The organism is Streptomyces sp. NPDC028928, from assembly GCF_055564915.1.
This window is the reverse complement of sequence record NZ_JBVHVI010000001.1, coordinates 1-55,295: the sequence shown is the minus strand read 5'-3', so window position 1 is coordinate 55,295 and position 55,295 is coordinate 1. Positions and strand designations below refer to the sequence as shown.

Here is a 55,295-nt window from a genome sequence, read left to right as displayed (position 1 = left end):
CAGTCGCCGGCTCTCACGGCTCGCGGCGGCGCGGCGCCGGTGGTCCAGGCGGCTGCCCAGCCAGCCCGCCAGATAGCCGAACGGGATGGAGACCAGGCCTGTTGACTGCATGGGGAACCAGCCGAAGTCCGCGTGCGGGAAGACGGCGGACGGCGTGCCCGACACCGCCTTGGAGAAGACCATCAGCACCAGCGCGCAGGCCGTGCCCCCGTACAGGGCGGCGAGCAGGCCGGTGCGCGTGAACCCTCGCCAGAACAGGGAGTAGGTCAACGCGGGGGCAACGGCCGATGCCCCGATGCAGATCGCCAGCGTGGTCAGGACACCGACGTCCCAGTTCTGGACCAGGACCGAGAGCAGGACGGCGACGGTCCCCACCGCCACGCTCGTCCACGCCGCCACCGTCATCTCCGTGCGCGGCGTTGCCTGTTGCCGCCGCAGCGCATGGGCGAACAGGTCATGGGCGAGCGAGGAGGCGGCGGCCAGGGTCATCCCCGCGACCGAGGACAGCAGGGTGATGAACACCGTGCCCGCGATGGCCGCGTAGAGAACCGTCGTGCTCGTGGAGCCGGCGCCGTCGCCGAGCGCACGGGACACCATGAGCACCGACGTCCTGCCGTGCGGATCGGCGGCGGTGATGTACTGCGATCCCACCAGGGCCGCCGCGCCCGTGCCCACGATGATCACGAGCAGGCAGAACGTGGTGACCGTACCGACCGCCCAGGACATGGAGCGGCGCACGGCGGGCACGTCACGTGCGGAGTACAGCCGCATCGTGATGTGCGGCAGGCAGGCCGCGCCGAGGATCACGGTGATCTGGAGACTGGCGAAGTCCAGCCGTTGAGATGCCGAGGTACCGAGCTGGAGGCCCTGTTGGAGGAATGCCGGGCCCGCGCCGCTGCCGCGCTCGGCGGCCCGGAGCAATTGGCCGGGGCTCCAGTCGAAGCGGTTGAGGACCAGGGCGGCGATGGTGATGCTGGTGCCGAGCAGCAGCACGATCTTGATCATCTGGATGAGCGCGGTGCCCCGCATGCCACCGATCGCCGCGTAGATGATCATCAGGCTGCCGACGAGGACGATGCATACCGTCCTGACGCCGGCTTCGTGCGACATGCCCAGGATGAAGGTGAGCAGCGACCCGGCTCCCGACAGCTGGACGACCAGGAAGGGCAGGGTCGCCGAGAGCGTCACCACACAGGAGGCGACGCGGACGGCCCGCCCGGGCATGTTGCGGGCCAGGACGTCGCCCATGGTGAAGCTGCCGGCGTTCCGCAGCGGCTCGGCCAGCAGGAACGTCAGCAGCACCAGCGACAGGGCGGTACTGACCGCCAGGACGTAACCGTCGTACCCGGCGAGCGCGATGATGCCGGTGGTGCTCAGCACCGTGGCCGCGGAGATGTAGTCGCCGGCGATCGCCAGGCCGTTCTTGAGAGGGGTGAGGGAGCGGTAGCCGGTGTAGAAGTTCGTCAGGTCGTCGCGGTCCGGCCCCGCCATCACACACATCAGCAGCGTGAGGGTCACCAGGGTGCTGAACAGGACCAGGACGACTGCCTGCGTCCCTGAGCCGTAGTCGTTCATCCCGCCGCTCCGGCTTCCCGGCCCGGCCGGGCCGCTCGCTCCCTGACTGCCCGCGCCAGCGGGTCCACGGAGTGCCGGGCGCTGCGTCCGTACCAGAAGACGGCCGCGAAGGTGACGAGGAGCTGGAGGATCCCCAGGCCCATGCCCAGGCTCAGCTCCCCGGCGATCCCGGAACCCATCAGGTCCGGCGCACCGCAGGACAGCGCCACGTACACCACAAAGGAGCCGAGCGCGGTGAGTGTCGAGACGCGGCGGAGCACTCGGTAGGCCGAGCGGAGCGCGGCGAGGTCGGCATCGTGCGGATGGGGCTCGTGTCCGCGCAGTGGGTGCTGCCCGGACTGCCCGTACGAGTCGTACGAGGGGGCGTCGTACCCATACGAGGTGCGCTGCGGGACGTCGTGTCCGGGCACCTCCTGCCAGGGATCCTGCCCGTACGACCCGCGCCGAGAGGTGTGGCCAGGGAGCTCGGTCCGCGGCTGTGTCCAGCTCGGCGGTCCTGGCGGCGGGTACCGCTCGTCGTCGGGGTGTGTCATCGCTTGGCCTTCCGGTGCGGCTCGGATCCGTGGGAGGTGGCGGTGAGGCATCGGTGTGGTCGCGCACGATACCGACTGGTTGGAATGCGTGTTAAGCCTGCCGGGAGTTACGGTTTCGGTTCGACGCGGCATGCGGTCGATGGCGGTCCGCCGAGGGTCGACCCCCGGACCCTAGGCCACCGATCGCACCGATGATCTGTGGGGAATATCACGGTCGCCCGCGTACCTACTGGTCGGTATGGTCGCAGGAGGCCGCGACAAGAGGAGGCGTGATGTCCACGACCAACCGCCAGATCCGTCTGGCAGCCCGCCCCGTGGGAGAAGTGACACCGGAAGACTGGGAGCACCGTGCCGAACCGCTCGTGGAACCGGGCGAGGGCCGGTTCGCGGGCCGCACGCGGGTGATCTCCCTGGACCCGGCCATGCGGGGCTGGCTGGACGACCGCCCTTCCTATCTGCCGCCGGTGGGCATCGGAGAGGTGATGCGCGCCGGATCGGTCGTCGAGGTCACGGCCTCGAACCATCCCGACTTCCAGCCCGGCGACCACGTGGTCGGCATGTTCGGCGTCCAGGAGTACGTGGTGTCCGACGGTCGGGGCGCCGTGAAGATCGACACCTCCCTCGCCCCGCCCTCGACGTATCTGGGAGCGCTGGGCATGCCCGGCATGACCGCCTACTTCGGCCTGCTGGACGTCGGCGCGCTGCAGGACGGCGAGACCGTCGTGGTGTCCGGGGCGGCCGGCGCGGTCGGCACCATCGCGGGTCAGATCGCGAAGGCCAGGGGCTGCCGCGTCGTCGGGATCGCCGGCGGGCCGGAGAAGTGCGCCATGCTCACCGGCGAACTGGGATTCGACGCGGCGATCGACTACCGGGCCGAAGACGTCAAGAAGGCGCTGCGCGAGCACGTCCCCGACGGCATAGACGTCTACTTCGACAACGTCGGAGGGGAGATCCTCGACATCGCCCTCACCCGGCTGGCGATGCACGCGCGCGTCGTGATCTGCGGCGCGATCAGCCAGTACAACAACGACACGCCGGTCAAGGGCCCCTCCAACTACCTGTCGCTGCTGGTGCGCCGCGCCCGCATGGAGGGCTTCGTCGTCTTCGACTACGCCAAGCGTTACGCCGAGGCCACGCAGGAGATCTCCGCCCTGATCGGTGCCGGCCGCATCAAGGTCAAGGAACACGTGGTGAGGGGCACCGTCGACGACTTCCCCGCGACCTTGCAGATGCTCTTCCGCGGCGAGAACGTCGGCAAGCTCGTGCTGGAGCTGGCATGACCGCCGCCGAGGCCCTTCGAAGAGGGCAGACGGACGGCGCCGCGCTCGCGGGCAAGGTGGCGATCGTCACCGGCGCCGCCAGCGGACTGGGCCGGGCCTCGGCGCTGGCACTGGCGAAGGCGGGCGCGCGCGTGGTCGTCGCCGACCTCGACGCACAGGGCGGGCGGGAGGTGGCCGACATGGTCGACGGCCGCTTCCGTGCCTGTGACGTCTCCGACCTGGACGCCAACCGCGCACTGGTGGAATACACCCAGGAGCAGTACGGCGGTGTCGACATCGCGCTGCTCAACGCCGGGGTGGCGACCGGATGCGGCGTCGGCGAGGACTTCGACCCGGCACGCTACCGCCGGGCGATGGGCGCGAATCTCGACGGTGTGGTCTTCGGCACCCACGCGGTGCTGCCCGCCATGCGGGCCCGTGGCGGAGGGGCGATCGTGGCGACCGCGTCCCTGGCGGGCCTGGCGGCGGTGCCGCTCGACCCGCTGTACGCGGCCAACAAGCACGCGGTCGTGGGCCTCGCACGCTCCCTGGGGCCTGCTCTCGCGCCGCAGAACGTGCGCTTCAACGCGGTCTGTCCGGGCTTCGCCGAGTCGCGCATCATCGACCATCTGCGTGGCATGCTCTCCGACCAGGGTCTGCCGGTCATCCCGGCCGAGGTCGTCGCGGACACCGTGCTGCGGATCGTCACCGGCGACGGCGCGGGGGAGTGCTGGTTCGTCCAGGCCGGCCGCGAACCGGAGCCGTTCCGCTTCCGCAACGTCCCTGGTCCGGCCAAGCCCGTCGGCGCCTGAGACGTTTCCGCGGGCGGGCCTCGCGAAAGACCGGGCCCGCCCCCACCGTCATGCGGAACGGCCCGAGCGAGCTGGTGCGCAACGCGCCGACATCACCAACGTAACGAACCACTACTGGTTCCGTGGTGGCCAGGTAACGCTGGAGCATCTGCCGGACGGTGTCGGCCAGCGCCGGCGGACGGAGCCGAAGCAGGCCACGGCTCTGCCGTGCGGGAGGGCGAGCAGCGGAGCGGGTCGCCTGCCGCCGGCGCCTGCCTACCGTTTCACCTTGTGATGCTCCCCGCCTTCCCACGGCCGGTACGCCTGATCGCCTCCGTCGAGGAGGAGTTCGTGGAGATCGAGCCGGAGCGCGACTGACCACGCGACACGACACCTCGTGCCGGGCGCCCGCATGTCGTGGGCCCTCACGCCCGCAGATACGCCAGCACCGCGAGCACTCGGCGATGCCCCTCCGTGTCCACCGGGAGATCCAGCTTGTTGAAGATGTTGCCGATGTGCTTGTTCACGGCCGCCTCGCTGATGAACAGGTGCTTGGCCAGGCTCGCGTTGCTGTGGCCTTCCGCGATCAGCGCGAGCACCTCGCGCTCGCGGGCGCTGAGCCGCTCCAGCGGGTCCTGGCGCAGCTGGACCAGCTGCTGGATGACCTCCGGGTCCACCACGGTCCCGCCGGCGGCGACCCGTTCGATCGCGGAGGTGAAGTCCGCCACCGCGCTCACCCGCTCCTTGAGCAGGTAGCCCACCCCGGCGCCGCCGCCCGAGTCCAGCAGGCGCAGGGCGTAGGACCTCTCCACGTACTGGCTGAGCACGAGCACGGGCAGTCCGGGGAACTCCGTGCGCAACTCGACCGATGCCCGCAGTCCGTCGTCGCCGAGCGAGGGCGGCATCCGGACGTCTGTGACGATCAGGTCGGGCCGGTCGGCGCGGACCGCCTCGACCAGGGCGTCGGCGTCGCCGACGGCCGCCACCACGTCATGGCCGACCCGTTCCAGCAGTCCGACCAGGCCTTCGCGCAGCAGCACGGCGTCCTCGGCCACGATCAGGCGAAGCGACACGGGACCTCCACGTGCACCAGGGTGGGACCACCGACCGGACTCGACACCCGCATCCGGCCGTCGAGAGCGGCGACCCGGTCCGCGAGACCGGTCACGCCACTGCCCGCGGGGTCGAGTCCGCCCCGGCCGTCGTCCGTGATGTCGAGGATGAACAGGTCGGAATGGTAGCGACCGTGGACGTGCGCGGTCGTGGCGCCGCTGTGCTTGGCGATGTTCGTCATGGCCTCGTTGATCACGTAGTACATCGTCGTCTCGAGCTTTCTGGGCAGCCGCTGGGGCAGCTTCAGGTCCACGGTCACCGGGATCGGGAAGCGGCCCGCGTAGTCCTCGATGGCGGCGACGAGTCCGTGGTCGGCGAGGACCGGCGGGTTGAGGCCCCGGATCAGGGCACGCAACTCCTGGTGTGCGGTCGAGAGCTGGTTCTCGGCCTTGGTGAGCAGCTCGTCCTGCGCGGAGCCCTCCTCGACGTCCAGGCGCATGAGGCCCAGGGTCATTCCCAGGGATACGAGGTGCTGCTGGGCCCCGTCGTGCAGGTCACGCTCGATCCGCACAAGCTCGGCGTCGAAGGAGTCCAGGAGGCGCGACTGCGAAGCGCGCACCTCGCGCAGCTCCTCGCCCAGCTCCTTGTCCCGCGGGGCGAGGAACGTGCGGGCCATGGCGGCGCGGGCTCCGGCCCACGAGGTCACCGTGTAGGGCGAGGAGAGCAGCACGATCACGGCGAACACCGTCCACGGCCAGGTTTCTTCGGACGTTGCGGCGATCAACGTGGCCGGCACCCCGAAGGAGAAGCCGAGCACAAGGAGGTCGAGCCACCACAGGGCCGCGGCCGACAGCAGCGTGAACACCAACTCCCGCCAGGTGGCCTGCTCCTTGAGCCGGGTGGCCACCCAGCCGCGCAGGCCCGGAGAGTCCGGGCTGCGGTGCGGGTCGGTCAGCCGGTCGAGGTCCACCAGACGCAGCCGCCGGCGCTCCACCGTGGCCACCACGGTGGAGGCGAGGGCCAGGCCGACCAGCGGTGCCACGCCGATCAGCACGACGAGCAGGGCCAGGCCCGCGGCCAGGCCGAGCGCGAAGACGAGGACCGCCGCGGCACCGACCAGGACGCCGCCGGTCAGATACGCGAGGGACCGCCAGGGCCAGCTGGAGGTCAGAAAGCTCAGGGGACGCTGAGCCATGGCCTGCCAGGCCGTTGTGGGTTGCATGCGATCACCGTATCCAGGAGACCTCTACCGGATCCGCGCGGGCACAGCAGGCCCCCTGCGCCGGGCCGTCCGGGGGCGGGAAGGTAGAGCTGGCTCTACCTCAGGAGTAGAGAGCAGGCCAGTGCCCCGACCACCCCCCGCACGGTGAGATCGACGCATGACGACGACGAGCCACCTCACCCCCACACAGAACGCGGTCGAACTCCACGGCCTCCGCAAGGTGCACGGCACCGGCGGACGCCAGGTGACCGCTCTGGACGGCGTCTCCCTCGGCTTCCCCCGCGGCACCTTCACCGCGATCATGGGCCCCTCAGGTTCCGGCAAGTCGACCCTGCTGCAGTGCGCGGCCGGCCTCGAGCAGCCCTCCGAGGGCAAGATCATCCTCGCGGGTACGGACATCGGCCCGCAGAACGAGAAGGAACGCACCGAACTGCGCCGTAAGCACGTCGGGTTCGTGTTCCAGGCCTTCAACCTGGTCGAGTCCCTGACGGCCGCGCAGAACGTGGAGCTCCCGTCCCGGTTCGCCGGCCGCAAGGTCAGCCGCGAGCAGGTCGAGCAGGCGCTCGCCTCCGTCGGACTCGCCGAGCGCGCCGGACACCGTCCCAGTGAGCTCTCCGGCGGCCAGCAGCAGCGCGTCGCCCTCGCCCGTGCCCTCGTCACCCGCCCCGACGTCCTCTTCGCGGACGAGCCGACCGGCGCCCTGGACACCGTCACCTCGCGCGAGGTGCTGCGGATGATGCGGATGCTGGTGGACCAGGAGGGCCAGACCACCCTGATGGTCACCCACGACCCGGTGGCCGCGGCCCACGCCGACGTCGTCGTCTTCCTCAAGGACGGCCGCATCGCCGACCGTATCTCGCTCGACCGCCAGGCCGGTGTGGACAACGCCGCGGCGATCGCCACCCACATGGCCCGGCTGGAGGCCTGAGAGACGTGCTGATCCTCGCGAACGTCCGTGAACGCTGGTCCGGTTTCCTCGGCGCCTTCGTCGCCGTCCTGGTCGGCGTGGCCCTGATCACCACCACTCTGGTCATCTACGACTCAGCCAAGGCCAAGGTCCAGCCGCGCTACGAAGGCACCGCGGCCCTCGCCCTGCCACCGCAGGCCGTCGACACCGACGGCAACCCCGAGGACCGGATGCCCTGGAGCACGTCCGAGGCCGAGCCGCTGGTCTCCGGCCTCGAGAAGGTCCCGGGCGTCGCCGACGCGGTGGTGGACCGCTCCTTCTACGCACAGGCGATCAAGGACGGCAAGCCCGTCACCGACGAGGGCGCCCTGGAGGCCGGGCACGGCTTCTCCAGCGCGCGGATGGCACCGTACAAGCTGGTCTCCGGCCGGGCTCCGGCCGCGGCGGACGAGGTCGTGGTCGACCGCGCCCTCGGCGCGGCGGTCGGCAGCGAACTGACCGTCAACATCACGCAGGGCCGCGAGCAGTTCAAGGTCGTCGGCACCGTGGACGGCCCCGGCTACTACTTCAGCGAGCAGTTCGCCGCCAAGCAGCAGCCCGGTGTCTCCACCATCGCCCTGATCCCCGACAAGGGCGCCGACACCGGTGCGATCGTCGCCGCCGCGAAGAAGGCCGTCGGCGAGCACGGCAGCGTGGTCTCCGGTGACGGACGGGCCGAGCTGCAACCCGCGCACATCGAGCACAAGCGGTTCCTCGGCGTCCAGCTGATCAGCGCCATGGCCCTCCTGGGCCTGTTCACCACGGCGTTCGTGGTGGCCTCGATGCTGGTCCTGTCGACCGGGATGCGCCGCCGCGAGATCGGCCTCCTGCGCACCATCGGCGCCTCACCGAAGCAGATCCGCCGCATGATCCTCGGTGAGGCCGCCGTGGTCGGCCTGGCCGGCTCGATCGTGGGCTGCGCGGCCGGTGTGGCCGCGACGCCCCTGCTGCTCTCGATCCTCAAAGGCCTGGACGTCACCCCGCCCGGCATGCAGATCAGCATCGCGGCCTGGCCGCTGCTGGTGGCCTCCGTGGTCGGTATCGGCGTCAGCGTGATCGGCGCCTGGAGCGCGGGCCGCAAGGCCGGCAAGGTCGCCCCGATCGAGGCACTGCTCGACAGCCGCTCGGTCAACAAGGGCATGGGGCGCGGTCGCTGGATCGCAGGTCTGTCCGTCCTCGGTCTTGGTGTCCTGCTCGCCATCGGCACCGCCACCACCACCGCCGACAACCGCACCAACATGGCGATCTTCGCCACCATGACGCTGATCGTCGCGGCGGCCCTGCTGGCCCCCGTGTTCGTCGGACCCGTCGGACGGATCCTGACCGCCCCGTTCCAACGCGGCGGCAAGGCCGCTCCGGTCCTGGTCCGGGCCGAACTGGTCGCCAACCCGCGCCGCGCCGCCTCCCTGGTGGCCCCGGTGATCGCCGCCGTCGGCTTCGCGGTGCTGCTCAGCGGCATGGTCGAGACGATGCGGGTCGCCTACCCGGCCGGTGAGGCACTGAAGGTCGCGGGCCAGACGATCGTCACGCCGGACGGCACTCCGGGCAACACCGACGAGGTCGTCGCCGCCAACCCGGTCGGCAAGGCCGCCCTGCCGACCCGCGCGTTCGTCGAGACGAAGAAGGCACGGGACGGCGAGACCGCCGGTGCGGCCACCGCCCTGGACGTCCTGGGCAGCCGGGACCCGAAGTGGAACAAGCAGGGACAGGCCGTCCTCGGCGAGAAGACGGCCGGCGAGCTGGGTCTGAAGCAGGGCCAGGAAGTCCCGGTCCGGTTCGCGGACGGCGCCACCGTCACGCTCACCGTCGCCAAGGTGATGCCCGACGACCCAGCCCGCGGTGACTTCGTGGTCGCCCGCGACCTGGTCCGCGCCCACGACCCGGCCGCGCTCACCGACGACATCTTCGTCCCCGCCGGCGCCAAGGCCTCGGCGGTGGTGCCCGGAGTGGCGCTGCACGACGCCGCCCAGTTCGCCCTGGCCGACTACGACACCGACGCCAAACTCACCGACTCCCTCGCCATGATGCTGATCGTCATCGCCGTCGGCTACAGCGTGATCGCCGTCGCCAACAGCATGGCCATGGCGGCCCACGGCCGACGCCGCGACTTCGGGGTGATGAAGTCGGCCGGCGGCACCGTCCGCCAGCTCCTGTTCATCTCGGCCGGCGAGACCACCCTGGTCGTCGCCATCGGCGCCGCCCTCGGTGTCCTGGTCACGCTGCCCCCGCTGGCCGGCATGGCGGCGGGCCTGTCCGAGGCCACCTCCTCGGACGTGAGCCTGCACCTGAACTCCGGCACCATCGCCACCGCCATCCTCGGCACGCTGGCGGCGGCGGTGCTCGCGGGGATCGCGGTCACGGCGAGGACGCTCAAGCGGCAGACCGCGTAAGGCGCAGGGGAGGGCGAGAGGCAGGACGAGCAGGGGGCGAGCGGCAGGACACGAGGCCTGAAGGAGGACGCACATGCAGCAGGGGGTACTTGCTGCTGCCCGGCTACGGCCTGCGTGCCTCCCGCGCCTTCACCTGGCTGCTCGCCGCCATGACACTCACCGTGCTTCTCCTCATGGGTGCCGACCTGCCCACCCACGATCCCGATCCACCACCACCGGAACCCTGAAGGGCAGCAGGATCAGCCTCAACACCAGCACCGCCCACCCCACCGTGCAGGGGGCTGGTCCAGGCGCATGACATGGGCCCGCGCGGAGAAAGCCAGCCGTGTCGCCGTCAACTCGGTCGTGTTCCGCTCCAGCGGACAGAACCTCACCACCACCGGCACCTACATCGAGATGGCCCTCCTGCCTCCTTGAACCACCCTCCTCGCCCTCGGAGTCCTCGCCATCCTCGGACGCATCAAACGATGACCCACCCGTGCACGGGTGTGCAGCAAACTGAACGCCCCACTGCTGCCCCTAGGTCGTGTCCCCTTGACGGATTGCCAGTGGATCAGCCGCACCCGGTGATCGGTGACCAATGTGGTGTGGCACGGATCGCGCCCTCATACGGGTTCCCCAGGGTCGACGCATCGGCCTGTCGAGATGACGGCGGTGGGTTCAGTGGTGCTCGGTCGCCTGCCTGCCTGCCTGCCTGCCTGGCGCAGGGCAACAGAGATCAGGATGGCGAACGCAGCTGCGGCAGTGCAGGTACGGGCATCGTTGAACAGTTCCCAGCGGCTCAGGATCTCCGCATGGTCGGCCGGCGGCGCGGTGGCGGCCCACTGCTTGATGCGGCCATTGATCGGGACATTCCCGAACCGGGTGATCAGGAAGGACGCGACAGTCAGGAGCCCTGCAGTGGCTGCGAGGACCCGGGCTCGTCCGCGTGTCAGGGCGGCCAGGGTGAGGGCACTGAGGGCCGAGACCGCCATCGCCCCCTGCACGGTGATCCCGTTCATCTTCATCAGCTCGGTGTGGAAGTCGAGTCTCATGTCGATCGGCACGGAGTTGAAGGTGGGGACCAAGTTGGCGGCGCCGTAACCGAAGGCTCCGGCAAGCAGACCGGTGGAGAACAGGGACAGACCCAGGAGGAGGCGGGTGTGCATCTGGTTCATGCCTCCTCGGCGGATCGCGTGAAACGATCGCTCGGTTCTCCTCGTAGCCGGCCGTCCGGAAGCCTGCGACCGTAGGCCAACAGCAGGAGATCCTGGGCGGCGCCGAAGACGGGTGAGCCAGAGCCGTACGACCAGTCGAGGTCCTCGGCGCACAGCTGCACTCCGTCAAGGTCGGCACCGAAGAACTTCAGGCCGCTGGGCCGGATGTCATCGAGGAGGATGCGCAGCCGGTTCTCAGGGACGCGCCGGTGGAGGCCGAGGGCGCACGGTGATGTCCAGCCCGTGCACGACGTCGTGGCCGAGCGCCGCCGTGAGCCCGCCGACCGGTGGTGTCCAGGGATGGTGGGCGTTGTCCCGCAGGAAGGCGGCGAGCGCGGTGGTGGAGTGGGCGGCCGAATCCCTGCGCGCGACCTGATCGGTCATGCGGTGAAGGTTCCCGCGTGCCTTGACCAGTTCACCGAGCATCGTGGGCAAGGAGAGGCGGAACCCCATCGACATGTGCGCCGCCACTTCGCGAACGCGCCATCCCGCGCAGAGACTCTGCTCGTTCCACTGATCGGTTTTCAATGTGTCGAACAGATCGGCCAGTTCTCGGCGTTCCGCCGCGATCGCCGCCCTGACCTCGACACTCTTCCCCTTGCGGGCTGTTGAGTTCCCCATGTGATCAAGCCTGAGGCCAGCAGATCGATAGTGCCAGTAGATAGTTCTGCTGCAATCTAGAATCGCTGCTTATGGAACTCCGCCAGCTGCGCTACTTCGTCTGTGTCGTCGAGGAAGGCGGTTTCACAAGAGCCGCCGCCCGGCTGCATCTGGCCCAGCCCGGCCTCAGCGCCCAGGTCCGCCAGCTGGAGAAGGAACTGGGGCAGCCCCTGCTCGACCGCTCCGCCCGGTCGGTGACACCGACCGAGGTGGGCCGGGCGGTCCTGCCGTACGCCCGGGCCGCACTGGCCGCGGCGGAGTCGGTGCGGCAGACGGTCGATGCGTACACGGGGCTGCTGCGCGGCCGGGTCACGCTCGGACTGGTCTCCGGCGCCACTGGCCATGCCTTCGATATCGCCGCTTTACTCGCGGACTTCCACGACGCCCACCCCTCGGTCGAGGTGGCTCTCACCGAGGACACCACGGAGCGGATGCAGGCCGCGCTCCTGGCCGGCGAGCTCGATATCGCCGTCCTCGGAACGGCAGAGGAGGCGCCCCCGCCCGGAGCGGCCTTCCAGACGGTGATCGATGTCCCGCTGGTCGCCGCTGTCGCGCCAAGCGATCCCGTTCTCGACCGCGTCGACGGTACGAGCGTCCCGCTCGCCGAGCTGCGGGATCGGCCGCTGATCTGCCTGCCGCGCGGCACCGGGGTGCGCACGGCGCTCGAACGCGGCTGTGCACAGGCAGGATTCCGGCCCCGGGTCGCCTTCGAGGCGGCAGCCCCACACGTGCTCTCGCAGCTTGCCGCGCGGGGCCTCGGCATCGCCGTGCTACCTGCCGGTGAGAACGAGTCTCCCCTCGACAGACACCTTCGCACCCTACGGATCGTCCGGCCCGAGATGCGTGCCCGCATCGCGCTCGCCTGGCAGGCCGGCGGCCCTTCGAGCCCCGCGGCCCGCGTTCTCCTCGACCGCCTACGCGAAGTCATCCCCAAGCCCCCCAATTCCTAGACTTCCTCCGTCCTTGGTCACCGTCGTGCCCATATGAGGATGGCGGCGACGTGGAGAGCGGCCTGGTAGGCGACGGCCAGTTTGTCGGTTCGCATGGCCAGGCCGCGCCACTGCTTGAGGCGGTTGATGCATCGCTCGACCGCGTTGCGCTGCTTGTACGACGCCGCGTCGAAAGTCGGCGGGCGACCGCCCGCGCTGCCTCGCCGCAGCCGGTGGCCGACCTGTTCGGACGGCTGGGGGATGACCGCGCGGATTCCGCGTCGGCGGAGGTGACTCCGGATCGCTCGGGATGAGTACGCGCGGTCCGCCAGGACGACGTCCGGGCGAGTTCTCGGCCGTCCGGGTCCGCTTCGCGGAACACGGAAGGCGGCTATGACCATCTCGAAGGCCGGAGCGTCGCCCGCCTGGCCTGCGGTGACGCGAAGGGCCAAGGGCCGCGCATGGGCGTCGCTGGCGAGATGGACCTTCGTGCTCAGGCCACCGCGCGAGCGTCCCAGCGCGTGGTCGCCGGGTTCGGCCTGGCCTGGAGCCCCTTTTTCCTGGCTCCCGCGGCGTGCTGGTGGGCCCGGCAGACAGTGGAGTCCACCGAGACGGTCCAGCCGATGTCGGCATCAGTGTCGGCCGCTGCCAGGACCGCGGCAAGGATGCGTTCCCAGGTGCCGTGCACGGCCCACCTGATCAGGCGTTTGTGAGCGGTCTGGAATGAGCCGAGTTCTTTCGGCAGGTCCCGCCAGGGCGAGCAGGTGCGGTACTTCCACGCGATGGCCTCCAAGGTGCGGCGGTGATCGGCCCACCGCCGTCCGCGGACCGGATCAGCCGGCATCAGCGGCTCGATCCGGCCCCACATCGCATCGGTGATCACTAACCGGACGGACACATCCGATCAACTGACCAGCCGATCAAAGAGACACGCTCTAGGACATCCCTTTCGGATCGTGCCCGCGCCCGTGCCCCCTCGGCGAGATCCAAAGCGACGGCTCCCGGCTTCGGCCGTCCGGCAACCATGGGCCGGGCTATGTTGATCACATGACACGCAGTAACACCGCGATAACCACAGCTCTTCTGGCGTGCCTGACGCTTTCCGCATGTTCGGCGGAGAAGGCTTCGGAGGGGGCACCGCCGCCCGCCGGGGCGCCGTCCGCGAGCGGAAAGGGCGAGCCGCAGCCTTTCAAGGACGACACCGACGTGCCGCTGACCAGGCAGCTCGACCGGGGTGAGCTCACCCAGGCGATTCCCGACGCCGAGGACGTGGTCCCCGGCTATTACCCCGGCAGCCTGCACAAGAGCATGCTCGGGGAACCCGATGACTGCGCTCCCCTGAAGGCTCCCGCGCCGGCCGGTTGGCAGCGAGCGGGCAGCGGCGACTACGACTACCAGGGATCGACCCTCTCACGTGGGATCGACCTGGACGTCTGCCAGTTCGACACCGCCGCCCACGCGAAGGCCGCGTACGACCGGTGGCCCGACAGGGACGAATCGGCTCCCGTCAAGGTGCGCACTTCGATCGGAGAAGAATCGGTCTTCCTCGCGCACAGCGGATCGAGCGGCACGGTCTACGGCTACAGCCGGTCCGGCACGGTCATCGCCCGAGTCCGCGTCGAGGACGCGGGCGGGGATCCCACGGACGCCCATGACGTGCTGGCTGCCACGATCAAGCGACTCCAGCAGGTCCAGGCGGGCCGGCGGGCCACGGCGACGGCGGCCGAGATCGCCGCGGCCGAGCAGGCCCGGGGTTAGGGGTGTCTTGCCGGTCATGACTGGCCCGTCCGGCGGGATCCTGTTTGTCAGCGGTGCACTCATCCCGGACGACTCTGTTGGGTGACGTGCGTCGTCCTCCATCGGGCACCTCTAGGACAGGAGTTGACCTAAAGCGGAACTAGCGTCATCACCACGTTGAGGCACTCGCCCCCCAGGAGGCAGTCAGATGTCCGTCAAGCCGGTTCCCCAGGGCTACAACACCGTGACGCCGTGGATCATCTCGCGCGACACCCTGCAGCTCATCGACTTCATGAAGAGGGCGTTCGGCGCGGAGGAACTCGCCTGCCTGGCCGGCAAAGACGGAAGCATCGAGCACGCGGAGGTGCGGATCGGCGACTCGGTGGTGATGATGTTCGACGCGCGGCCGGAGTGGCCGCCGACCCCCGGCTTCCTCCGCCTCTACGTCGAGGACGCCGACGCCGTGCATCGGCAGGCCGTTGCGGCCGGCGGCACCTCGGTCACTGAGGTCACCCACCTGTTCTTCGGCGACCGGGTCGGGCGGGTGCGCGACCCGCTGGGCAACCTGTACTGGATCCAGACCCACGTGGAAGACCTGAGCCCGCAGGAGATGGAACGCCGCCTCGACGACCCGGAGTTCACCCAAGCGATGGAGTACGTCCAAAGCGCCGACTTCTTCCCAGGCCGAGCCTCTGACCTCGACTGAGCAGCCACCGTCTCGCCTGCCACCCCGGGGTGAGAAGACGGTGCCCAAGATCGTGGTGTGTCGAACGTTGCGGGCGGTGCGGTGCCGGATGCCGCACCGCGGTGCCGCCGGTGACGACTACAGAGCCTCGGCACACCGGCATTGCAGCTGCCGGGGGGCGCGCCGTTTCGCCTCCGACGGAAGGCCCGCAACGGTCAGCTCGTGCGCGCGGCACGGCGACGTGTCCACCACGACAGCCGCGGCGCGGTGGCGAGGTCGACGGCCCGGCCGAACGTCTGCGGAGCGCTGCCGTACCTGGGTCCAACTGCGTCCTGGTTCGCGTGCGCGGGTTCCGTCGGAGTGGTCCCGGACCGCCGGGGTCCGTCGATAGATACTGTGGTGAGACACGCGGCGTCCCCCGAAATCAACGAGGCTCTGCTCGACCGACATGCTGTGGACGCCGCCCGAACGCAGGAGTAAAGCCTCGCGCGAGCACGTTCAGGGCTGCGCGGGATGGTCTGCCGCATCTTGCCTGGACACCGGGACGAGCCGGAGAGTCGGCATCAGAGCGTCGGCGAGCCCGGCATAGTCGGAGCTGTGGCGCCGGTCGCCCGATACCACAGCAAGCTCGATGATGTGGTGGCGGCCGGGTGGGGCGACCACGTAAGTGACCACGTACCCCCTCTTTCGTCGCAAGCCGCCCCAGACACGCTGGGTGAACGGCCCTGCGAGGCGGACCGCGGGCCCGGCCGGGACATCCTGGTACGACACCGCGGGACGCCCCACGAAGTGCGGCCGCTGCAACAGCATGTCCACAACCTCCGCCAGGGTGGGCTGGGCACCACCGTCCTCGCCGTAGCAGTCGATGGTCAGGGCTGCGACCGGTCCGGCGAGGAACCGCCGCAGGCTTGTGGGGTCTCCGGGGTAATACCTGGCCGTGATGAGCGCGCCCGTCGTGTCATCCTCGGTGTCCTCGACCCAGCCGGTCCCCAGGTCAACCTCGCAGGCGAAGTCCTCGACCTCGAAATCTCCAAGGTCGTCGCGCACGGTGATGTCCCTCCTCGGCCTCTCGAACCCTCTCATGATGGCCGCAGGCCTATCAGCGCGTGCCTTGCTTGCCTTCCAGATCGGAACCCTCTGAACTGCGGAGGCTGCTCCACACCTTAAGGCCTGTCCGGCGGATCATTGCCGGCGGCAGGTGACCCCGGGCAGTGATCCATCGGACGCGACCGGGAAGGGAGCGTGAGGCCATGGAGAACTTGCCGACGTACTCGTCGAAGAGCTCGAATGCCGACTCCCGTACGGAGTTCGTCCATGCGCTCGGGCCCTTCACAGGGCCACGGAAGCGGCGCCCCGTCCTTCACGGCGGCGATCTGATTCCGTAGACCTGCTTGCGGCCCTCGTTGACGCGTGCGGTCGCGCGGGAAGGCCAGCGCACGCGGGCTGGCCGAGCCTGCCGGCACAGCCTGCCGCGTCAGATGGAGGCCGCGACGCTGAACGCCGAACCGCCGGCCGCCATCCCGAGCGGACCAGGCCGGTGAACCGCACCGGCAGCGGCAGGGTGGCGGCCACCTCGGCGAGCTTCCAGCGGATCGGGGCGGTCAGCTCCGGACAGGCTGTCAGGGTGAGGTTCGGACTGTTGGTCGGTGAACGGTGGCGCGCCTGGCTGGGCAGCCCCGCGTCCGCGAGCCGCCGCCAGGCCTCCCGGACCGCCAGCTCTGCCGCCTCATCCAACAGGAGTTCGACGGTGCGCACCGCTGCAGCGTACCGATGATCGCTTGCGGCTCCGCCGCCGGCCGGGCCGTGAGGCCGGGCGAAGCGGGGCCCCGCGGTCGGTCTCCTCGACGACGGTTTCCGCCGCATGGCGCGGGAGTGCCCTGCGTCTCGTCCTGCGAGACGACATCCAGGACAAGTCATGTCCCCCCGATCGTGCCCGGCGACGCCAGTGTCCACATCAGAGCGGTGAGGACGGCGTCCTCGGCCAACGCCGACCAGAAGCCTCGCCATCACCGCCACAGGCGCCCGGGGAGCCCGGCTTCTTCATCAGGTGACCCTCAACGCCCCAGCTGAAGCCGTCTACACGACATCCGCTCCGAACCCCGGCCTCTACAGAACTGCTCCCTGGCCGTGCCGGCGCGCCGGGGGGTGCCGGGGAAGGCGGGGCCCAGGCGCAGCGGCAGGGCGTCGAACCGGTCGCCAGTGATATCGACCAGGAGCGGGCAGCACTGGAGCCAGGCGTGGGTGGGAGCTGCTCTGCCGACGTGGTCCATCCGGGAGCTGCTGTGCGACTGCCACTCGCCAGGCCCGACCGCTTCAGGTGGGCGGCCGGAGCCAGTGAGGTGAGCCGGCACGCTCCGCGCGGGGAACACCGAGTGGCTCCGGGCGCGGGGCGGCCGATCGGTGACATGAATTCTGTCTTCCTGCCCGTGGGCACGCGGCCGCCGTGGGATCGTCGTTGCGGTCCTGGCCGGGTTGTCCACCGCAGTACGAAACGCCGGAGAACTGGGCTACACGTCGCCGGCAGTGGCCGACGGGACGCTCTACGTCGGCGGCAGCAAGCGCGTCTACGCCTTGGACACGGCCGTCGGCACCAAGAGGTGGGCCTATGACAGGGGCGACCGGACCGGGACGGCGCCGGTGGTGGCCGGCGACGTCGTCTACAAGGGGTGCCACGACAAGAAGGTGTAGAGGCCGCACGGCCTGCCCCGTGCTCGGGTCGTGCTGGAGCAGGAAGGTGTAGACCGCGTGCTCGGTGCTCTCGGGCGGGACGACTGCATCGCCCCATCCGTCGTCGCCGACGGCGGTCGGGTGGAGTCGACCGCCCGCACCACCTCCGGGGGCGTGGTCGGGCAGGCGTCGGCGTCCCTGCGGGTGATCTGACTGCTCGTCGCCAGCACCACTTCTTGAAGATCTCGGCTGCCCCGCTGAGGGCCTGTCGCCGAAGCGACGGTGGTTGCTGCTGTAGTGCGATGCGACCGGCTGCTAGCTTCCGGAGCCATGACCGACAACGTGTATGTGGGCAATGCCGGCAGGGACGCGGCGCTGGACCGGGGGTGGCTGCTGGGACATTTCAAGGATGCCTCCGATCCTCGTCACAGTGAGGACGTGGAGATCAAATGGGGGGTCCACCCGCAGGGTGATGAACGCGCACAGTGGGTGACTGGTGAAGAGCGCACCGCCCTGTTGGTCCTCATCAGCGGGCGGTTCCGAGTGGAACTGCCCGGGCGCAGTGTTCTCCTGGCTGAGCAGGGGGACTACGTCGTCTGGGGCCGAGGCGTCGATCACTCCTGGTTCGCGGAGGAGGAGTCCGTGGTTCTGACGGTCCGCTGGCCCTCGGTCCCCGGCTACAAGGTGAGCGATGAGGACGATTCCGCTGCTGGTCATAGCCATTCGTCCAGGACCGCGACCAGCACGGTGGCCTCGTAGCGGACGGCCGACTTGTCAGGGCGTGTGGCCACCGCACGGTAGCGCTTGAGGCGATTGATCCCGCATTCGACCGCGTGGCGTTCGCGGTAGTCGGTCGTGTCGAACTTCGGCGGCCGACCCCCGTGATAGCCGCGATTCTTGGGGTTGCAAACCCGGTCCGCCGGGAAGGGGATCGTTGCCTTGATCCCGCGTCGGCGCATGTAGGCGCGGTTCTGCGGGAGTCGTACGCGTTGTCAGCTCGCACCGCACCCGGTCCGGGCGCTTGCGCGGCCGTACCAGGCGGGGCCGGGGTACCCGGCTCGCCGCCAGGACCGGCTCGAACTGCGGTGAATCCCCGCGTTGCCCGGCCCTGATCACCACCGACAGCGGCTTCTGCCCCTGCTCGACCGTCGAGTGGATCTTGCTGGTACGGCCCGCCCCGGGACCGACCGAGCCCGTGGTCGGCCGGCTCGGCGAGGACCCCGCCGGGCGGCTCCTTCCGGAGAGCTCCCTTTCGCCGCCCAGCGGCACGCCGGTGAGCCCGGCAAACCGTCGCGTCGGCGTTCACGTCCCAGGTGATCAGCCCCTTTCGCGTCCGCCTCGGCCTGAAAATGGTTGATGATCCGGGCCCAGGTGCCGTCCCGCTGCCGGCGGCGGAACAGGACGTGGACCCGGTCCCATGGGCCGTACCTTTCGGGAACCTTCCGCCACGGGGCGCCCGTCCGGGCCGCCACCGTATGCCGTCTGTGAACTACCGCCGCGTCCACACTGGCGGGCGGCCGGGCTTGATGCCCCCATCGCGCCGGCCGCCCCGCCGTGACCGATCTTCGCCAGTGCACCCTGTGTCCCGGCCGGCGGAGACGAAGTCGTCGAGCTGTTCGACCGGGAACTCATCGAGGTTCAGAAGAGACCGGAGTGGACGAGTGGGGCCGACAGCCGCGTGCGTTGCCGTCGTCCAGCAGGGCGAGCTGGTACTCGACGGCCCCGGTGTGCCGCTTCTCGTCGTTCGTGGCGAGGAGGTCGAGCAGGGCACCACTGCCGCATGGCAGGGCTTGAGCCAGAGACGGACCGAGGCGGCGGTGGTGACAGTGCCGTGGAAGACACAGGCGCGCCTGTTGAATCGCGTCGCAACAGCCCCTGGGGTGCTTGAGCAGGTCGATCGCCCGCTCGGCCTCCTTGCGGCGGCTGTACATCTGCCGGTCGGACCCGACCGCCCGGCCTCCCGTGCCGCCATGGCGGCTCCGGTGGGCCCGTTGGTCCCTCCGCTCACGCAGGTACGTGCGGTTCGCTCAGGCGCTCGGATCCACTGCGTAGACGTAGCGGAAGTCGTCCCACTCACCGACCGTCCACATCACTTTCTCGGACCCGTGGTAGCTGAGATCCTCCGGTCCGGTGGACAGGCGGCTCTGCCGTGCGGGCGCTCCGCCGCCGGGTTTCCAGGACATCAGCTGTCCGCGCCTGGTCCGGCCGGCGCTGACCGAGAGGTAGTAGGTGCCGTTGACGCTGGCTGCCCCCTGCATCTGGCGCCGGCCGACTTCCCACACCTCGTTGGCCACGAGGGAGCCCGTCGTGTCCGACCAGCCCGGTGGCAGCGGCCAGCGGACGAGCTTCGGCTTGCGGCTGTTGTTGGGCCTGCCCCGGAAATCACTGTCGTAGCTGATGGTTCCGTCCTGGTCGTATTCGCAGACAAGGAGGCTGTGGGGGGAGGTCGTGCGGTCCACCGAGACCGCGGAGAAGCGCAGCCTGAGGCCCACGTTGTCGTAGGCGCCCACCTGAGGGAGGACGTACTTGTACCCGTACGAGTAGTAGTCCCCGGCATCTCCGTTCCCGTGCAGTCCGACCCACGTCGGCCTGTCGTCTCTGGCCACGAGGATCGTGCTGAGGTCGAAGACGCGCAGCCCGTTGTACGTGTCCGCGACGTACAGGTAGCCGTTGTACGCGGCGATGCCGCCCGCGTGAATGCGGACAGGGCCGTATGTGTAGAGGCCGTCGGCATTCCTGTACGGCTCCACGAGGAGAATGTGGCGATACCTTGGTGTTCCGGCGGGACTCCAGTCGACGAAGCTGACCCGCATCCCTTGGTTCTGCGCGCCGCCGAGGTCGTACCACGAGACGAGCAGAGTGGAACCTGCCCCGGCGTCGTCGTACGCGGTGGTGACTCCCTGCGGGCGCCAGCCCGCGGTCGACTGGTCGTGGCGGACGTCCCAGTTGAAACCGTAGACGTATTCCTCAGCGATGTTGGCCCGTCCTTCGGCCGGATCGACCAGCGCCCCCGTCCTGTTGGCGTCCGCCAGCACTTGCGCCTCTGACGCCCTGGGAAGAATCCGCCCCAAGCCGGCGATCGCTTCCCTGTACAGGGTGCGCCCAGGTCCCCGGGAGGTGTACAGGCGCCGCCTGAACCGGTAGTCGCTCGGTTGCTGAGCCACTGCAGGGGTGGGCAAGGCAACCGTTGCGGTCGCCGCAGCCAAGGGCGCGGTGGCTAATCCCGTTAACAGGGATCTGCGTGGAATGCTCATGGCGAGCAGGCTACGGATGGAATCCGAGCGTCAGTAGACACCCGGAGAGGCGGTTTACGGCCACCCTCACGCCGCCGCCGAGTGCGCCGACAGCCGGCGCCACCTGCCAGGCGGAACCGGATCGGCAAGGTCGATACGAACGGCTCCCGCGCACCAGCGGCGTATGCGATCTGCACACCGCAGTGACACGCGCCATCTGGCGCCCGCACAGACGACTGGCTTCACGATCACTGGGATCTCCCCGGCACGCCTTCCCGGGGGAGTTACTGCGCGGTGTGCAGAGCGGGACCACCGCCAGGGTGGCCCGCACGCCGCTGGAGCAGTTCAGCCACAGCGCCAGCCTCGTTCAGTCTGAATGCCGCCTCCTGCCGTGGGGGTTGCCCACTCCGGCGGTCGAGGAGCTGCGATGCCTGCGCGGCATCCGGCGAGCAGCAGCGCCTGGTCGCCCGGCTGGGGGACAAAGTCCGACAGGCAGCCCCGTGGCTCACCAACTCCATGCGCAAAAAGATCAGGTACTGGAGACAGCACCTCCACAGGCCCCGCTCCGTGCCGAAGTAGGCGACGGCTCCGGCACCGTCGCTGGCTGCGTCCACCGCCACCAGGTGCGAGCGCGGGAACGGGGCGGGAGATCGGGGCTACTGGGAGGGAAGGGTGGATCTGGACGCTGTCGCCGATGAACTGTATGGCCTGCCACCGGCGACTTCACCACAGGCCCGGGGCGAGCGGGCCAAGGCCACCCCACCCGCGCCACCGGGCACTGAGAGCCGGCCGAACAGATTCGCCGGCTGCGCCGCCTCGCCCTGGCGGCGTGGGCCGCACCGGCCCCGCGCCGCCCGGCTCGTCGGTGAGGCGGCCGAGCGTCGCAGCCCGATACCCGAACCCGGGCTCCTCAGGCCAGAGGTAGCTGGCCGAGCGGCCGACCACGGTCGGCCTGTGCCTCCACGAACGCGGCCACGTCCGGTCCCATCGGGAAGGTGGGGCCGCCCCAGTACACCGGGCCCGGCACGGGTGCGAGGTGCACCTCGGTGCCGTGCACGCGCGCGGCGTCGAAGACTTTGCAGTATCAGCATGCCCGCCAGGTCCAGCGCGCCAAGGCGGGCGTGCCATGTCTGGGTATCCGGATCGTACGAGGCGATTCCGAGGAGCCTGTCGAGTTGCTCTTGCCATTGGTGATCGGTTGACGAACGTCCCACGAGTGGCCGGCCACACGGCAATGGGTCCCTCAGGAGTGCGTGGGAGTGAAGGACTGTGGGTGCGTCTTGCTGGTGCGGCAAACGATGGCCGGACGCGGAGGAGGGAGCATCGAGGTGTGCCGATGGGGGAGCGGGGAGCGAGCGCAAAGGGACGCTCGGCCGCCTGGGCCGCCCCTTGAAGTCGAAGCCCTCGACCGCCCCGGCTGACCCGCTGGAGTGGCTGGCAAGGATCGAGTCGTCACTCCGCAGGCGGGGTGAGCCAGACGTGATCGCCAGCGACTTGGCCTGTGGTGCAGCTCAGGGGGCTGCCAGATTAAGGGATCCCAACGCCTGCCGCATCAACGCAACTGCATCGGCGACCACATCAAGCTCCTCCTGCTGCGGAACGAAGTTGGGACATGGCTCTCAGGACCGTCTGAGAAACGGCGCTCGCACCTGCGAGGTATTGGGAATATGCGTCATGCCGGAGCTGTCGCAACCACTGCTCATGTGCTGCTGCGCCTTGGCGGTCGGCTCGGTAGCGGGCCCTACGAAAGGTCACCAGAGCAGCAACTGAGGCGCCTGCTGCGCCGATCAGACCTCCCCCTAATACGCCGATCAGTCCTGCGAGTCCCGCGTCCATGCCGTGATCGTATGGGGTACGCCGACGACTGCGGGAATGCCACATCCACCACACGTGGCACGTGGCATGGCCTACGGCGCCGGGAGCGGCGCCATCAGCTCCTTCGTCCCCGGGATCACCGGGGGGCCGGTCATGATCAAAGCGTGGCCAGGATCGGAGACCGCGGGTACCGGCGCTGGTGCGCGTCCCACCTACCAGCAGCGTTCCGAGATGAGCGGCCCACCTTGGACGGACGTCTGGGCTACTTCAGGGTGACGAGCATCCTGGCCCTGCCGAAGCGACCGTGTGGGACCGCCAGTGATCTTGAAGCGGTCGAGAAGGGTCGCGCACCGTGAAAGGTGTTCCACGGACGGCTCCTGGAGCAGCTCACCCCGGTAAAATTCCACAGGATCATGAGTTGCGCGTGGGTAGCCACGCGTTGCCGCCGCCACAGCTCACAAGAAAGCGACATCAGGAGGAATCATGCTCAAGCTGGACGCCCCCATGGGCGGCCCCTCCGGGTTCAGAACAGTGATTTCAAACGACGACTACCCGGAATCTCAGTACGGATATGCCGGGCCGGGGTGGAGCTGGATGTGGGTAAATTCCCCATTCGCCTTATCTTTCGTGGAGGGGCAGTTCACTCGCAGGGTTTTCAAGCAATACCAGACGTCACATCGCGACCTGCGGTCCTTCGTCAGCGAAAGCCTCGCACCCAACGATCCGCGCTGGTCCAAAGCGTGCGCCGCCGCTCTTCGCGACACGACCGCACAGGAATTCATTCTGGTCTGCTCGATCTGGGCGTTCGCCTCGTTCGAAGTCCGCTCGGGCAGGAGCGCGGAAGCAGGTACGGCCTTCTACAACGGATGGGTCGCAGCCATGAACGCCGATCCGCAGGCCACATACGCACTGCGGAGCTCCGAGAAACCCACCGTCATAGTGATGAGCTAACCGCGGGTCCCATGCCGTCCCACTGCCTTGAGGCGTTCCCGATTTCAGAACCAGGCCCTTCCCCCGGCCTGCCATCCAGAACTGTCCGTCTCTCGCAGGGGATTGGGGGCCTTCGCCCATGTCACAGGCCGCTACAGGCGCCAGCGTCACAGAGACACGTGACAGGCGGCGCAACAGCCATGCAGGCCGGTACGAGGAGATACGGGCGGTACGTCATCGAAATGACGTACCGCCCGCACTGGCGAGCCCGTCTGCGACGTCAGGACGGGGTCCAGCCGCGGACTTCGAGGTGGGTCAGGGCAGCGCCCGCCTCGAGGCGGCCGGTGTCGACCATCCAGTCGCGTACCGCCTGGGCGACGTCGCCGCCTGCCGCGTCGACCCGGGTCTTCCACTCGGCCGCGCCGAAGCGGCCTCTTCCAGGCCGGGCCCGGCGCTGTTGCCATAGGAGCGTTCCTCGGTGCCGTCGCGGCGCTGGACGACGCCGCGCCGCACGCCGGGCGAGTCGGCAGCAGCCGCGCCGTGGGCGGACCGGTTGCCCGAGCTCGCCGCCCGCCCGCTGGACGGCGACACGGCCGGGGCGGTGATCGCGTGAGCACCGAACTGAGCGGGGTCGACCTCGCGCGCCAGGCCCTGGTCGCGCCCCGGGAAGCGGCACGGAAGAAAGGGGCCGCCCGGAAGGAGAAGCCGAAGCGGCGCACCGGCGCGGTCGTACGCGGCGACGGCCACGAGCCGCTCGGGCTCGGCAGCGCGATCAGCATGATGATGACCGAGCGCGGCATGGTGGCCCCGGCCGCCGGCGGCAGCGTCCTCGCGCAGTTCGACGACATCCTCGCCGCGGTCGCGCCGGAGCTCGCCGGTCACGCCCAGGCCGTGGCGTTCGACGCGGACACCGGCCCCCTGGACGTCGCCCCCAATGCCCCCGCCTATGGCACGAAGGTGCGCTGCAGCGCGCCGAAGCTGGTCGCGGCCGCCAAAAGGAACGGACCGGCTACGCGCCCACCCGCGCTGAGGAACAGGACCTCGACAGCGAGCTGGACCGCCGCCTGGCCCAGGCGGCCGCCCGGTGAGCGACGCCATGCACATCGTCCTGGGCGACACAGCAATGGCCGCGGCCGGCCAGGGCAACGTTCTCGCCTCCCGACTCATCCACCGCGCCCACGCCCAAGCCGGCTGGTACCTGTACGCCCCACGTGCGCGCTCGTCGAAGCCGACCGTGTCCGGCCGGGGACGGCGGAACACCTTGCTGCGCTGCCGGGCATCACGGTGCTCGCCCCGGACCTCGCCGCCGCTTCAGCCGCGTTCAGCGGATTCGCTGCATTCGGCGCTGGGAAGGCTTCACGTCAGGCGAACGACACCGCGGCATCCGTCGCTCAGATCGAACGGGTCCGCTGGCACAACGCGCTGACTCCGCAGCTTCGGCTGATACGTGAGCAGTCGGACGGGCTGCTCTAGGTCCGCTTCGATGGTCCGGCCCAGGTGGGCCGACTGAGAAACGACTCGTCATCTGGGACGACTTCGACCGTTCCCGGGTACCGGTACTCGCTGGCGGTCCGACGCCGGACGAGATCGCACAGATCGTCTGGGGCCCCTACCGATTCCGGCCCGGAGTCGACGGCGCCGACCAACTCGGCCGGACCGTCACGCCGTTCCCGCTGGAAGCAGGTGACCGCACTCGGCTCGCCCTTGACCTTTCCGTAAAGCCGGCCTGGTACGAAGGCACTGATGGTGCGGAACGCTGGCGGCGGCAGTACCAGAACGCGACGATCAGGCTGTGGGCCGACTGCGAAGCCGAGGGGCACAAGCCTTGGCGGCTCGGCTTCGGTGTCACTCAGGATGGCCGGTGGGCGCAGACAGGCCGCACCGTCGGCAGCTGAGGCCGTACGACGCGAGTCAACCCGCTGCAGCCTGGGCGGCGATGCTGCTGGTCAGTGGCATGTGAGTGAGGAAGACGCGGAACGGGTCGTTCACGCTGGGGTCAGCGGCCGGGCGCCGGGCTGTCTCGGGGCGCTGCTGGCCACCAGCCGCAGTGTGCCCGGCTGTGTCATACCGGTCCAGCAGCAGCGCCGGGGGAGCAGACAGGGGACCCGTGACCACGCCGCGCGGTCCTGGCTCCAGTACGTTGCCGGCGGCGGCCACGCCACCGGCGCGGTCTGCCTGAACCTTCTTCACCTGAACCGCGGGGAGTGGCGTGATGCTCAGTACAGGGCGGAACAGATCACCGTCCTGGAGGAGGAGCCCTGCCAGTACGCACCCCTTGCTCACGAAGCCCTCGAACCTTCGGCCCGCAGGCGTGACCGTCCACCTCGGCCTGCCTGGCGATGTCGCCGTCGTACCGGAGGAAGCGGTCAGGGACGCCGTCGACGGCCTGGCCGTCGACACGCTCGACGGCCTGCCCACCGCCGTTGCGGTGTGTGCGGTCGTCGTACGGTGGCCGGCGCGCCCGGCCACCGCTCAGCTCCGGAACTCGGTGCTCCTCACGCCGCGGAACGTGGGCTTCGCGGGCCGGACCTGCGACCGCTGGAGCGTGTCGGCGAACTGGACGAGCCGTGACGGGCGCCGGCCGGGAAGGCATGCTGCTGGCCGTCGCCATACCGCGAGGGCCTCGCGCGGTGCGGGCTGGAGGTGGGCGGCCCCCGGGACGTTCCTGCGGGGCTTCAGTCGATGAACCGCACGTCTGGGTGGAGTGGGGAAGGGCTGTCGAGCAGTGGCTGGTGGCGGCCGCGCAGATGCTGGTCGAAGAAGGCGGTGAGGTAGGCCCGGCGGCTCGCGGTGAACCGTGCCGGGTCGACGGTGCCGGTCATCCGGGTCGGCAGTCCTTGCGGCAGTGGGAGCTGCTCGGCGAGGCCGGGGAGGATGGTCTGGTAGTCGGTGAAGGAGTTGTGCTCGGCCGCCTGCGTCCACAGGTCGCGTTTCCAGCCGGCGGAGTTCCGCCACATCGCCCGCCAGGACGGGGAGTGTTCATGGGTGTGCGGCAGCCTGCCGGACGGGCCGGTAAACCATGCCCCCATCTGCAGGAACGGCCGGTCCAGGCCGGTGCGGGCGACCGGCAGCAGGAGGTCGGGGTCGGCCCAGTCGTAGCCGAGTGGCCCGTCGAGGTTGGCCCCGGCGCGGATACGGCGGTCCACGCGCATCGCCTCGGCGGTCGTCATCCCGCCGAGCGAATGCCCGAACATACCGGTGCGTGTGAGGTCGAGGGCCTTCCCGAGACCGCGCGGCAGCGGCCGCCTGCCGGCGTCGGGGTTACCGCCGTGTGCGAGCACGGTGAGCTGGTCGAGGACGAACGGGATGTCGGCGACCCGCACCTCCAGCGCCGCCCTGGACCGGTCTGCGCCCTCCTCGATGGTGGCGAGCCCGGGCGCGGGCTCGATGATGCGGCCGTCGGGGAACTCGACGGCGTGCGCCTCGTGGACGGGGTCGATGGTGATCACTGCATAGCCGTGGCTCGCCAACTCCTCCGCAGCGGTGGTGTCGAGGGTGCGCTCGTTGTACATGCCCGGCGAGTACAGCACCACGGGCAGCCGCCCGGCCCGGGACTGGGCAGCCACTCCGGTGCGTGCGTGGGTGGTGAATCCCGCCCAGTCGACGGCCTCCTGGCCGACTTGGAGGATCTTTGCCGCGCCTGCCCCGAAGACCGCGGCCGCGCCGGCACGCATGTAGGGCGCCGGGGGTCCGTCTTCCGCTGTGGCGCGGTCGGCCGGATACCAGACGCTCACCATGAGCTCCCGGAACTGCGACGCCGCTTCCCCCGCCCACCAGGGGCCACGACGTGTCCGGTCCACCAGGTGCAGTTCGGTGACACCGATCGGGCAGGGCCCGGTGGGGCGGGGGAGTTCGAGCCGTACGGAGTCGGCGGAGGCCGTCAGCGCGGCGGACGCGCGAGCGGCCGGACCCAGCGCCGAGGCGGCACCCAGTACAGCCAAGGCGCCCGCGCGAGCCAGCAGCCGCCGCCGTGTCACGGATATGGCCGAAGGACCAGACGGGCTGGAGGAGTCGAAAGCGTCCCTGAATCGCATGAGGCGATCCTGGTCGCACCGTGCGCCCGGATACATGGGGCCAGCCGGATGGTGTCCGGCGCCCATCCGGCCTAGCAGGGGATGAAGTCGGCAGCCGCAACCTGGGAACCTCGACCGACGCAGGTGTGGTGGTGTATGCCGAGCCGGCCAGCGAGACGCAGGTGAGGGTGCCTGGACTGGTCGTCGTTGATGTCGCGACCGTTGCCGGCGCAGTTGTCCTGGCTTCCCGGCAGTCGCTCGCCGGCCGGTGGACGACGGCGACGGCGGAGCGCGGATGCGGGACCCGGCTCGGCGGGCCACGGCCTGAGGCGGCCCGTGCCGACTGCCCTGCATAGCGGCCGGCTCCGCCTGGAGGCGTGGTCCGCGGCCAACGATGATTGCGCGAACTCGGCCGAACAGAGGGGCGTCCACGAGTCCTATGTTTCCCGCATGCTCTCCGGCCAGCGCGATCTGTCCTGGAGGCACGTGAGGATCATCTGCGACGCATGCGGAGTCGACCCGGAGCTGATGAAACCACTGTGGGAAGCAGCCGCTCACGTACTTCCCTCGAACGCCGGCGACCCCGTCGAGGACCAGCGCCGACGACCTCGATCGCGCGCGGCACGGCCCCGGCGTCCCCGACTGGCCGATGATCGACCGGCTCACCGTCGTCCTGCAAAGCCTGCCCGGCTTGACGGGCGTGGTTCGCCGACGACTCCCATGACGGCGAGGGCGGTGACCAGACCGTGCGCTACGGCCACAGTTGCCGATGGTCGCGGGCGCCGGTCCCGGCTGCGCTGGAGCGGCCGCGAGAGAGGATCAGGTATCCAAGGCACACACCTCCCACGATGCCGCCGATGACGACCGTCGTGGGTGCGGACCGCCCCAGGCTGATCGCTACGGCCGCACACCCGAGCAGCAGGATGGGCCCCAGTCTGCGCAGGGGCCAGGGCAAATCGTGGCGCAGCTGCCACCAGGCCGGCCGTCGGGTGGTCTGCCGCTGCATGTAGTCGGCCAGATAGGTGAGCCAGTGGTGGGCGCGTTCGGCATGGGAGCTGTCGGCAAAGGCCGTCGGCACATACCCCTCCAGCAGGTGGCGTTCGAGTACGGCCGGGTCGGCGAACCGGTCGTCCAGCAGTTCAGCCGGGTCTTTGCCGGTTTCGTCATAGACGGCTCGGCCATCGCCACCATCAAGGGTGTGCCGACCGCCTGACGCAGCGCCCGGGAAACCGGTGTGTGGGGTTGTGTGCGCAGGTGGGCGAAGACCGGGTCCCACAAGGTTGTCCGCTGTCCGCCCGCGCCTCGCACCGGCCGCGCGGTCCTTACGAGGTAGGAGCTGGCCGCCTCGAATGTCAGCGGCTGGAGTTCGACAACAGCCGCCGATGTCAGCACGTCGCCGGTCTCAACCGCCTTCCTGCACGCCGCCGTGCGGCAGGTAAGCAGAACCTGCGCTTCTGGGTCGAGTTCGGCGTTCAGTTGGCGCAGGGCCGCGCCCCATGCGTCCTCGGGCATTTCGTCGAGGCCGTCGAGAACGGGCAGCACGAGGCCGGCTGCGAGCAGTTCGCTGGTCCAGGCTGCTCCGGGGTAGGTGGCGCGAAGGTGCGCGGCCAGCCAGTCCCGCGGGCGCCCGCGTTCGGGCTGCCATGCGGACAGGGGAATGACCACCGGCACGGGGTCTGCGGGCGCACGGTGCGTGAGCCGCTCCAAGGTGAAACGGACGGCAAGTATCGTCTTTCCGCTGCCTGGTTCACCCAGAACCACCAGCCGTCGCGAGGGCACCGCGTCGAGGGCGGACGAGATGCCCGCGGGCCGCTCGCCCGGCTCCACGGGCGGCCTGCCGTTTTCCCGGGACATCGGCGAGCCATGCCTCAGCCATCGACCAGCGGACATGGAACGGGTGCGGATCCTGCAGCCGGCGCAGCCGCCACTCCGCTTGCCACTGCTCCTGGACCGCGGCCGCGAGCCGCCTGGCCAGCTGCTCCAGCCGCTCTTGTGACCAGCCCCCTTCGGCGGTCTCCTCAGCAGCCTCAACGCGAATCACTTGCGGGCAGGATAGAACCGTCGTCGCCTTCTGTGAGCGAAGCGCGCCGTGCACCGCTGACGGCACTCGCCCGGCCCGGGCTGCTGCTGCGCCGACGTGGCCAGGCCGCCCGACCACGGACCCTGACCCTGGGGAGAGGGTGCTGGTTGCACCGTGGGCAGATGCCGATGAGGCCTCCCTCTTCCTCGGGAGTTTTGAGGTACACGTAGGCCATCACTTCCAAGCTGCTCGCAGTGAGGGCAGTGGAACGTCCGCTCCTCGCGCCCTGCAACTCCCCGCGCAGCCGGCGCAGCCGCTGCGTGATGAAGGCCCGCGCGCCCCTCAGTCCGTCGCGGACACGGACCATGTCCGCCGCGACGGCACCCGAACCGCCCTCGCGGACGCGCTCGCCACCTACAGCCTCGGCCAGGTCTTCCGCTTCATCTACCGGGCAGCGAAGGACTCCGCGGCCTCCTACCAGCGCGGCGACGTGGCACACGTGTTCGAGGTGCGGCCCGCCGTCGCGGTGGCCGCGCGATGCTTCCGGGCGCTGCCAGGCCTGGACCGTGCATGCCCTGGTGCTCGGCCGCCGGGAGCGGCTACGTCATAGTTCGGCGAGGTCGCGGATAGTCGAGGTTCCGGAACGTACGATCCACGTTCCGCTGCCGGGCGGGGTCTCGTCCGAGCAGGCCTTGAGGTCTTCTACGTCGAGGGCCGGCGGCCATTGCGTGCCGTGTTCCGACCAGTGGACTCCACTGAGATCCATGCTGGTCAGGTCGGCGTCGCTCAGGTCGGCGGTGGTGAAGTCGTTCAGGAGCGTGTGCAGCGAGTCCTCGTCGAGCCGAGGGGGTTCACGGCGCAGCGCCAGACCGATAGCCCGGCGAACCTCGGCAGTACGGACATCGATGACGGTGCGGTTGAGGACGTCGGTGAGGTCGAAGACGTGGGTGAGGTCGAGATCGCCTGCGACATTGCGGACAAGATCGAGGGTGCGGATGAGGTCGAGGGCGCGGTCGAGGGTTCCGGTGAGATCGCGGGTGACTTCGCGGTCGAGGGCGCGGGTGAGGTCGAGGGCGCGGTCGAGGGTGCGGGCGAGGTCGTGGACGAGGTCCCGGCTGAGGTCGAGGGTGCGGTTGCGGGTGATGTCGCGAGCGAGTGTGCGGGTGATGTCGCGAGCGAGGTCGCGGGCGAGGGCGAGGTCGTGGACGAGATTGCGTGCGCGGTCGAGGTCGCGGGCGCGTGCGCGGTCCAGGTCGCGGGCGAGGGTGCGGGCGAGGTCGCGGGTGATGATGCGGGCGAGGTCGCGGGTGAGGTCGAGGGCGCGGGCGCGGGCGAGGTCGCGGGCGAGGACGGGGGTGCGGGCGAGAGTGCGGTTGCGGACGCGGTCGCGGGCGAGGTTTTGGGCTCGGTTGGCGTCTTTGACGTCGGGGTGGTTGCGCAGGGTCATGCGGTCTGCGGGGCTGAGAGTGTGGAGGAGTTCCTGTCCGTCGGTGTGGGTGTGGGGGGTGTCGTGCGGGCCGGGCCGGTCGGCGGGCCGGGGGAGGGAAGGGAGGATGGCGGCGAGTCCGGCTTCGGCGTCGAGGACGGTGTCGAGGTCGTCGACGGCGGTGTCGTGTCGGGAGTGGATGAGGACCTCGCGCAGCCCGGCCTCGGTGTCGAGGACATCGTCCAGTGCGTCGGCCAGGGCGTGCTGGTGCTGGACGAGCCAGTGGTCCACGGCCTGGTCGCGGAGGACGTGTGCTCGGTGGTCGGTCATCGTTCCTCCTCCCGTGCATTGAGGTGGGCCGCCACGGCGCGGCGGGCTTTCATGAGGTTGGCGCGTACGTTCTCAGCGCGCAGGCCGAGGTGGTCGGCGATGTCGGTGGGGGTGAAGCCGGCCAGGGTCCAGGCCAGGACCTGGCTCTGCCTGGCCGGGAGCATGCGTAGCAGGGGCTGCGTGTCGTGCCGGGTTTCCCATTCCGCGATGGCGTCGAGGTCCGGCAGCAGGGAGGTGGGTTCGGGTACTTCTTCGACCGGTTCTTCTACGGAGGCGATCTTGCGGACGAGGGCACGGGAGGCGGCTGTGTGGACCCATGCCTGGGGTGGGTGATTCCGGTCCAGTTCCGGTAGGCGTCGGTCATGGCTTCCTGGGCGATGTCCGCGGCGGTGTGCACGCCGACGCCGTGGTTGATCAGGAATGCGACCAGGTGGCGGATGTGTGCGCGGTAGAAGGCGGAGAACTCCTCGTCTGTCTGTTGCCGGACGCGGTCGCGTCCGGGCGGGCCGGCGGGCGCCGGTGCGGTGGCTGGGCGGTCGGTGCCGTCTGCCGAGTCGTGGGTGCTCACGTCGTCTGGTCCTCCCCGTGGACGGGAGCGCGGGTGATCGTGACGTGCAGGCGGTGGCCGTCACGGTGCTGGTCGTCCAGTTCGACCCGGTCACCGGCCGCGACCTTTTCGGTGACTCCGAGAAGGTAGTGGTGTCGGTCCTGTTCGCGGCGTGCCTGCCAGCGCAGGCGCAGCCAGAATGCCAGTAGTGCGAAGGCCTTGGCGGTGACGATCGAGACGACGGTGGTCGTGGCCGAGTCCATCAAAAATCCCCCTCGTTCCCATGCGTTACGCGGCCGTTGGGCCGGTCATGAGCTAAGGGGTCGAAAGAGCCTTGATCGTGAACGCGCAGCCCGGATTTTTTTCTGACGGGCTTCATCTCGGCTCGGAGCCCGATCCAGGAAACAACCTCTGACCGGGCGCGGGGTATCCGAGGGCCAGCTGTTCAGCAGTCCGAGGGCGGTGTCCGGGCGGCACCGGCCGCAGGCAGGAACCCCCTGCGTGAGGGCCTGCAAGGCCAAGGCCTGCGTACGGGTGACGGGCCCAGGTGCGGGTGCTCTGAGCGGTTGCCCAGCGCTCGCGGGCGTGCACCCGCGCCACGTTGTCCCAGTCAGTCCGCGCTCGATCAGCCACTTTGCAGGCGGTCGGTGTTGCTCGCACTGGTGCTGCTCGGGATCGTGGCCGGTGCATCGGTACGGGCGAGGGTCCGGGCGGTCCGGCGGAACAAATGAGCGACCCCACGTGCAGGCTCCGAGCATTTACCCGATTCGGGAGCGATGCGACACCAGCGTCAGTACGGTACTTACGCTGGCTGAGACCGTCCCGGAAGGACAAAGGGCGCTGTGAGCAAAAGAAAAGGCCGTGCACACGGCAACGGCCGTACGGTCGGGCCGCGCCAAGGACAGGCCAGCCGATCCAAGCGCGCCGTCGGCAAGTTCATGCGTGTGTATCGCCGTTACCACGCATGGCGGGCCCCGTTCCCCCTGGGGGCGCGGATCGTGTGCGACGTCCTGTTCTGGGCCGTCATCGCTGCCGCGGGGTACGTGGCGATCGGCGCCCTGTGCGGAGCGATACTCATTATCGCGGTTCCCGTGCTCGGGTTCCTGGGGCTCGCATCGAGCAAGGAGCACGACGACGGCATCGACTGGAGCGATCACCGCATGGGAGGGCAGCCGAAGAACCCGGGTGTCAAATTCTAGGGGGTCGGGGATGAAACGGGTCAGCTGTACGCGCGGCACCTAGGCGACCTCGGCGTTCTTGATCGGGTTGCGCTTGGCTACCTCGCCCATCAGGTACTCACAGGGCAGCTACTCGGCGACCACGCCGGTCACCGGGTGGATGCGGGAGCCGAGCTGTTCGCGGACGGTGCAGCGGATTCCTGTCTCGGCGGACGTCTCCTCAGCAGCCACGACGGCGGGGCAGGCCCCGTCGCAGAAACCGCCGCCCGTCCGGCGCCGCTCCCGATCACGGCAGTACCCCGGCGGCCGACCGAACCCGTGGCGCTCCGTGCGGGGGCCGGGCACCGTCCTGTCCGGCGGACTCAACTCCGTGACCATCGGCGACGCGCATCGGCGCCCGCGCTCAGCTCGACATCCGGCCTACCGGGCACAGCCCCCACCGCGGATGTGCAGGGACAACGCCCTGCACGGCGTGCTGTCGGGGCCGCCCGGGGGTGGCATGTCCTGCGGCTCATTCCGCCGGGGGGCCTTCCGGCTCCTCGTAGGGGTTCGGCGGGGCCTTGTCGGTATGTCCAAGCGAATTATCGGGCTGTGTCGGGGGCGGGGGGTCCGCCGGGAAGGGGCCTAGCGGGGGTCCACCGGATCCACCGGCGAGGCCGTGGGTACCTCGGTCGTCGGGGCCGCCATCGCCGTGGTGGCGGTGAAGGCAACGCCTCCCGTGACCGCCCCGGCCGCCGCCGCGATCGTGGCGACCCTCAGGCGGACGGAGCTCTTCCGGATCGTGCGAGCCATGGATTTCTCCCGCTGGTAGTGAGGGGCGCTCGGTCCCAATAGGCCGGAGCCCCCTCTGCGGGGTCGTGCACCGGGATTTCGGGACTTGACACCGATGATCCCAGTTGATCGTCTTGGTAGGTTCGGCTAGTTGTGGTCCTCACCGGCGGCCTGCCGGTACGCGCGTACCACCCCCGGCTCCCGGACCGCCAGCAGCAGGTCGCACCTCTGCTGTGTGGGTCGCTCCCGGCGATCAGGAAACGGTGCTCAATGATGTACGCGTCATGTACGCCCTCTGTGCGGTTTGCGTACGCGAGAGCAGCACCATCGGGCCAGCGCATTCCGATGGCGGAGGCGCTCGGCGAGATCTACTTCCGCGACGGCGGCCGCCGCGCCCAGGCCTTGATGGGGGAGTCCACCGACGTTGAGCACTTGGTGGTTCTTCCGCGCTCGAGCGGGGGCGCGGCTCTGTGACCGTCTCAAGAGGGCATGTAGAGGTTCTCCCGGACGGCGCAGCGATCAAGGCTGGGTGTGTACAGCGATTCGCCGACCTCCGCGAGCGGGCAAGCCCGCGAAGGGCGAGGGGCCCCTCGGCGCACGCCTCCGGGTCGGCCGCCGCCCCGGGCGGCTCGGCCTCCCAGTCGGCCGCCGGGCACTGACCCGTCCTCTCCCCGGCCAAGGCGCGGCGTTGATCGGCCAGCCACCTCCCCAGCGGGAAGGAGTGTCCGGTCGGCATCAGTTCCCGGTGCCCGTACGGCACCGCCAGATGCCCGGTCCGCTCCCGGACGTGCGGTGCCCGCAGGCGTTCTGCGGCCAGTCTGGGCGCCTGTCGCCGACCACATGCCCGCGTCGCTGGTCACCGACGCGATCGAGATGGCGGTCGCCGCCCGAGGCGGCCACGTCACGTTTCCACCGCCCACCGCTTGGACAGGAAAGCGAAGCCCCCGACGTCCTTGAGCGGGGCACGACCTCGATGGTGATGCCGACACCCCCCCCGTGTGCGGGCGATGAACTCCTCACCCTCATGGGCGTCACCCGCAGTGACCTGGACTTTTTAGGTGTGCTCGGCATGAAGCCGGGTGAGCAAGGCGCGATCCGCCTTGCGCTCCTGCATGTCGGCAGGGCGGATTCCTTATCGCGTGCTGGCGGCTTCCGTCAAGTGCCGAGTTCTCGGGGAGTGACTGTGTTGCGCCCGCGGGGCCTACTTGATGTGCGGGGCTCGTCGGACATGCGCTCCGTAGGTCAGGCGGAAACCCGCATCGAGGGATCTTCCTTGCCGCCACCGCCACCGCCGGATGCCCCGGGATGACGGCCCTCCTCCACCGACCCGCCGACCGTCGAGCCCGAAATCCGAACCACGTCGGAATACCCCTCCAGAAGGACAAAACCATGCCCTGTGAGGTTCACACCCACCCCGAAGGGCGCATCCGCCGTTTCACGCAGGGAGCGGTGCGCCGAGCGGTATTGGAGTACGCGATCAACCTCTGTGCCTGGCAGCGCACCGCCCTGACCACGCGTCACCGCACCGACGAGAGCTACGTACAACGCCGCCCGTTCGCCCTGCGCGGGCCGGACGACGTAGCGAGCCTGCGTACACGAGTCGAGGAACTTGTGGCGGGGCTGCTGGAGGACTATCCCGCTGAGGCAGGTGAATTCGCCGATCAGATGGCAGCGATCCTGCCCATTGTCGCGGACCGGCAGCAGGGGATCGACACGCTGAAGGAGCAGTGCCGCCGGCTGTACGTCATCGAGCACGGGACGAGCGGCACCGAGCCGCTGGACGACGGAGATTTCCGCATCGTCACAACCGAGGACGCGGCGGAAGTCCATGTCCGCTCGCGGGCGCAGGACCAGGTGTCCGCGCACCGGCCTGAGCAAACGAACCTGGACAGTGATGCCTATCTGACCGCTGTGGCCAGGTGTCTCGTCTCGGCCCGCGAACGCGGCAGGGCACTCAGCCAGGACGAGGTCCTCGCCATACACCTCGCCTACACACTGGCCGCGGACGGTGAGCGAGTGCCGCTGCCCGTCCGCCCCTGGAGCAGCCCCGGCTTCCGAGACACCCAGAGCTACATGTCGATCACCGACCCTGGCGAAGGGCACCTCCTCGGTACCACACGGCGCAGCGAGAACCTCCGAGGGGTGATCGTGCACATCGAGCACCTCGAGCGGGGCAACACTCAGGACCGTGAGGCCGTGGAGCCTTACCGGATCCCGGCACCGCAGTCGATCTCCCGGGTTCGCCTGCACACCGGCACGCAGGCACCGGTCTCCTCCTACGTGGGCCGCCCCATGTTCGAGGGCAATGTCGCCGACTCCCTGCTGAAGACCGTGCACACCGTGTCCGCCGCATGCTCCGCGCTGTTCATGGACGGCCTGACCGAGTGCAAGCTGGCCATGGAGCGGATGACCGCCACCGAGGCGGTCGACTTCATGCGCGCCATCGCCGGGAATGTGCGGCGCAACCGCCACACCCAGACCCTGTCCGCCGCTTTCAACCTCAACACACCCATCGTTGACGACCGGCCCGCGACGAAGCGGTCCCATGGGGGACGTCCCCGTACCATCAGCGACCGCTTCCAGGTGGGGCTGCTCGGCATCGAACTGGTCGCCGAGGCCGGGTTCGACAAGGTGACCTGGGACGGTACGGCCGACACCTACCCCAGCCGCTGTATCATCGAGCAGCTCACCTTCGAGCAGGCGGTCACCCTGGTGCACCGCGCGCACGAGGCCGGTCTCCTCACCTATTTCTCCGCCGGCTTCCGCTTCCACCACCTCGCCGACGTCACGTACACCGGCACCGACGGGGTAGGGGTCGGCGGCGCCCAGATTCTGCGGTACATGGACCAGCAGACGGGGCACCACGGACCGTTCAAGGAGGAGAACATCGCAACGATCCTTCAGATCCGCGACGAGGCCGCCGCCTCCGTCCTCGGGCAGGGCGCGGCACTGCTGGCCCGGCTGGACCAGATGTTTTTCGAGAAGAGCATCACAGCGGGGCAGAACCAGGCGCGAGAGTCCCTCTACCCGGCTCTGGCACAGCGCCACGAGGCGCGCGTGGCCGCCCTCCTGCCGACGATGCGCCATGCGAGGGTCATCCCCGACTCGGCCATCGAACCTCCCGTACTCGGCTCCGCACGCAGGCTCATCGCCGCAGGTCACGCGAGTCTGGCGGCCACCGCCTACACCCCGCTGGAATTCTCGCGGCTGCTGGTGCGGCTGGAGCGCGCCGTGCGCCAGCACGACGCGGAGCACGCCGCCGAACTGCTCTCCGCGGCCAGAGCCCAAGTCGACGAGTCCGACGGCGACTTCTCGTACGAGCAGCTCCCTTCCGTCGCCTGAACCACCCTGAAGAAGATTGCAGTGCCCAGCCCATACATTCAGCGACCGAGGCCCCGTCAGCCCACAGTCCAACTGGACAACGGACCACCGCCGGCGGCAATGGTCCACGCTGGCAGGCCTTCCCGCAGGCGCTCTGCATCGACCCGGATCATGGCCCCCACACCCTGCCCGCCGAGCCATTCCAAGACAAGATGAGCAGGGTCGCATCCTCAACACCGGTGCAGCCGGGCAGGTGCTGGCAGAACAGCGCATCGATGGTGCCGAAGGTGCGCTCGACGACGCCTTTGGCGGTGGGGGCGTGGGGCGGGGCGGGCTGGACGCTGATGCCGAGGTGCTCGCAGGCGGCGGTGAACGCGGCGAAGACGAGGACTTTGCCGCGGTCGACGACGATCGTCTCGGGTAGGACGACCGGCCGGGCCGCAGCCCCGGCCAGGCGCTCGTCCAGCGCGGCCAGCCGCTGGTGGGGGAGTGCGGGAGTGTGGTCCATCCGCAGGATGTCCGGCCAGGTGGCCGGGCGGGGTGGGGGACGGCCATCTCCGCGAGCAGCAGCGCCGCGTCGGTTGATGCACCGCTCGACGGTGTTCCGCCGCTTGTAGGCCTCGCTGTCGAAGCCGGGCGGACGGCCACCGCGCCGGCCTCGCCGCAGGCGGTGGCCGATCTGGTCGGACGGCTGCGGGATGACCGCACGGATACCCCGGCGCCGTAGGTGGCTGCGGATGGCGCGGGAGGAATACGCGCGGTCGGCGAGAACGGCCAGGGGTCGGGTCCGAGGCCTGCCCGGACCAGTGCGGGACACGCGGATGCGGGACATCACCGTCTCGAAGGCGGGTGCGTCACCTGCCTGGCCCGCGGTGACGGTGAAGGCGAGAGGCCGTGCGCGGCCGTCTGCGGCCAGGTTGACCTTGGTGCTCAGCCCGCCGCGGGAGCGTCCGAGCGCGTGATCGGCGGGCTCGCCGATGCGGGCCGCCTCTTTTTGAGTGCTCCGGCAGCGTGCTGGTGAGCCCGGACAACCGTGGAGTCCACTGACACGGTCCAGTCGATGTCCTCGTCGGCGTCCGCCGCTTCCAGGACGGCGGTGCGGATCATCTCCCAGGTGCCGTCCACGGCCCGTCTGATCAGCCGCTTGTGAGCGGTCTGGAAAGAGCCGAGCTCGTCGGGCAGGTCCCGCCAGGGCGAGTTGGTGCGGTACTTCCACGCGATGGCCTCAAGGGTGCGGCGGTGGTCGGCCCATCACCGCCCGCGGACCGGATCCGCCGGCATCAACGGCTCGATCCGGTCCCACATCGCATCGGTGATCCCCAATCGGACGGACACATCCGATCAACTGACCAATCCAACAAGGAGACACGCGCTAGCTGTCCTCACCGACCGGCGCGCGGCGCCGGCGGGGGATTGGCCCCCTCGCCCCTCAAGGATGCCCGTGGGGACTGAACCGCCCCCGCCCCGTGCGCACCCCCCAGATTTCTGGGATGGAGTACCTGCTGCGCCCTCGTCAGTATCAGGACAGGCCGGCGACGTCAGCCGACGCCGGTGACGCAACCAACCGGAAACCCCGCCCAGGAGGTACCGTTGCCGCTCCGAAGAAAACTCATGACCATGCTCACCGCATGCCTCGCGGTGGTTGGCATCGCCATGGCGAGCGCCTCGCCCGCGCAGGCAGCCAACATCTACTTCAAGCCCGGCTTCCGCTTCAACCCCGACGACCACTACCAGTCGGACCGCGGCTACCTGATCATGCAGGGGGACGGCAACTTCGTCCTCTACTGCACCTCGCCTGCGGGCAAGTACCTGTGGGACACCGCGACCGACGGCAACCCCGGTGCCTACGCCGTCTTCCAGGGCGACGGTAACCTCGTCGTGTACACCAAGGAGAACATCCCGATCTGGGACTCCGGCACCTGGGGCCAGGGCGCGACGTTCGCGCGGATCAGTAACGATGGCAACTTCGCCATCTACCGCGACATCACCCACCCGCTCTGGTCCACCGGCACCGCGAACCGCTGCTGAGCAGCGGGCCGAGGCACGGCCCAACGCAACGCAACACACGTCAGCGGCGCGGAGACGGAGCCGCGCCACCGCCACCGCTCCACGCCGCGAGCGCCCAGCGCCCGGTTCCCGAGATCATCGGGCCGGGCGCTGTGCCCACCCGGCCAGTGGAACCGACCTCGGATACGTCACTTCGGCTCGTCAAGGTGACGCCGCTGCTCTACAGTCCGGCTCCGGGATCGTCCATGGCCTCTTCTCCGCCGGTACGTACTGCAACGGCAGCGTCGCCTCCGAAGGCTGGGTGAACGAGGTCAGGTCGCCGTCGCTGTGGTGGGAGACCACGTGCGGCGGCGAGATCCGGCTGGAGAAGCACGTGTCCGCCCAGACGGACGCCTCCGGCGGCGTCATGATCTATGCGACGCTGCCGCTGTACGAGGGCACCAACGTCACCAACACCGACCTCGACGCGGAGTTGGACTTCAACCGCTACGTCCCGCCCCGGCAGATCTCCACGCTCAGTGAGATCACTCTGCGCAGCGGCGAGAACGACGGCAAGGACTGGGCGAAGCTCAACCCCACCCTGCACAACGACCGCTGACGGCACGCCTGGGCGGGTCACCTGGTTCACCGGCCCGCCCGGGTCAGCCGCCGTTCCCGGTCCCTCCGGGCGCGGCAACCGGAGCCATGGCTCCCACCTGCGCGAACAGCGCCCGGCGACGACACTGGGCGCTAGCCTGGGGCCATGAAGCGCAACGGGGGAGATTTACGCGCGGGTCGTGTCACGGACGCGGCGTTACGGGCGGCGCGGTCCGCGCGGACCGTGGAGGAGTTCTTCGAGAAGGTCAAACGGGCCACGCGTCCGGCGCTGCGGTTCGACATCTGGGCCGGTGTGACCGTGGACCCGCAGACCCTCATGAACACCGGCGGCGACTACCGCGATGCACTGCCGCCGTCCATGATGCCGCGCATGCTCGACATCGAGTACCGGGAGGGCGACGCCAACGACCTGTCACAGCTGGCGACCAGGGCGACGCCCGTGGGCCTACTGAGCCGCGAGACGGGCGGCTGTCTCGAACGCAGCCCGCGCTACCGGGACATCATGCGGCCACTGGGGTTCCGGGACGAACTGCGGGTGCTGCTGCGTGACCGGTACGGAGCATGGGGCGCGCTGATCATGGGGCGCGCGCAGGACGCGCCCGCCTTCGCCCCGTCCGACCTGGCCGTGGCGGCCTCGCTCGCTCAGCCGCTCGGCTCCGTACTGCGCCAGCTGCACCTGACCCGGCTCGCCGAGGCCGGCGCGTCGGCGGCGGCACCGGGTCTGGTGCTGCTGGACGGGGATTACCGGGTGGTGCACCGCACCCCCACCGTGGACATGTGGTTCGAGGGCCTGGCCGGCGAACCGGCCGACGCCACGACCCCGTCCGCGGATGATCGGTTGCCTCCTGCCGTCTACGCCGTGGCGGCCGCGGTCCAGACGCCGGACGCGCCGGGGACCCATACCTCCTGGATGCACAGCCGTGCCCACGGCTGCGTGCGGTTGCACGCCTGGCGTCTCGGCCGCTCCGACACGACGGGGGCCCGCACCGCCGTGGTCGTCGAGAAGGCGGGCTCCGGCGAGCACTTCGGGCTGATCGCCGCGGCCTACGGGCTGACACCGCGCGAGAGGGACGTCACCGGGCTGGTTCTGCGCGGGCACTCCACCGCCGACATCGCACGCCGCGCCGGGCTGTCCCCGCACACGGTTCAGGACCACCTCAAGTCGGTGTTCGACAAGACCGGCCTGCACAGCCGGCGCGAGCTGGTGGCCGGCATCTTCGCCCGCCACTACCTGTGACGTACGCGCAACGCACCAGCCGCCAGGGCGTCGTGGCTTCAAGCGTTAAGGCGTCAGTCGGCGAAGCGGCGCGGCTGAGTCGGGCAGGATGCAAGGCAGGACCGCAGCACGGTCGCGTTTCGTACGCGATTCGTACGGCCCTTGCTCGGAGGGCCCGTTGGGAGCAGTACGCAGGCTGGTCGATGCCGACACGGGCGAGCCGGTCCCCTATGCCCCGTACGCCTTCTCCGGCAGGCACACGCAGGTCAACAAGGCGCGTGTCGAGGCGATCACCGAATCCAAGGCGTTCACGCCCAGTCAGAAGTTCCTCGTACTGTGGCGGATCGGGGTCTCCCCGGAGGGGATGGAACCACTGCGAGCCACCGGCCCGGACATCGCCAAGCGAGTGGGCATGTCCACTGACGCCGTCGGCAAGATCAACCAGAAGCTGGCAAAACACCGCATCCTGATCGTCCGAGGACGTGTCGGCAACTACAACTCCTACCGAATCAGCCCTTACATCGCTTTTCGCGGGCCAGGGCTCGAACAGCGTGAAGCGGTGAAGACATGCAACCCGCCGGATATCCCCGGATTCGATGAGACCGTTCCTGCACGGTGGGAGGCCCAGTGATCAGCAGCGACGACAAGCAGAAGAACCTTGAGCTGCTCGAGAAGACAGTCGGCATGACCGCCAACCAGCGACTCGTCGTCATGCTCTACGCGCTCCACCCCACCGACCGGTCCGGCGCCGTCCTGGAGACCGCCGCCAACCTGGCCAAGCTCGTGGGCATGGCTGCTCCCGTCTTCTCCCGCACCCGTAAGCAGGTCATCGAAGCCGGCTGGCTGGAGGAGACCGAAAGGATCGGGCACATCCGGTACTACCGGCTCGACCCCAAGCGCATGGGCGAAAACGTCGTCATCCCGCTCCGACGCGCCACCTGACGTCCTGCAGACCGCACCTCATGTACGTCACGTCAATGAGGTGCGGTCTGCAGGACGCTCCCATTGGCATGCAAGCAACCTCTGCCGCCATCCCGTGATGGGGCCCGTCGGCGTCCCTTCGTGGCGGTGAGCCGGGGTGTGCGCGCGACTGGACACCGTATGGGCCCTCGGCGGAAAAGGCGTGCAAGGCCGCCCCGAGTACCTGCTGAGCCCGGTTGCGTCCATCGGCTACCGGCGATGACTGCCTGCGGGGCTTACCGCTACTCGTCAAGGACTACTGGCTCAGGAACGTCAGAGCGGCCAGGCTCAGGGTCAGGGCGGCCGCGAAGGCGATGCCGGTTCGTGAGAGGGCCGCTGGAACGGCGGCTCCCTCCCCATCGGGCAAGGCCAAAGGCGATCCTGTTCGCCTCGACACCGATCTGCCGGAGGTCTTCGCCTACTTGCCCTCCTGCGCCGAGGGCTTTGAGGTCGGCGCCCGACGGGTGGCCCAACTGGAGGAGAGGATCGCAGCCCTGACACGGCTGCGGGACATCCTCGTCCACCGGATGCCCTGGCTGGTGACGCCCACAAAGGTGCCACGCAACGAGGCTGCGTGAACCGGCATCCCGCCGCCGCAGACGGCCAGGTGCCGTCGGGCGGCTTTCTGGGCATGACTGACGTCGGGGCCGCGGCAGCGCGGGCGGGGGCGGCGCGGCATGTCCGACGCAGCACCGGGGGGCGGTCGATGACGGTCGAGGAACTGGTGGCAGCACTCGTCGCCTTGGCTGTCGTGTCCGCGAAGAGGCTGGGTGCCGGCCTGGCGGACCGCGCGGTGCAGGGTGTGGAGCAGTCGGTGGCCGTCCGGCTGGCGCGGCTGTACCACTGGATGGCCGGACGGCTGCCCGGCGAGGACGGCGCGGCCCTGGTCGAAGAGGCGGGCCGTTCACCCGCCGCCCAGGCGGAGCTGCGCCGGAGGCTGGCGGGTGCCCTGCGTGCGGACGCGGCGAGCGTCGAGGAACTCCGGCTGTTGCTGCCGGCGTACGCGTCTGCCCTCGCCCGGGGGGATACCGGCCTGCCGTCATCGGCCGGCGTGCCACGGCAGCTGCCGTCGGCGCTGGCCGATTTCACCGGCCGGAACCAGGAGACGGCACGGCTGGTGGAAGCCGCCGGGCGTCCGGGCGGGTGCAGGATCTGTTTGGTGCACGGCCCCGGCGGGATCGGCAAGACAGCCGTCGTGGCGCAGGTCGCTCATCAGCTGGCGCCCTCGTACCTCGACGGCCAGCTGTTCATCGACCTGAACGGGGCGGAGGGGTACCCCGCCGCCACGGGCGAGGTCCTCGTCGACTTCCTGCTGGCGCTGGGAGTAGCGCGCGCGAGGATCCCCGACGACGAGGCCGCACGGACACGGCGGTTCCGACGGAGACGGCCGACCGGCGTCTCCTGGTCGTCCTGGACAACGCGGCCGGCGAGCAGCAGGTGAGTGCGCTGGCACCGGGCGGAGCCCGCTGCGCCGTCCTGATCACCAGCCGTCGGGCCCTCGCCTCACTGGCCGTGGACGAACGCGTCGCACTGCCGGGGCTGGACGAGGGCACCGCCTGGGACCTGCTGGGGCGGATCGGCGGCGCCGACCGGGTGGACGAGGACCCGGAAGCCGGTCGCGACGTGGTCCGTCTGTGCGGCGGGCTCCCGCTGGCCCTGCGTATCGCGGGAGCACGGTGGCCACGGTCCCCGCGCGTCCCGTGGGCTCCTTCGCCCGCGACCTGGCCGACGACCACCGGCGGCTGGATGTGCTGAGCCTGGGCGAGCGTAGCGTTCGCGCGGTCTTCCGTGCCGCCTACCAGGCTCTCCCGCCGTTGCAGCGGCGCGCGTTCCGGCTGCTGTCGGCACTGGACACCCCCGACCTGCCAGCCTGGGCGCTGTCGCCCCTGCTGGACGTGGACACCGACGCGGCGGACGCCTGCGTGGAGGGACTGCTGCTGGCGCACCTCGTGCAGGCGCGCCGCGGCAGGACCGAGGGGCAGCGCATCGTGCTGCACGACCTCGCACGCGGGTACGCCAAGGAGCAGGCCGCCGAGCATCCGGCGGCGGAGGCCGACAGCGCCGTGCGCCGTCTGCTGGGCGCCCTCCTCGGCGCGGCCGACGCGGCCGACGCCCGGCTGCGGCCGGCCGGTGCCCGGCACCGCGGCCGCGACGGGGCGGTCCGCCGTCCGCCGCCGGCCGGCGCCCTGACAGGCGATGTGCAGGAGGCCGTCGAGTGGTTCGAAGCCGAGCGGGGCGTGCTCGTCGCAGCAGTCGTCCACGCCCACGCCCGCGGCTGGTGGGAGCTGTGCTGGACGATCACCGACGCGATGAGCGTCGCCCTGGAGCATCAGTGGCGCTGGGACATCAGCAATCGGCTCCACCAGCTCGCTCTGGACGCGGCCGACCGCCTCGGCGACGGCCGGGCCCGGGCCGCTCTGCTGCGCAACCTCGGCGAGGCCCTGCGCGACGGCAGCGGTGAGATGGACAGGGCCGCGGAGTGCCTCCACGAGGCGATCGCCCTCTTCCGCGGCGCGGGCGACACTCACGGCGAGAGCGATGCCATGGGCAACCTGGGCATCCTTCAGCGACAGCAGGGCCTGCTCACGGACGCCGCGAGAACGCTTACCGATGCAGAGATGCTCTTCAGGGCCGTGCCGCTCGAACGCGGCCTGGCCTGGGCCCTGCGCGAGAAGGCCGTGATCAGCCGGCACCGAGCCGACTACGGCGACGCACTCCTCCGGCTCGACGAGGCACAGGCCCTGTTCGCCGCCAACGGAGAGACCCGCGGCATCGGCTGGGTCCTGCGCACCCGCGCCGACACCGAGAAGGAGCGCGCCGTGGACGGCTGCCCGCTGCCCCGCCGGTGGTACACAGGGCCCTGGCCCGGGCAGCACGCCACGAGCCGCCCCGAAGACGATCCGCGCTGGGCCACGGCCCGCGCGCCCTGCACGAGCACGCCGCCGGGCTCCTGCACGCCGTCGGAGACCACCGCGGGCACATCTGGACAACCCTGGGGCTTGCCGACATGGCCCTGTGGGAGGGCGACCGCAGCGTCGCCGAACTGATCAGCCGCGTGCTCCGGCAGACCAGCGCCTGCGGCGACCACCGCGGACATAGCAGGGCCCTGACCGTGCAGGCGCTGCTGCACGCCGAGGCGAACCGCCTCGACGACGCCGTCGCACTGGCGGAACAAGCCCTCGCCCACCCCCGCGACCACGTCGGCGCCGCCCAGGCCGGGTTCCGCCTCGCCCGCCTCTACGGCGCCGCCGGCAGGCACCACGACGTCCTCGACCTCGTCCAGCGGTCCCGTAGCCACCACAGCGCCGCCGGGATGCCCTTCCCCGCCCGCGCCGACCTCGAACTGGCCAGGGCACTCACCCGCCCCGCTCCCCGGGCCCGCCGCTTCCGCCGGGGCCGGTGACACCGCGGCCCGCCGAAGCCGGTGCCACGCATCCTCCTGGCGGGCGGGCGGGCGGCGGTCCCACCGGGCGGGTGCTGCACCGGACGACCAGCAGGCAGGCGGAGCGGCCTGGCGGCGGCTGATCAGGCCGCCTCCGAGCGCCGCCGTCCTCCGGCGACGCGTCAAGACCTCCGTCCGAGCGTGCTCCCGACCGCCCGATGCGACGGACTCAGGCGACGCCGAACGCAGCTGTTTCCGCGAGACGCGATGTCATCCGAAGCCGGACACGGTCGTACCCGGTGCAGCTTCCCCGCCCACCGGAAGGCCGAAGGATGACCAGCATGCTGTACGTGACACTGCGGCGACGCGTCGACGCCGGGACCGTCCCGGGTGCCGTCGCCCTCGTGGCCCGCGGTGACGACGTCGAGGTGGTCGCCGTGGGCTCGGCCGACGCCGACGGCATTGTCCCGTGACCCAAGAGTCGATCTTCAGGATCGCCTCCATCACCAAGCCGATCATGGCCGCGGCGCCGCTGACGCTGGTCCAGGAGGGCCGCGTCGCGCTGGACGACCCGATCGTCGAGTGGCTGCCGGAACTGGCGAAGCCCCGGGTGGCCCGCACGCCGACGAGCCGGTTCGACGACGTGGTCCCTGCAGCCCGTCCGCTCACGATGGAGGACCTGCTCGCCTCCCGGCCGGGCTGGGGCCTGCCCCTGGACTTCTCCCTGCCGGCCGCCCAGGCGCTAATGCGGGTGCAGGATCACAGCCGCCCCATGCAAGGCTGGCCTGCCCCGGACGAGTGGCTGGCCCGGCTCGCCGAGGTGCCGCTGCTGCACCAGCCGGGCGAGGAGTGGCTGTATGGCACGGCGTCCGCCCTTTAGGGGCCGCTGGCCGCGAGGGCGACGGGTCTGAGCCTGCCCGAGTTCCTGGCGGAGCGGATCTTCGAGCCACTGGCGATGCGGGACACCGCGTTCGAGGTCCCGGCAGCGGAACGGGACCGGTTCACCTGGGCCTACGCTCCGTCGGACGGCGGCCTGCGGCTCACGGACACTCCGGACGGAGACTTCAGCAGGGCTCCGCGCTTCGCCTCGGGCGGCGGGCTGGTCTCCACCGCCACCGACTACCTGACCTTCGCCCGCATGCTGCTGTCCGGCGGCAGTGACGTGCTGTCCCCGGCCTCGGTGAGCCGCCTCATCAGCAACCACCTCACCGCGGCGCAACGCGGGAGGGCGACGATGTTCTTGCAGGGCCAGGGCTGGGGTTACGGCGGTCAGGTCGATGTCGAAGGCGATCGACCCGTAGAACCTCCCGGCCGCTACGGCTGGGTCGGCGGCACCGGACGACGGCCCATGTGATCCCAGCCACGAACACGGTCACGATCCTGCTGACCCAGGTGGCGATGACCGGCCCGACCCCGAATGCGCTGATGCGCGCCTTCTGGCGGGCGTGCGTCTAAGGTCAGGGTCCCTGTGCTGACCCAACGGTGCGGTCCCTGCGCCGTCCGCGGAATGTCCGGGGGCGGGTGTGGCTGTGGGAGGCGTGGTGGTGAAGGGAACTGTCTCCTGGGCCTCACCTATTGCCTGCGGGGATGATCGTTCGGCTGAAGCCACGCAGAGCCTAAGTGGTTTTCAACAGCCCAAGCGGACAGTCATAGCCGGACTGGGGTGTTCGATTATGGGGCCCGGACGCCTCGCGAAAGATCGGCCAGCGATCAGGCCTACGCAGAGCCCGGCGACCGGTTCCGTGATCGTTGTGGTGGCGGCCGCACGGCTTCCAGGGTGATGCCTCTGACACTCCAGGCTTGCGAGGCCTCAGCGAAGAGTGGCGAATCCTGGCGTCTTCGCGACCACACGCTTTACGGGTTCAGCCCCGGCCGACGGCCACGCCGGCCGCGACTGTCTCCTGCCCGGGAAAGCCAGGGCGCGTGACCGGGGCGGGGTGCGCAGCGTTCCACAGTCGTGGACGGCTACCTGGACCTGAACTGGAAGAGATCGAGTTCGCGCCGGTGGAGACAGCGGGCGAGCGGCTGCCGCTGCTCACCCTTCGAGAGGCGCACGACCTGCTGAACTGGCTGCGCCTCGCCATGGCCGAGCGCGGGGCCCATGCACTGGAGGCCGGGCGCTGGGCAAAGGAGATCGCTGCTCGTGTCCCGTCACAGGAGTGGATCCCCATCGCGCGAGGCCGCGGGCGGCGCAGGTCTCTCCAACCCGACGGCCTGGCGAAGTTGCGACACGTACGCGTCCACCTCGCTGGCCCGATACCCATAATTCGTTGATCCATCCGGGCGCGGGAAGGTCCCGGCGTGGGTCCTTAAGAAGTGCCTCAGACGGCTTGCACCGATGGTTGCGGCTGCACGAACCTCTTTGAGGAACGCATCCACATCTCGGATTTCATATTGAAGACCAACTTCCCCATCAGGCCTCCAGATCGACTCAACAACGAACCTGGGTGCCTGGACTGAATCCAGGAGGCTGTACTCTTCCTCGGCTACGCCGGTCTCCAGAGCAGACACTCGGTCGATAGTGGCTGCGAGGGCGGCTTCGAGCCTGTCGACCTGGAACCGCAGTTGCTCCATCTCGGCGGCAGCGCCCACGCCCGGGCGCCGACGCATGACGTCGTTGCGGGCACGCTCCCAAGCCTGACGCCACGGCTCCCACGTCTGCCCGCAACCTTTGGTGATCAACAATTTGAAGTTTTCCTCCCGGGGGAAGGCCTTGCCGTTGATCAACTGTGACACGGTACCTGTGGACAAGGTCGCACGCTTGGCAGCTTCGGCCCCACTCAGCTCCAGGCAGAGCATGAGTTCCTTCGTGGCGTTGGCCAGCTGCAACGACGAGGACACATGAGCAGGATCCGGCAGCGCGCGGTCAGGTCTGATAGCTATGGCTTCCCCCTTCAGATGTTCACCATCGTAGGTTGAAGCGGCCCTCCCAGCAGGCCCTTTCGCCAAGCAGCTTGGACGATCGAAATCGCCGTTTCAGAAAGACCCTTCAGGACCGGTTCGGCTGTTCTGCTAGTGGCACCTGCTCGCCAAAGTGGAGGTATTCGTGGTCAGCGTGCTGTCCCTGTCCGTCCTCGTCGCACTGGCCGCCATGGCCATCGCAGCGATCGCCACAGTCCTGCTCTCCCGCCAAGCTCTCAAGGGCAGCTCCCCGAGGGCACGGGCCGAGATCCTTCGGGCACTCGCTGAGGTGGTTCGCGCCGCACGGGGCGGCGAGTCGCAGAGGTGAGCTTGCCGCGCTCCACGACCAACGGTCGTGGAGCGCGGCGCGTACGCCCCTCGGGCGGCTGATCATGCCGGAGTGCTGAGGAGGGTCGCGAATTGTTCCCACCTGATGTCACCGACGCCGTATGGCCTCTTACAACGGCTAACACAATGAGCTGAGTTGTCGGTGTGCGATCAGGCAGCAGGCAAGTTTGAGGAACGCTTCGTGGATGTCGGCTCTGCGTTCCCAGCGGATTCGCAGACGTCGGAAGCCGTGCAGCCACGCGAAGCTTTTCTCGATCACCCAGCGGTAGGTGCCCAGTCCAGTGCCGTGCCGTGTTCCGCGGCGGGCGATGGCCGGCACGATGCCGCGAGCGCGGACCTGATCTCGGTAGATGTCGTGGTCGTAGCCACGGTCGGCGAAGAGCGAGTCGGGTTTGCGGCGCGGTCGTCCGAGCCGGCCGCGGACCGGCGGGATCGCATCGAGCAAGGGCAGGAGCTGGGTGACGTCGTTGCGGTTGCCGCCGGTCAGCAGGACGGCGAGCGGGGTGCCGTGTCCGTCGGTGATGAGGTGGTGTTTCGAGCCTGCCCGGCCCCGGTCGACCGGCGAGGGGCCCGTGTGGCTCCCCCTTTTAGCGCCCTGACATGGGAAGAATCGACCACGCAGCGGGACCAGTCCAGCCGGGGAGGCTGCGTTCAGTTCGGCCAGCAGGACCTCGTGGAGCCGTTGCCACACACCGGCCTCGTTCCAGTCCCGCAGGCGTCGCCAGCAGGTCATGCCCGATCCGAATCCCAGCTCCTTCGGACGGTACTCCCACTGGATGCCGGTGTGCAGCACGTACAGGATCCCGCACAGCACCTCCCGGTCCGGTAACGCCTTGCGGCCGGGATACCGGAAGCGGCGCTCACGCTGCGGCAGCAGCGGCTCCAGGCGGTCCCACAGCTCATCCGACACGATCCACGGCGATGTCCCCACGCCAGCCGAACGTGCAACTCCCGCCACGGACACGGCAACCAGCGCCGATCCACCTCATTGTGTTAGCCGTTGTAAGAGAAGGCGCCGTGCCGATCAACGTGGTCCGCGCCACCGAGGACCACAGCATCCGTTTTCATCAGTACCACCTGCCCGACCAGGGCAGGGTCCGCTACCGCAAGGTGTGCGAGCTGGAGGACCGTGAGGTGGCCCAGGACGAGATCGGCAAGGGCTACGAGTTCACCTCAACGCAGGTTATTCCGATCACGGACGAGGATCTCAGCAACCTGCCCCTGCCGACCGCCAAGGCGATCGAGATCGACGCGTTCGTGCCCCTGGAGTCGGTCGACCCGATCCGGATCGCCGAGGGCTACTACCTGCAGCCGGCAGGCCAGGTCGCGGCCAAGCCGTACAAGCTCCTGGTGAAGGCCCTGTCACGATCGTCGAAGGCTGGCCGTCGCCAAGTACGCCTGGTCCGGCCGCGAGCATCTGCGACTGCTGCGTGTGCGCGACGACGTCCTGGTCCTGCATGCCATGCGCTGGCCCGACGAGATCTGCGACCCCACCGGACTGCTCCCGCCGCCGACGGAGTTGTCCGAGGCGGAGATCGAGGGCGCGCTCGCGCTCATGGACACCATGACGGTGGACGAACTGCAGGGCCCTGAGTTCCAGGCCCGCTACACCGAGGCGATCGCGCAGATCATCAAGGAGAAGCGGGAGGCCAAACCGCTGCGCGAGACGCCGGAGCCGGAGCAGCCAGCGCCGGTGCTGGACCTGATGGCCGCGCTACAGGAATCGGTGTCGAAGGCGAAGGCGTCGCGGGGTGAGTCCGCCGGCCCGGCGGAGGTGCACGAACTGCCGCAGCCGAAGAAGGCCGCTGCGAAGAAGCAGCCGCCGGTCCCGCAGCGCCTAGGTCAGGAACCCGTGCACTGATCCGGTGCGGTCAGTCAGCGGGCTGTCGGGACGGCCGGGGAATGTCCCGCGGGCGCGCGCCCAGCACCTCTGAGTGTTGGACGTGTCTTGACAACTCGACCCGTTCCACTACCGGCCGTAAACCCTGCGCACAGGAATTCCTGCCTGCCTGACCAGCTCAAGAGTGGTGTGATCCTGATCCTCATAACGCCAGGCATCCATTTCCGCTTGCTTCTTACGGAAAATCGTCACCCCGCCAAATACGTCAACCACTATAATGCGATATTCATCGATGGTTTCCCCCTCCACCAAGCCAGGTATCAAGTGATAAATGAAGCCCATAAGAGGTGCCCCGTGGTCCACTGCGCGCGGCGGCCAGTCAATTAAGTGTTCATGCGTGACGCTTGCTACGTACCCGGGCCTGAATGACAGTTCGGGTAGCCTTTCTTGGAAGTTCTGCATGCGAATCCCAGTAAGCCACCTATTGCCCGTCCTGACCTGCAATTTGAATCGCAGTGGATGGATGGGGTGGGAGGAGGCATTTGTCAGGATGATGTGCAGGCACACCGCATCCCCGTCCGGTTGCCCGGGAACGGTAAAGTGCACACTCCGCCTCCACCCCATGGTGATTGACCCCGACAACTTCGGCTTAGGACGGGTCGCCCGCCAGGCGGCATAGGCAGAGACAATCGAAATGAGTGCGGCGACGACAGCCACAATCAGACTGGCTAGTTCCACGGAACCCCCAGAATCTTGCTGTGATCAACTTCTTCTTTACGGCAGTATCATGCCCGACGACCGTCGGGTTTAGCCCATCTCCGTGTTGATCCGCCTGGCCTAGGTCCAAGCACGCTGGGGCGCGGCTCCGACTGTGTGACGTCGTCGGTATCGGAGCCAACCGAGACTGTCCGGTCGAGGCCAGCAGGTTCCCGTGGCTGTCGGTGATCAGGTGTGGGGTTTGAGCCAGCCCAATTTCGGTCTAGTGAGAGATAGCGAACACCGGCCGCATGTGAGTGACGTGGATGCCATTTCTGATCTTGAACTCTATAGGCTCTATCGTCAACATGCATGCCCTCGCCGGAGAACAGGCACCGACCCCGCACGGGTCACCGCGCTCCTGGCCGCCGCCCACATCATCTGCCAATTGGCCGACCCCAGAACCGCACGCAAGACACGCAGGCTCCTGGTACTGCCTCCGCCACGTATGACGACACTCGACAGTCTCGGGCACCGTGGGACCGCCAGCTTTTGTCACGGGCCTATGCGGCGGTGCGATCAGGGCCGGGCAGTCGGGGGCGCTCCGCACCGCCGATGCCGCGGTTGCAGCCGGTGACTCATATATATGGAACGTGCCTTGATTGGGCAGCAGATCGCCGCGAGGAAGAACAGCGCCGCGCACCGGCCGACTTCTTCGACAGCTGGGTACGGCGGGACCGCGCCCGCTTGGCAACGGCGGCGCGCTCCGAGCTTGGTTATGGAGAGGCCCAGCATCCTTAGGTGACGTCACGCATAGGTGACTGGCACACGAAACCTGCACGCTAGTTCGCGGCTGGCGCTACGGTCGTCCCTCCCAAGCACCCTGGGGGGACACATGAGCAACCCGTACACCATGCCGCCACAGCCACCCGCCCCGGTGAGCCCGAAGTGGGCACGGAAGCGGTACATACTGCCCGCGATCGGCCTCGCCTTCTTCCTCGGCATTGGCGCCGGCGGCAGTGGCCAGGACAAGGGCGGCGACGCCAAGCCGACGGCCGAGAAGGTGCGACCTGCCGTCACGGTTACCGTCACGGCCACAGCCACTGAAACGGCAACGCCTGAACCAGCGCCGACGGTGACCGAGACGAAGACGGTCAAGGTGAAGGTGACCGTCACCGCGTGTGCAGCGGCTGCTGGTTCGGGCGGGAGCGGTGGCTCGTCGGGCGGTCGTCCGCAGGCGGCGGCTCCGGCTCCTCGGGCGGCTCCAGCAGTGCCGGAACCGGTGCCACCGCGCTCTGCAACGACGGCACGTACTCGTACGCCGCCCATCAAGGTGCCTGCTCGCACCACGGAGGCGTAGCCGTCTTCTACCGGTAGACCCGTAAGTGCACGAACCGCCCGGCCAACGTCATCTGGCGGACGGTGCTTACGTTCCACACGCTTCGAAAGGGACTCGATGATTGGCCTTGCCATCTCCCTTGTCCGGCTGTCTCTGCGGCTCTGCTTCGGGGCGATCGACATGATGTTCTGGATGTGCACCCTCGGGAAGGTAGACTCCAGGACCCGGCGCTTCGTTTGACCTGCTTGCGGGCGGGCCAGTGGGTTTATCCCCTCCCGGGTGCACAGGGTCGTGCGGGCCACCCAGAACGCGGGCGGCGTTCGCCAGCCGGTCACCTGTCCCGCGCGGGGGCTGTCCACCACCGCCCCCGACTGGCCGACCCGGACGCACCCGCCGCGCCCCTGTCATCGGGTCCGAAGCCGGGGTGTGGGAGATACCCCGCGTGCTGTTGCAGTACCAGTGGGCCGTCCTCGCCGGCGCCGCTGTTCGCGAGAACGCCGCTCCACCGTCGCCGCGCGCGGTCGGGCGAAACAGCAGCGGCACCCCCGTCCTCGGCCGCGGTGATGACGATGTCCGCCTGTGTGCCGCCTTTGCCGGTCCAGGTTCCTGTTGCGGGTAGCGCTACCTGGGTCGCGTAGGAGGCAGTGGTGCCCAGCCCGCCCGGCGCGTCGACGGCGGCCTGCGCGGCGGCGAGGACGTCGGCTGGCGGTCGAGTCCGAGGGTCTGGCGACGGCGTCCTACGGGCAGATGGACTGGTTTCGGGCGGTCACGTGGCGCGTATGGGGCGTCGTTGTTGCGCAGACTGTGTGTGTGGTGTCGTTGAGCTGGTAGGAGCGGAGGTCGCTGATGGTGCCGCCCTTGCGTCCGACGCGGACGTGCCGGCCGAAGTAGTTGTCCTTCTGGTAGACGCGCGCGGTGCGACTGCTTTGTTGATGATGGAGCTGCCCTTGCCGCGGATGTAGTCCGGCAGGTGCCGTACCGACCCGTCGACGGCGCGTTTGACGTAGGGCTGGCTGTTGAAGTTGATGTCGGGGTAGATGCATACGAACCCGCGCGGGCAGGTGATCTGGTCCCGGGGCACCGCGGGGGCGCCCGCAGTAGTTGTGGGGTGGGCGGGCGCGAGGCCGGTCAGTGATGCGGCCAGGACGGTCGGGACGGCGGCGAGCAGCGCAGTCCTGCCAGTACGGGGCCGCCGTTAGGCTGAAGTCTCTTGGTATCCGCCTGTCCTGGCGGAACGGTTTCTCATTCCGCTTCCCGTCGATGTTCATCCAGACAAGTGAGTCGGTGCTGGCCAGCTCTCGACGGTTTCGTCGTCCGCGCCGCACTTGGCCGCACTTGGTGAACCTCGTCGTCTAGCTCGGCCTCCAGCTGCGCCGTCGCGGCCAGGGCGGTCCGGGGGGTGCGGCCGGGATGCGGGTGCGGGGTACAGCCGGAGCGTGCGGGGGTCTGCCTTCACCGTGTCGCGCGGTGTCACTGGAGGTCCGGCTGAGTATGAGGATTCCGCTATCTCATCGCGAGGGGTAGCACTCAGAGGTGCGGGCACCCCGTACGGTCCAGCGCTTTGCGGGCGGCGAGGTAGCCCGCGATCTTGAACGCCAGTTCGTGAGAGCCGAAGGTATCGGCTCGGGCGCGCCGCAGCACCACCCGAGTGGCGATCACGACTGCGTGCTCGGGCGAGCTCAGCTGCTCCTGGATCCCCACGGCGGCAGCCTCGAAGAAGCGTGACAGGGCTTCGGCCGGTTCGTAGTCCACCGTGAGGCCTTGAGCCACCTCGAAGACGAAGCCGTCAGCTGCGGGCTCGAAATCCACCTCTATCTCCGCGAAATGCGGCGCGCAGTTCTGCTTTTGATGCTGTACCCGTACACCACGGATCGGATACGGCGGGAACCGGGGCAGCGCTGACGTCATGCCGGAACGCTACCCCTGCCTGGTACCGCGCTTCGCTTCCACCGGCCCAGGCTCCAACAGCAGTGACGTCCAGCTGTTCCCCGCTGCCCGACCGGCCGAGAACGACCAGCCCGTTCACCGATGCCGGCGCCGGCCCTGGCGGAGCATCCTGGCAACCACCGCACCGGCCGCCTTCGCGAGGGTGGTGGTGCGGCCGACGTACCGAAGGCGCCCCTCGTCGTCGCACCTGCCAGCAGCAGAGCCCGGGGAACCGTCAGGGGACCGCCTCGCCAGCGAGCTCCCCCGTGTCGCCTGAGCACGCGCCGCGCCAGTCCCAACTCGTTGTGGCTGAACCCGCGCTGAGCCAGTGCGGAGCAGGAGGCGGCCGGGTTTCCGGATGCCCGGCAGATGCTCGGACCAGCTAGGTGTATTGATCACGAGCGTTGTTAACGGTGCCGGGTCTTGATCATGGCGAAGACCTCCGGTGTGGTGGAGGTGTCTAGGCTCCACACCACGCACGGAGGTCTTCGTGTCCCACCGTAATGCCAGGCTGACCGCTCACGGCAGGCGGATCCTGGTCGAACGCGTTCTTGCCGGACGGCCGGTCGCGCACGTGGCGGCCGAGATGGGCATATCCCGGCCCACCGCCCACAAGTGGATCCGTCGCTGGCGGGCCGAGGGTGAGGCCGGTCTGCACGACCGTTCCAGCAGGCCGGGCACGACACCCCATCGCACTCCAGCCGGGGTCGAGGCCCGGGTCTGCCGTCTGCGGACCGACCGCAAGCTCGGGCCGGCCCGCATCGGACCCATCTTGGGCCTGCCGACCTCGACGGTGCACCGGATCCTGCTCCGCCACGGCCTGAACCGCCTGGCCTGGCTGGACCGCCCGACCGGG

General features: G+C 69.5%; 55 protein-coding genes and 8 pseudogenes (1 of these 63 running past the window's edge). 34 read left to right on the top strand and 29 right to left on the bottom strand.

All coding sequences use genetic code 11. The features are described from left to right. Nucleotides 1–1,575, bottom strand: partial view of a sodium/solute symporter gene (locus ACZ4U1_RS00315; RefSeq protein ID WP_467897672.1) — the 5' portion only. The gene continues 42 nt to the left of window position 1, outside the view; only the first 1,575 of its 1,617 coding nucleotides appear in the window; the start codon lies at nt 1,573–1,575; its stop codon lies off the left edge, out of view. Next, nucleotides 1,572–1,985: a DUF485 domain-containing protein gene (locus tag ACZ4U1_RS00310; protein ID WP_467897671.1), complete on the bottom strand. Its 414-nt coding sequence runs from the start codon at nt 1,983–1,985 to the stop codon at nt 1,572–1,574. Before ACZ4U1_RS00310 ends, ACZ4U1_RS00315 begins: the two co-directional genes overlap by 4 nt. 395 nt (nt 1,986–2,380) lie before the next feature. Between ACZ4U1_RS00310 and ACZ4U1_RS00305 the strand changes: the two genes are divergently transcribed. Together ACZ4U1_RS00305 and ACZ4U1_RS00300 are read left to right on the top strand one after the other, a co-directional pair. Next, nucleotides 2,381–3,388: an NADP-dependent oxidoreductase gene (locus tag ACZ4U1_RS00305; RefSeq protein WP_467897669.1), complete on the top strand. Its 1,008-nt coding sequence runs from the start codon at nt 2,381–2,383 to the stop codon at nt 3,386–3,388. Further along, entirely contained in the window at nt 3,385–4,179 is a 795-nt protein-coding gene (locus ACZ4U1_RS00300) for an SDR family NAD(P)-dependent oxidoreductase (RefSeq protein ID WP_467897667.1), read from the top strand. The genes ACZ4U1_RS00305 and ACZ4U1_RS00300 overlap by 4 nt, the downstream gene beginning before the upstream one ends. A 404-nt stretch (nt 4,180–4,583) precedes the next feature. Here ACZ4U1_RS00300 and ACZ4U1_RS00295 read toward each other — a convergent pair whose 3' ends face one another. Both ACZ4U1_RS00295 and ACZ4U1_RS00290 read right to left on the bottom strand, forming a co-directional pair. Next, complete coding sequence (locus tag ACZ4U1_RS00295) at nt 4,584–5,231, bottom strand: response regulator (RefSeq protein WP_467897666.1); 648 nt, start codon at nt 5,229–5,231, stop codon at nt 4,584–4,586. Next, the gene (locus tag ACZ4U1_RS00290) at nt 5,216–6,433 is read right to left on the bottom strand and encodes a sensor histidine kinase (protein ID WP_467897664.1); all 1,218 of its coding nucleotides are present in this window, start codon (nt 6,431–6,433) and stop codon (nt 5,216–5,218) included. Before ACZ4U1_RS00290 ends, ACZ4U1_RS00295 begins: the two co-directional genes overlap by 16 nt. A 157-nt stretch (nt 6,434–6,590) precedes the next feature. Here ACZ4U1_RS00290 and ACZ4U1_RS00285 point away from each other — a divergent pair, with 157 nt between their 5' ends. The 4 genes from ACZ4U1_RS00285 to ACZ4U1_RS00270 all read left to right on the top strand — a co-directional run bounded on the left by ACZ4U1_RS00285 (nt 6,591) and on the right by ACZ4U1_RS00270 (nt 10,186). Further along, nucleotides 6,591–7,361, top strand: coding sequence for an ABC transporter ATP-binding protein (locus ACZ4U1_RS00285; protein ID WP_467897663.1), 771 nt, complete (start codon nt 6,591–6,593; stop codon nt 7,359–7,361). 5 nt (nt 7,362–7,366) lie between these two features. After that, nucleotides 7,367–9,769: an ABC transporter permease gene (locus ACZ4U1_RS00280; protein WP_467897661.1), complete on the top strand. Its 2,403-nt coding sequence runs from the start codon at nt 7,367–7,369 to the stop codon at nt 9,767–9,769. Between the two features lie 89 nt (nt 9,770–9,858). Further along, nucleotides 9,859–9,996: a hypothetical protein gene (locus ACZ4U1_RS00275; RefSeq protein ID WP_467897659.1), complete on the top strand. Its 138-nt coding sequence runs from the start codon at nt 9,859–9,861 to the stop codon at nt 9,994–9,996. A gap of 67 nt (nt 9,997–10,063) precedes the next feature. Then, nucleotides 10,064–10,186, top strand: a complete 123-nt coding sequence (locus ACZ4U1_RS00270; RefSeq protein ID WP_467897658.1) for a hypothetical protein — start codon at nt 10,064–10,066, stop codon at nt 10,184–10,186. Nucleotides 10,187–10,374: 188 nt separating this feature from the next. On the opposite strand, the gene ACZ4U1_RS00265 is transcribed toward ACZ4U1_RS00270, so the two are convergent. Beyond that, nucleotides 10,375–10,926 (bottom strand): anthrone oxygenase family protein, encoded by a 552-nt coding sequence (locus tag ACZ4U1_RS00265; protein ID WP_467897657.1) that lies wholly within the window; start codon nt 10,924–10,926, stop codon nt 10,375–10,377. After that, a pseudogene (locus ACZ4U1_RS00260) lies at nt 10,923–11,586 on the bottom strand (maleylpyruvate isomerase family mycothiol-dependent enzyme). Before ACZ4U1_RS00260 ends, ACZ4U1_RS00265 begins: the two are co-directional and overlap by 4 nt. A 71-nt stretch (nt 11,587–11,657) precedes the next feature. On the opposite strand from ACZ4U1_RS00260, the gene ACZ4U1_RS00255 reads away from it, so the two are divergent. Beyond that, nucleotides 11,658–12,575 carry a LysR family transcriptional regulator gene (locus ACZ4U1_RS00255; protein WP_467897655.1) on the top strand — a complete coding sequence of 306 codons (918 nt, stop codon included), beginning with the start codon at nt 11,658–11,660 and terminating at the stop codon, nt 12,573–12,575. 17 nt (nt 12,576–12,592) lie between these two features. On the opposite strand, the gene ACZ4U1_RS00250 is transcribed toward ACZ4U1_RS00255, so the two are convergent. After that, a protein-coding gene (locus ACZ4U1_RS00250; protein WP_467899996.1) for an IS5 family transposase occupies nt 12,593–13,422 on the bottom strand; the annotation gives its coding sequence in 2 pieces (ribosomal slippage) (nt 12,593–13,086 and nt 13,086–13,422; 831 coding nt in all). 179 nt (nt 13,423–13,601) lie between these two features. Here ACZ4U1_RS00250 and ACZ4U1_RS00245 point away from each other — a divergent pair. After that, nucleotides 13,602–14,312 (top strand): hypothetical protein, encoded by a 711-nt coding sequence (locus ACZ4U1_RS00245; protein WP_467897654.1) that lies wholly within the window; start codon nt 13,602–13,604, stop codon nt 14,310–14,312. Nucleotides 14,313–14,499: 187 nt separating this feature from the next. Then, nucleotides 14,500–14,997 carry a VOC family protein gene (locus tag ACZ4U1_RS00240; protein ID WP_467897652.1) on the top strand — a complete coding sequence of 166 codons (498 nt, stop codon included), beginning with the start codon at nt 14,500–14,502 and terminating at the stop codon, nt 14,995–14,997. Between the two features lie 477 nt (nt 14,998–15,474). Here ACZ4U1_RS00240 and ACZ4U1_RS00235 read toward each other — a convergent pair whose 3' ends face one another. Next, nucleotides 15,475–16,059 (bottom strand): hypothetical protein, encoded by a 585-nt coding sequence (locus ACZ4U1_RS00235; protein ID WP_467897651.1) that lies wholly within the window; start codon nt 16,057–16,059, stop codon nt 15,475–15,477. Nucleotides 16,060–17,448: 1,389 nt separating this feature from the next. Here ACZ4U1_RS00235 and ACZ4U1_RS00230 point away from each other — a divergent pair. From ACZ4U1_RS00230 to ACZ4U1_RS00220, 3 genes are all read left to right on the top strand, one after another. After that, nucleotides 17,449–17,664 carry an outer membrane protein assembly factor BamB family protein gene (locus ACZ4U1_RS00230; protein ID WP_467897649.1) on the top strand — a complete coding sequence of 72 codons (216 nt, stop codon included), beginning with the start codon at nt 17,449–17,451 and terminating at the stop codon, nt 17,662–17,664. A gap of 57 nt (nt 17,665–17,721) precedes the next feature. Continuing rightward, a complete protein-coding gene (locus tag ACZ4U1_RS00225; RefSeq protein ID WP_467897648.1) occupies nt 17,722–17,856 on the top strand; it encodes a hypothetical protein in 135 nt (44 codons plus the stop codon). 117 nt (nt 17,857–17,973) lie between these two features. After that, nucleotides 17,974–18,402, top strand: a complete 429-nt coding sequence (locus ACZ4U1_RS00220) for a cupin domain-containing protein (protein ID WP_467897646.1) — start codon at nt 17,974–17,976, stop codon at nt 18,400–18,402. Between the two features lie 353 nt (nt 18,403–18,755). Here the strand turns inward: ACZ4U1_RS00220 and ACZ4U1_RS00215 are convergent, their stop codons facing one another. The 4 genes and pseudogenes from ACZ4U1_RS00215 to ACZ4U1_RS00200 all read right to left on the bottom strand — a co-directional run bounded on the left by ACZ4U1_RS00215 (nt 18,756) and on the right by ACZ4U1_RS00200 (nt 21,933). Then, the gene (locus tag ACZ4U1_RS00215) at nt 18,756–19,115 is read right to left on the bottom strand and encodes a transposase (protein ID WP_467897644.1); all 360 of its coding nucleotides are present in this window, start codon (nt 19,113–19,115) and stop codon (nt 18,756–18,758) included. A 317-nt stretch (nt 19,116–19,432) separates the two neighbouring features. Further along, nucleotides 19,433–19,667 (bottom strand): annotated as a pseudogene (locus ACZ4U1_RS00210) (IS5/IS1182 family transposase); the annotation flags it as partial. Between the two features lie 3 nt (nt 19,668–19,670). After that, nucleotides 19,671–20,897: a hypothetical protein gene (locus ACZ4U1_RS00205; protein ID WP_467897642.1), complete on the bottom strand. Its 1,227-nt coding sequence runs from the start codon at nt 20,895–20,897 to the stop codon at nt 19,671–19,673. 889 nt (nt 20,898–21,786) lie between these two features. Continuing rightward, the gene (locus ACZ4U1_RS00200) at nt 21,787–21,933 is read right to left on the bottom strand and encodes a hypothetical protein (protein WP_467897641.1); all 147 of its coding nucleotides are present in this window, start codon (nt 21,931–21,933) and stop codon (nt 21,787–21,789) included. Nucleotides 21,934–23,174: 1,241 nt separating this feature from the next. Here ACZ4U1_RS00200 and ACZ4U1_RS00195 point away from each other — a divergent pair. Further along, nucleotides 23,175–23,642: a hypothetical protein gene (locus ACZ4U1_RS00195; protein ID WP_467897639.1), complete on the top strand. Its 468-nt coding sequence runs from the start codon at nt 23,175–23,177 to the stop codon at nt 23,640–23,642. 294 nt (nt 23,643–23,936) lie between these two features. Here the strand turns inward: ACZ4U1_RS00195 and ACZ4U1_RS00190 are convergent, their stop codons facing one another. After that, a complete protein-coding gene (locus ACZ4U1_RS00190) occupies nt 23,937–24,503 on the bottom strand; it encodes a hypothetical protein (protein WP_467897637.1) in 567 nt (188 codons plus the stop codon). A gap of 214 nt (nt 24,504–24,717) precedes the next feature. On the opposite strand from ACZ4U1_RS00190, the pseudogene ACZ4U1_RS00185 reads away from it, so the two are divergent. After that, nucleotides 24,718–25,094 (top strand): annotated as a pseudogene (locus ACZ4U1_RS00185) (hypothetical protein). A 1,202-nt stretch (nt 25,095–26,296) separates the two neighbouring features. On the opposite strand, the gene ACZ4U1_RS00180 reads toward ACZ4U1_RS00185, so the two are convergent. Then, the gene (locus tag ACZ4U1_RS00180; RefSeq protein WP_467897636.1) at nt 26,297–27,562 is read right to left on the bottom strand and encodes an alpha/beta hydrolase family protein; all 1,266 of its coding nucleotides are present in this window, start codon (nt 27,560–27,562) and stop codon (nt 26,297–26,299) included. A gap of 113 nt (nt 27,563–27,675) precedes the next feature. Between ACZ4U1_RS00180 and ACZ4U1_RS00175 the strand changes: the two genes are divergently transcribed. Both ACZ4U1_RS00175 and ACZ4U1_RS00170 read left to right on the top strand, forming a co-directional pair. Further along, entirely contained in the window at nt 27,676–27,990 is a 315-nt protein-coding gene (locus ACZ4U1_RS00175; protein ID WP_467897634.1) for a DUF6207 family protein, read from the top strand. Next, nucleotides 27,971–28,495, top strand: a complete 525-nt coding sequence (locus ACZ4U1_RS00170) for a helix-turn-helix domain-containing protein (RefSeq protein WP_467897632.1) — start codon at nt 27,971–27,973, stop codon at nt 28,493–28,495. Before ACZ4U1_RS00175 ends, ACZ4U1_RS00170 begins: the two co-directional genes overlap by 20 nt. Here ACZ4U1_RS00170 and ACZ4U1_RS00165 read toward each other — a convergent pair. The 7 genes and pseudogenes from ACZ4U1_RS00165 to ACZ4U1_RS00135 all read right to left on the bottom strand — a co-directional run bounded on the left by ACZ4U1_RS00165 (nt 28,386) and on the right by ACZ4U1_RS00135 (nt 32,715). Further along, the gene (locus ACZ4U1_RS00165; protein ID WP_467900107.1) at nt 28,386–28,712 is read right to left on the bottom strand and encodes a hypothetical protein; all 327 of its coding nucleotides are present in this window, start codon (nt 28,710–28,712) and stop codon (nt 28,386–28,388) included. The two genes, ACZ4U1_RS00170 and ACZ4U1_RS00165, sit on opposite strands and share 110 nt — an antisense overlap. A 251-nt stretch (nt 28,713–28,963) precedes the next feature. Beyond that, a pseudogene (locus ACZ4U1_RS00160) lies at nt 28,964–29,488 on the bottom strand (NACHT domain-containing protein); the annotation flags it as partial. A 770-nt stretch (nt 29,489–30,258) separates the two neighbouring features. Next, nucleotides 30,259–31,410 carry a hypothetical protein gene (locus ACZ4U1_RS00155; RefSeq protein WP_467897630.1) on the bottom strand — a complete coding sequence of 384 codons (1,152 nt, stop codon included), beginning with the start codon at nt 31,408–31,410 and terminating at the stop codon, nt 30,259–30,261. Next, nucleotides 31,407–31,574, bottom strand: coding sequence for a sigma factor-like helix-turn-helix DNA-binding protein (locus ACZ4U1_RS00150; RefSeq protein WP_467897628.1), 168 nt, complete (start codon nt 31,572–31,574; stop codon nt 31,407–31,409). Before ACZ4U1_RS00150 ends, ACZ4U1_RS00155 begins: the two co-directional genes overlap by 4 nt. Before the next feature lie 101 nt (nt 31,575–31,675). Next, nucleotides 31,676–31,978: a hypothetical protein gene (locus ACZ4U1_RS00145; protein WP_467897626.1), complete on the bottom strand. Its 303-nt coding sequence runs from the start codon at nt 31,976–31,978 to the stop codon at nt 31,676–31,678. After that, the gene (locus tag ACZ4U1_RS00140) at nt 31,975–32,220 is read right to left on the bottom strand and encodes a hypothetical protein (RefSeq protein ID WP_467897625.1); all 246 of its coding nucleotides are present in this window, start codon (nt 32,218–32,220) and stop codon (nt 31,975–31,977) included. The genes ACZ4U1_RS00145 and ACZ4U1_RS00140 overlap by 4 nt, the downstream gene beginning before the upstream one ends. A gap of 45 nt (nt 32,221–32,265) precedes the next feature. Continuing rightward, the gene (locus ACZ4U1_RS00135) at nt 32,266–32,715 is read right to left on the bottom strand and encodes a DUF6233 domain-containing protein (protein WP_467897623.1); all 450 of its coding nucleotides are present in this window, start codon (nt 32,713–32,715) and stop codon (nt 32,266–32,268) included. 84 nt (nt 32,716–32,799) lie between these two features. On the opposite strand from ACZ4U1_RS00135, the gene ACZ4U1_RS00130 reads away from it, so the two are divergent. Continuing rightward, complete coding sequence (locus ACZ4U1_RS00130; protein ID WP_467897621.1) at nt 32,800–33,156, top strand: hypothetical protein; 357 nt, start codon at nt 32,800–32,802, stop codon at nt 33,154–33,156. Nucleotides 33,157–33,759: 603 nt separating this feature from the next. Here ACZ4U1_RS00130 and ACZ4U1_RS00125 read toward each other — a convergent pair. Continuing rightward, complete coding sequence (locus ACZ4U1_RS00125) at nt 33,760–33,927, bottom strand: hypothetical protein (RefSeq protein WP_467897619.1); 168 nt, start codon at nt 33,925–33,927, stop codon at nt 33,760–33,762. Between the two features lie 1,368 nt (nt 33,928–35,295). On the opposite strand from ACZ4U1_RS00125, the gene ACZ4U1_RS00120 reads away from it, so the two are divergent. After that, nucleotides 35,296–37,248 carry a hypothetical protein gene (locus ACZ4U1_RS00120; protein ID WP_467897617.1) on the top strand — a complete coding sequence of 651 codons (1,953 nt, stop codon included), beginning with the start codon at nt 35,296–35,298 and terminating at the stop codon, nt 37,246–37,248. 148 nt (nt 37,249–37,396) lie between these two features. On the opposite strand, the gene ACZ4U1_RS00115 is transcribed toward ACZ4U1_RS00120, so the two are convergent. Both ACZ4U1_RS00115 and ACZ4U1_RS00110 read right to left on the bottom strand, forming a co-directional pair. Then, nucleotides 37,397–37,735: a hypothetical protein gene (locus tag ACZ4U1_RS00115; RefSeq protein WP_467900105.1), complete on the bottom strand. Its 339-nt coding sequence runs from the start codon at nt 37,733–37,735 to the stop codon at nt 37,397–37,399. A 45-nt stretch (nt 37,736–37,780) separates the two neighbouring features. Continuing rightward, nucleotides 37,781–38,562 (bottom strand): annotated as a pseudogene (locus tag ACZ4U1_RS00110) (IS5 family transposase); the annotation flags it as partial. A gap of 282 nt (nt 38,563–38,844) precedes the next feature. Here ACZ4U1_RS00110 and ACZ4U1_RS00105 point away from each other — a divergent pair. The 11 genes and pseudogenes from ACZ4U1_RS00105 to ACZ4U1_RS00055 form a co-directional block, all read left to right on the top strand. Then, the gene (locus ACZ4U1_RS00105) at nt 38,845–39,255 is read left to right on the top strand and encodes a hypothetical protein (RefSeq protein WP_467897615.1); all 411 of its coding nucleotides are present in this window, start codon (nt 38,845–38,847) and stop codon (nt 39,253–39,255) included. A 280-nt stretch (nt 39,256–39,535) separates the two neighbouring features. Continuing rightward, the gene (locus ACZ4U1_RS00100) at nt 39,536–39,832 is read left to right on the top strand and encodes a hypothetical protein (protein WP_467897613.1); all 297 of its coding nucleotides are present in this window, start codon (nt 39,536–39,538) and stop codon (nt 39,830–39,832) included. A gap of 144 nt (nt 39,833–39,976) precedes the next feature. Further along, nucleotides 39,977–41,068, top strand: coding sequence for a response regulator transcription factor (locus tag ACZ4U1_RS00095; RefSeq protein WP_467897612.1), 1,092 nt, complete (start codon nt 39,977–39,979; stop codon nt 41,066–41,068). Nucleotides 41,069–41,225: 157 nt separating this feature from the next. Then, nucleotides 41,226–41,678, top strand: coding sequence for a MarR family transcriptional regulator (locus tag ACZ4U1_RS00090; RefSeq protein WP_467897610.1), 453 nt, complete (start codon nt 41,226–41,228; stop codon nt 41,676–41,678). After that, complete coding sequence (locus ACZ4U1_RS00085; protein ID WP_189998043.1) at nt 41,678–41,989, top strand: replication initiation protein, RepL2; 312 nt, start codon at nt 41,678–41,680, stop codon at nt 41,987–41,989. The genes ACZ4U1_RS00090 and ACZ4U1_RS00085 overlap by 1 nt, the downstream gene beginning before the upstream one ends. A gap of 724 nt (nt 41,990–42,713) precedes the next feature. After that, nucleotides 42,714–43,448, top strand: coding sequence for an AAA family ATPase (locus ACZ4U1_RS00080; protein WP_467897609.1), 735 nt, complete (start codon nt 42,714–42,716; stop codon nt 43,446–43,448). Continuing rightward, nucleotides 43,445–43,762 (top strand): hypothetical protein, encoded by a 318-nt coding sequence (locus ACZ4U1_RS00075; protein WP_467897607.1) that lies wholly within the window; start codon nt 43,445–43,447, stop codon nt 43,760–43,762. Before ACZ4U1_RS00080 ends, ACZ4U1_RS00075 begins: the two co-directional genes overlap by 4 nt. Next, on the top strand, nt 43,684–45,054 hold the full coding sequence (locus ACZ4U1_RS00070; protein WP_467897606.1) for a tetratricopeptide repeat protein: 1,371 nt from the start codon (nt 43,684–43,686) through the stop codon (nt 45,052–45,054). Before ACZ4U1_RS00075 ends, ACZ4U1_RS00070 begins: the two co-directional genes overlap by 79 nt. Further along, the gene (locus tag ACZ4U1_RS00065; protein WP_467897605.1) at nt 45,015–45,410 is read left to right on the top strand and encodes a hypothetical protein; all 396 of its coding nucleotides are present in this window, start codon (nt 45,015–45,017) and stop codon (nt 45,408–45,410) included. Before ACZ4U1_RS00070 ends, ACZ4U1_RS00065 begins: the two co-directional genes overlap by 40 nt. A 311-nt stretch (nt 45,411–45,721) precedes the next feature. Then, nucleotides 45,722–46,844 (top strand): annotated as a pseudogene (locus tag ACZ4U1_RS00060) (serine hydrolase domain-containing protein). Nucleotides 46,845–47,312: 468 nt separating this feature from the next. Further along, nucleotides 47,313–47,486, top strand: a pseudogene (locus ACZ4U1_RS00055) (DUF6417 family protein); the annotation flags it as partial. A 54-nt stretch (nt 47,487–47,540) separates the two neighbouring features. On the opposite strand, the gene ACZ4U1_RS00050 reads toward ACZ4U1_RS00055, so the two are convergent. Beyond that, a complete protein-coding gene (locus ACZ4U1_RS00050) occupies nt 47,541–48,230 on the bottom strand; it encodes a hypothetical protein (protein ID WP_467900104.1) in 690 nt (229 codons plus the stop codon). Between the two features lie 205 nt (nt 48,231–48,435). Here ACZ4U1_RS00050 and ACZ4U1_RS00045 point away from each other — a divergent pair, with 205 nt between their 5' ends. After that, nucleotides 48,436–48,618, top strand: a complete 183-nt coding sequence (locus ACZ4U1_RS00045; protein ID WP_467897604.1) for a hypothetical protein — start codon at nt 48,436–48,438, stop codon at nt 48,616–48,618. A 138-nt stretch (nt 48,619–48,756) separates the two neighbouring features. Here ACZ4U1_RS00045 and ACZ4U1_RS00040 read toward each other — a convergent pair whose 3' ends face one another. Then, on the bottom strand, nt 48,757–49,548 hold the full coding sequence (locus ACZ4U1_RS00040) for an IS5 family transposase (protein WP_467897602.1): 792 nt from the start codon (nt 49,546–49,548) through the stop codon (nt 48,757–48,759). Between the two features lie 11 nt (nt 49,549–49,559). On the opposite strand from ACZ4U1_RS00040, the pseudogene ACZ4U1_RS00035 reads away from it, so the two are divergent. Both ACZ4U1_RS00035 and ACZ4U1_RS00030 read left to right on the top strand, forming a co-directional pair. Continuing rightward, nucleotides 49,560–49,961, top strand: a pseudogene (locus ACZ4U1_RS00035) (Ku protein); the annotation flags it as partial. 109 nt (nt 49,962–50,070) lie between these two features. Next, nucleotides 50,071–50,499: a hypothetical protein gene (locus ACZ4U1_RS00030; RefSeq protein WP_467900102.1), complete on the top strand. Its 429-nt coding sequence runs from the start codon at nt 50,071–50,073 to the stop codon at nt 50,497–50,499. Between the two features lie 108 nt (nt 50,500–50,607). Here the strand turns inward: ACZ4U1_RS00030 and ACZ4U1_RS00025 are convergent, their stop codons facing one another. Next, the gene (locus tag ACZ4U1_RS00025) at nt 50,608–50,940 is read right to left on the bottom strand and encodes a hypothetical protein (RefSeq protein ID WP_467897600.1); all 333 of its coding nucleotides are present in this window, start codon (nt 50,938–50,940) and stop codon (nt 50,608–50,610) included. Nucleotides 50,941–52,353: 1,413 nt separating this feature from the next. On the opposite strand from ACZ4U1_RS00025, the gene ACZ4U1_RS00020 reads away from it, so the two are divergent. Continuing rightward, complete coding sequence (locus tag ACZ4U1_RS00020) at nt 52,354–52,551, top strand: DUF3761 domain-containing protein (RefSeq protein WP_467897598.1); 198 nt, start codon at nt 52,354–52,356, stop codon at nt 52,549–52,551. A gap of 728 nt (nt 52,552–53,279) precedes the next feature. On the opposite strand, the gene ACZ4U1_RS00015 is transcribed toward ACZ4U1_RS00020, so the two are convergent. After that, the gene (locus ACZ4U1_RS00015; RefSeq protein ID WP_467897596.1) at nt 53,280–53,594 is read right to left on the bottom strand and encodes a peptidase inhibitor family I36 protein; all 315 of its coding nucleotides are present in this window, start codon (nt 53,592–53,594) and stop codon (nt 53,280–53,282) included. Between the two features lie 446 nt (nt 53,595–54,040). Next, nucleotides 54,041–54,421 carry a hypothetical protein gene (locus tag ACZ4U1_RS00010; protein WP_467897594.1) on the bottom strand — a complete coding sequence of 127 codons (381 nt, stop codon included), beginning with the start codon at nt 54,419–54,421 and terminating at the stop codon, nt 54,041–54,043. 508 nt (nt 54,422–54,929) lie between these two features. On the opposite strand from ACZ4U1_RS00010, the gene ACZ4U1_RS00005 reads away from it, so the two are divergent. After that, the coding region (locus ACZ4U1_RS00005) for a helix-turn-helix domain-containing protein (RefSeq protein WP_467897592.1) at nt 54,930–55,295 on the top strand (366 nt) is incomplete at its 3' end.

What these genes read in the sequence shown, in the direction of transcription:
- ACZ4U1_RS00305 (WP_467897669.1), top strand. Translation starts at nt 2,381, where the DNA reads ATGTCCACGACCAACCGCCAGATCCGTCTGGCAGCCCGCCCCGTGGGA.
- ACZ4U1_RS00300 (WP_467897667.1), top strand. Translation starts at nt 3,385, where the DNA reads ATGACCGCCGCCGAGGCCCTTCGAAGAGGGCAGACGGACGGCGCCGCG.
- ACZ4U1_RS00290 (WP_467897664.1), bottom strand. Translation starts at nt 6,433, where the DNA reads ATGCAACCCACAACGGCCTGGCAGGCCATGGCTCAGCGTCCCCTGAGC.
- ACZ4U1_RS00285 (WP_467897663.1), top strand. Translation starts at nt 6,591, where the DNA reads ATGACGACGACGAGCCACCTCACCCCCACACAGAACGCGGTCGAACTC.
- ACZ4U1_RS00270 (WP_467897658.1), top strand. Translation starts at nt 10,064, where the DNA reads ATGACATGGGCCCGCGCGGAGAAAGCCAGCCGTGTCGCCGTCAACTCG.
- ACZ4U1_RS00265 (WP_467897657.1), bottom strand. Translation starts at nt 10,926, where the DNA reads ATGAACCAGATGCACACCCGCCTCCTCCTGGGTCTGTCCCTGTTCTCC.
- ACZ4U1_RS00255 (WP_467897655.1), top strand. Translation starts at nt 11,658, where the DNA reads ATGGAACTCCGCCAGCTGCGCTACTTCGTCTGTGTCGTCGAGGAAGGC.
- ACZ4U1_RS00245 (WP_467897654.1), top strand. Translation starts at nt 13,602, where the DNA reads ATGACACGCAGTAACACCGCGATAACCACAGCTCTTCTGGCGTGCCTG.
- ACZ4U1_RS00240 (WP_467897652.1), top strand. Translation starts at nt 14,500, where the DNA reads ATGTCCGTCAAGCCGGTTCCCCAGGGCTACAACACCGTGACGCCGTGG.
- ACZ4U1_RS00235 (WP_467897651.1), bottom strand. Translation starts at nt 16,059, where the DNA reads ATGAGAGGGTTCGAGAGGCCGAGGAGGGACATCACCGTGCGCGACGAC.
- ACZ4U1_RS00220 (WP_467897646.1), top strand. Translation starts at nt 17,974, where the DNA reads ATGACCGACAACGTGTATGTGGGCAATGCCGGCAGGGACGCGGCGCTG.
- ACZ4U1_RS00205 (WP_467897642.1), bottom strand. Translation starts at nt 20,897, where the DNA reads ATGAGCATTCCACGCAGATCCCTGTTAACGGGATTAGCCACCGCGCCC.
- ACZ4U1_RS00195 (WP_467897639.1), top strand. Translation starts at nt 23,175, where the DNA reads ATGCTCAAGCTGGACGCCCCCATGGGCGGCCCCTCCGGGTTCAGAACA.
- ACZ4U1_RS00155 (WP_467897630.1), bottom strand. Translation starts at nt 31,410, where the DNA reads ATGACCGACCACCGAGCACACGTCCTCCGCGACCAGGCCGTGGACCAC.
- ACZ4U1_RS00150 (WP_467897628.1), bottom strand. Translation starts at nt 31,574, where the DNA reads ATGCTCCCGGCCAGGCAGAGCCAGGTCCTGGCCTGGACCCTGGCCGGC.
- ACZ4U1_RS00140 (WP_467897625.1), bottom strand. Translation starts at nt 32,220, where the DNA reads ATGGACTCGGCCACGACCACCGTCGTCTCGATCGTCACCGCCAAGGCC.
- ACZ4U1_RS00135 (WP_467897623.1), bottom strand. Translation starts at nt 32,715, where the DNA reads ATGCTCGGAGCCTGCACGTGGGGTCGCTCATTTGTTCCGCCGGACCGC.
- ACZ4U1_RS00125 (WP_467897619.1), bottom strand. Translation starts at nt 33,927, where the DNA reads ATGGCTCGCACGATCCGGAAGAGCTCCGTCCGCCTGAGGGTCGCCACG.
- ACZ4U1_RS00120 (WP_467897617.1), top strand. Translation starts at nt 35,296, where the DNA reads ATGCCCTGTGAGGTTCACACCCACCCCGAAGGGCGCATCCGCCGTTTC.
- ACZ4U1_RS00115 (WP_467900105.1), bottom strand. Translation starts at nt 37,735, where the DNA reads ATGGACCACACTCCCGCACTCCCCCACCAGCGGCTGGCCGCGCTGGAC.
- ACZ4U1_RS00105 (WP_467897615.1), top strand. Translation starts at nt 38,845, where the DNA reads ATGCTCACCGCATGCCTCGCGGTGGTTGGCATCGCCATGGCGAGCGCC.
- ACZ4U1_RS00095 (WP_467897612.1), top strand. Translation starts at nt 39,977, where the DNA reads ATGAAGCGCAACGGGGGAGATTTACGCGCGGGTCGTGTCACGGACGCG.
- ACZ4U1_RS00080 (WP_467897609.1), top strand. Translation starts at nt 42,714, where the DNA reads ATGACGGTCGAGGAACTGGTGGCAGCACTCGTCGCCTTGGCTGTCGTG.
- ACZ4U1_RS00065 (WP_467897605.1), top strand. Translation starts at nt 45,015, where the DNA reads ATGGCCCTGTGGGAGGGCGACCGCAGCGTCGCCGAACTGATCAGCCGC.
- ACZ4U1_RS00025 (WP_467897600.1), bottom strand. Translation starts at nt 50,940, where the DNA reads ATGCAGAACTTCCAAGAAAGGCTACCCGAACTGTCATTCAGGCCCGGG.
- ACZ4U1_RS00010 (WP_467897594.1), bottom strand. Translation starts at nt 54,421, where the DNA reads ATGACGTCAGCGCTGCCCCGGTTCCCGCCGTATCCGATCCGTGGTGTA.